Here is a 56,894-nt window from a genome sequence, read left to right on the forward strand (position 1 = left end):
GTTCACCCACGGTGTTGTGGGTTCCGCACCCTTCACACGGGTCAGGAACCCACAACACGATGGGTGAACCCACCGCGCGGGAACGTGCGCGGTGGGTTCAGCGCACGCCGACTCGCTCACCCGGACCCACCCACAGACCGGTCACAAGAGCCGGTTACCCCACCTTGCCAGCCGGGCGATCGTTCTTCTCGGTGACCAGGACGAGCCGCCGGAGCAGGTCGTCGAGCCGGGTGCGGTCGGCGGCGGGCAGGTGGTGGATCAGCTCCTTCTCGACCTTCACGATCTCGCCGATCGCCCGCTGCCACAGCTGGTTGCCCGTGGGCGTCAGCGTCGCCATGACCTTCCGACGGTCGTCGCGGTCGTGCGTCCGCTCGACGAATCCGCGCCGCTCGAGTGCGTCGATCCGGTTCGTCAGCGCGGCCGCGGACATCCCCAGCTGCTTGGCCAGCTCCCCCGGCGTCGCGCGGTACGGCGTACCGGCCCGACGCAGCATGTGCAGCGTCTTGAACTCCCACAGCTGCAGGTCGTACGTCGCCAGCACCGCCTCCCGCCGACGCTCCAGGTGGCGCGTCAGTACCTGGAGCCGCACGGCGATCCCCTCGACCTCCCGATCGAGATCGTGCTGCCCGGCCCAGAGATCGACATGCGCGTCGACGAAGTCCTTCACCCGGCAAACTTTTCAGCGAGTGAAGGTTAGTTGTCAAATATTTCGACGTCGAAATACCGTTCGCGGCATGAGCCACGTTGCCGCCGATGCCGTTGCCACTGCCGCCCTCCATCTCATGCGCGCTGGTCAGTGGGCCGCGGCCACCGAACTGTTGCAGTCCACTCACCCTGATGCTCCGGCGGAGCGCAGTACGTTGGCGCTCGCGGCGGCCGAGGTCGCGGTCGACCGGGATTTCGCTCAGCAGACCACGGACGCCCCTGCTGCCCTGGAGGCCGTCGACGCGGTCATGGAGGGGTGGGACGTCGAACTGCTCAAGTGGCGCAACGACTACGGCGTCGCGCTTTTCGGGTCTCGGGAAGGCGGTCCCGAGCTTGCGCTGCGGGCGCAGCGGCTGATCGAGCAGGCCCCGGACGACCGCCGCCTCGGCGCTGTCCACTTCTGGGCCGGCGTCCTGGCCGACAACCTCCTCGGCCGCTCCGACGAAGCGTTCATCCACTACACCACCGCGCTCGAACTCGGCGAGAAGACCGACGACCGCCTTCTCATCTCCTACGCCCTGCGCCACCTCGGCGACCATGCCCACACCGCCGGCGATCTTGAGCTCGCCCGGAAACACTGGGAGCGCTCGACCGAGCTCCGCCAGGAAGTCGGCCACCTACTGGGCGCTCTGGCGCAGCAGACCTTGCTGGCGGTCCTGCTCCGCGACGAAGCAGACGCGGCCGGCTCGAAGGCGCTCGCCACCGAAATCAACCGCTGGTCCCGCCAGATCCCCGTCCCCTCCCTCACCCACCAAACCGCCCACCTGATGGCATCAGGGTGATCGGTACGCCGAACTTCGCGGGCACGCCGGCGCTGAACGCCACGTGATCCGACGGGCTGCCTGGCGGCACGAGTCCGACGGAGACCAGCAGCTCATCGACGTCCAACGCGGTGATCGTCGCCGCGTTGAGTGTCCACGGCGGATGGTGGTTCGGCAGGTATCAGGTCGGCCCGGCCCGCTGGACGTGCAGACCCCAGCGGGCGGTCAGGAACTCGTCGAGTGGACCGGCGACCAGCCGCTGCCCCATCTCCACGCCGACGAGCGCACGAGCACCTGAGCCCTTCACCGTCGACCTGTACGTGTGGTGCGCGCCGTACCGTTCATGACTCATCCGCGCCCACCGGTACGGCAGCCCGAAAAATCCACCGCCCAATGCACGAAGGTCAGATCAACCCACCGCTGCCGCAGGATCCAGGGCCGCGGCAACACCGGTGCCTCCGGCCAACTCACGAGACCGAGCCTAGCCCCGGAGGACCTGCCTCCGGGGCCACGGCGTCTACTACGACGAGAAGGCTGCGTCGAACGACGCGGTCGGCGGGTCGAAGGCGAGCGACCGCACGAACTGCACGGCTTCGGCGGCGCCGACCAGGCGGTCCATGCCGGCGTCCTCCCACTCGACCGAGATCGGGCCGTCGTACCCGATCGAGTTCAGCATCCGGAAGCACGCCTCCCACGGGACGTCGCCGTGCCCGGTCGAGACGAAGTCCCAGCCGCGCCGCGGGTCGCCCCAGGCGAGGTGCGAGCCCATCCGGCCGTTGCGCCCGTTGCCGACCTGACGCTTCGCGTCCTTGCAGTCGACGTGGTAGATCCGGTCCTTGAAGTCCCACAGGAACCCGACCGGGTCGAGGTCCTGCCAGACGAAGTGCGACGGGTCCCAGTTCAGCCCGAACGCCTCGCGGTGCCCGATCGCCTCCAGCGTCGCCGTCGTCGACCAGTAGTCGTACGCGATCTCCGACGGATGCACCTCGTGCGCGAACTTCACGCCGACCTCGTCGAAGACGTCGAGGATCGGGTTCCACCGGTCGGCGAAGTCCCGGTACCCGGCCTCGAGCATCTCCGGCGGCACCGGCGGGAACATCGCCACGGTCTTCCAGATCGACGACCCGGTGAACCCGACCACGACGTCGACACCGAGCGCCCGGGCGGCCCGCGCGGTCGTCTTCATCTCCTCGGCGGCCCGCTGCCGCACACCTTCGGGGTCGCCGTCGCCCCAGATGTGCGCGGGCAGGATCGCCTTGTGCCGCTGGTCGATCGGGTCGTCGCAGACCGCCTGCCCGAGCAGGTGGTTGGAGATCGTCCACACCTTCAGGTTGTACTTCTCCAGGATGTCCAGCCGGTCCTGGACGTACGCCGGGTCGTCGGCGGCCCGCCGGACGTCGAGATGGTCGCCCCAGCAGGCGATCTCGAGTCCGTCGTAGCCCCACGACGACGCCAGCCGGGCGACCTCCTCGAACGGCAGGTCGGCCCACTGGCCGGTGAACAACGTGATCGGTCGAGCCATTCTGTCCTCCTCACCAGCTCCCGAATTCCGAATTACCGCACGCCGAGCAGGTGCTCCATCGCCAGCTGGTCGAGCCGCTCGAACGCCAGACCGCGCGCGCCCAGGGCGTCCGGGTCGTACGTCGCGTTGCGCAGGTCGGTCAGCGACTCGCCTTCGGCCAGGGTCGGCTCGGCCAGTTCCGCGACCCGCGCCGCGGCCAGTGCCTCGGCGACCTCCGGGTCGGCGCGGAACGCCTGCACCTTGTCGCGCAGGATCAGGTAGTTCCGCATGCAGCCGCGCGCGGTCTCCCAGACACCCTCTTCGTCCTCGGTGCGCGGCGGCTTGTAGTCGAAGTGGATGTAGCCGTCGTACGCCGGCTGGTTGCCGGAGCCCTGCAGCACGTCGACTGTCCAGAACGCCTCGCGCAGGTTGCCGGCACCGAACCGCAGGTCCTGGTCGAACCGCGGACCGTGCTGCCCGTTCAGGTCGATGTGGTACAGCTTCCCGTGCCACAGCGCCTGCGCGATGCCGTGGGCGTAGTTCAGCCCGGCCATCTGCTCGTGCCCGACCTCGGGGTTGATGCCGACCAGCTCGGGGTCGGCGAGGTCGTTGATGAACGCGATCGCGTGCCCGATCGACGGCAGCAGGATGTCGCCGCGCGGCTCGTTCGGCTTCGGCTCGAGCGCGAACCGGATGTCGTACCCCTGCTCACGCACGTACGCGCACAGCAGGTCCATCGACTCCTTGTATCGATCAAGCGCGGCACGCACATCCTTCGAGCCGCCGGACTCCGCACCTTCACGCCCGCCCCACAGCACGTACGTCGTCGCGCCCAGCTCGGCCGCGAGGTCGACGTTGCGCAGCACCTTGGCCAGCGCGTACCGGCGTACCTGACGGTCGTTGGCGGTCAGACCGCCGTCCTTGAAGACGGGGTGCGCAAACAGGTTCGTGGTCATCATCTCGACCACCATGCCGGTGTCGGCCAGGGCCTTGGTGAAGCGTTCGAGCACCTGGGCGCGGGTCGCGTCGTCCGGTACGACGTCGTCGTCGTGGAACGTGACGGCGGCGGCGCCGAGCTCGGCGAGCTTCTCGACCGCGTGCACCGGGTCCATCGCGGGGCGAACCGCCGTACCGAACACGTCGACGCCCTGCCAGCCGACGGTCCACAGCCCGAAGGAGAACTTGTCGTCCTTGGTCGGGGTGTACTTGCTCATTCCGGAATCTCCTGCCATTGGTGGGATGCCGAGCTGGCCTCGACCGCGGCCAGCACGCGCTGGACGCGGAGCCCGTCGGCGAACGACGGTTCCGGATCGGCGCCTTCGGCGATCGCGGTGACCAGGTCGACGACCTGATGGGTGAACCCGTGCTCGTAGCCGAGCAGGTGGCCGGGCGGCCACCAGGCGGCGACGTACGGGTGGGCGGGTTCGGTGGCGAGGATGCGGCGGAAGCCGGCTGTCCTCGGGTCTTCGGTGGCGTCGTAGAAGTGCAGGAGGTTCATGTCCTCGAAGTCGAACGCCAGACTGCCGAGGCTGCCGTTGATCTCGATCCGGATCGCGTTCTTGCGGCCGGTGGCGAACCGGGTCGCCTCGAACACGCCGAGCGCACCGGACCGGAAGGTCGCGAGGAACACCGCCGCGTCGTCCACGGTCACGGGTCCGCGCTCGGTGCCCGCCGTACCGGCCAGGCCCGAGTGTTCCGCGGCGACCGGGCGCTCCTTGACGAACGTTTCGAGCCGCGCACTGACCTCACCGATCGTGTCGCCGGTGATGTACTGCGTCAGGTCGATGATGTGCGCGCCGATGTCACCGAGCGCGCCCGAACCGGCCTTCTCCTTGTCCAGCCGCCACGACAGCGGCGCCTCGGGGTCGGCGATCCAGTCCTGCAGGTACTGCGCGCGGACGTGCCGGATCTGGCCGAGCTTGCCCTCGGCAACCAGCTGCCGGGCCAGGCCGATGGCCGGCACCCGGCGATAGGTGAACCCGACCATCGACCTGATCCCGTTCGCCTTGGCCGCCTCCGCCGCGGCGGTCATCGCCTCGGCCTCCTCGACGGTGTTGGCCAGCGGCTTCTCGCACAGCACGTGCTTGCCGGCCTCCAGAGCGGCGATCGCGATCTCGGCGTGGCTGTCGCCCGGTGTGCACACGTCGACCAGTTGGACGTCGTCGCGAGCGATCAGCTTGCGCCAATCGGTCTCGGTGTCCTTCCAGCGGAGCTTCGCCGCGGCCGCCGTGACGGCTTCGGCGTTGCGCCCACCGAGGACGTTCATCGCCGGCTGCAGCGGCAGGTCGAAGAAGCGCGGCGCGCTCCGCCAGGCCTGCGAATGGGCCGCACCCATGAACGCGTAGCCGATCAGGCCGATGCCCAGGTTCTCCATGGTTCTCCTTGCTCTAGCTCTCGAATGCGGTCGGCAGGTACTGGTCCACGTTGTCCTTGGTCACCACCGGCGCGTACAGCCGGACCTGCCGGGGCACCTCGACCTCCACCAGGTCGCCGAGGGCCTTCTTCTGCACCAGCAGCCGGGCCAGCCGGACGCCGTCGGCACCCTGCGTGGACGGGTAAATGACGGTGGCCCGCAGCAACGAGTTGCCGGACTTGATGTCCCGCATCACGTTGGCCGAGCCGGCGCCGCCGACCACGAAGAACTCCTTGCGGCCGGAGTTCTTGATCGCGGCCATCACGCCGACCCCCTGGTCGTCGTCGTGGTTCCAGATCGCGTCGATCTTCGGCGCGGCCTGGAGCAGGTTGGCGGCGGCCTTCTCTCCGGACTCGACGGTGAACTCGGCGGCCACCCGGTTGCTGACCGTGAGGCCGCAGTCCGCGAGCGCCTCCTTGAAGCCCCGGCTGCGGTCCTGAGTCAACGGCAGCGAGTCGATTCCGGCGATCTCGGCGATCACCGCGTCCTTCTTGCCCTTCAGCTGTTCGCAGATGTACGTGCCGGCCGACACGCCCATCCCGTGGTTGTCGCCGAGGATCGTGGTCCGGGCCGCGAACGGGCTGTCGAACTCCCGGTCCACGTTCACCACCGGGATGCCGGCCTCCATCGCCTTGATCGCGACCGGGGTGAGCGCGGCCCCGTCGAACGGCAACAGGACGATCGCGTCGACCTTCTGGTTGATGAACGTCTCGACCTGGCTGATCTGCAGGTTCACGTCGTTGGTGCCTTCGGCGACGATCAGCTCGACGTCGGAGAACTTCTTCGCCTCGGCCTGGGTGGCCTTGGTGATGGCACCCATCCAGCCGTGGTCGGCGGCCGGCGCGGAGAACCCGATCCGGACCTTCTGGCCGGGTTCGTCGTTCTTCACTCCCGCCTGCTGGGCCGGCTGGTTTCCGGAGTTCTCCTCGGCCTTCGGTGTGTTGCTCGTGCACGCGGCCAGTGCGAGCACACTGAGCCCCGCGATCACGAGTGTTCGGGCGGAACGTCTGGACATCCTTGTCCTCCTTCTATGAGCTGGTACCACGACGCGCCAGCCGTTGCTGGAGGAGGACGGCGATCACGATGATCGCGCCCTTCGCCACCGACTGGGCGGAGATGCTCAGGTTGTTGAGCGTGAAGACGTTGTTCAACGTCGTGAAGATCAGCACGCCGAACACGGTGCCGACGATCGTGCCGCGGCCACCGGACAGCAGCGTGCCGCCGATCACCACCGCAGCGATCGCATCGAGTTCGTAGAGCTGACCATGGGTGGAGCTCCCGGTGGTCGTCCGGGCCATCAGCATCACCGCGGCGATACCGCAGCACAGCCCGGCGAGCACGTACAGCGCGACCGTGTGCCGCTGGACCTTGATACCGGCGAGCCGCGCCGCCTCGGCGTTTCCGCCGACCGCGAAGGTCCGGCGGCCGAACGTGGTGCGGTTCAGCAGCACCCAGCCGGCCGCGGCCACCAGCACGAAGATCCAGACCAGCACCGGTACGCCGATCAGTGAGCCGCCGAAGAAGTCGACGAACGAGTTCACCGTGATGATCTGGGTCCTGCGCTCGGAGATGATCTCCGCCAGACCGCGGGCGGCGGCCAGCATCGCCAGGGTCGCGATGAACGGTACAACCTTGCCGTAGGCAACCAGCAGACCGTTGACCAGACCACACGCCGAGCCGACCACGAGCGCGGTGCTGACCATGAAGATCCAGTGGTAGTCGGTCGCCATTTGCTGCGTCGCGAGCGTGGTCGCCCACACCGACGCCAGCGCGACCATCGCGCCGACGCTCAGGTCGATACCGCCGCCGGTGATCACGAACGTCATCCCGACGCTCACCACGCCGATCACGGCGGCCAGCCGCAGGATGGTCAGCAGGTTCGCGCCGGTGACGAACGTGTCCCCGGCGGTGATCGCACCGACGATGCAGAGCAGCACCAGCGCGACGACCAGACCGAGGTTGCGGCCGAACCCGGTCTGCAGGATGCCGGCGGAGCGTTGGGCGGCGGGCGGAGTGACGGTTTCCTGGGTCGATGTCGTCGTGATGTCCTCACTCATCACCTGGCACTTCCTTCCATCACCAGGTCGAGAACCTGGTGCTCGTCGATGGCTTGCGCGGGTCCGGTGTGGACGGCCCGCCCCTCCCGCAGGACGACGACCCGGTCGGACAGACCGAGCACTTCTTCGACTTCGCTGGACACCAGCACGATCGCGACCCCGTTGGACGCCAGTTGCCGGATCAGCCCGTAGATCTCCGAGCGGGCGCCGACGTCGACACCTCTGGTCGGCTCGTCGAGCAGCAGCACCCGGCAGTCGCGCAGCAGCCAGCGTGCGAGTACGACCTTCTGCTGGTTGCCGCCGGACAGGTTGCGTACCGGTTGATCCACGCCGGCTGGGCGGACGTCGAGCGCTTCCGCCAGGTTGCGGGCCGCTTCCCGCTCGGCGCGGTTGTTGAGGAAACCTGTGCTGGCGAATCGGCTGAGCGTCGACACGGTGATGTTCTTGTACACCGCCTCGTCGAGCAGCAGCGCCTGGCTCTTGCGTTCCTCCGGCGCGAGCCCGACACCCGCTTTGACGGCTGCCTGGACGCGTCCGGGCGGCAGTACGACGCCGTTGACCCGGACCACTCCGGTCGCCTGGCGGCGCGCGCCGTACACGGTCTCGAGTACTTCGGAACGCCCGGATCCGACCAGTCCGGCCAGCCCGAGGACCTCCCCGGCCCGTACCTCGAAGTCGATCCCTTCGAACTCTCCGGGCCGACTCAGCCCTCGTGCCTCCAGTACGACGGGCGCGTCCTGAGTGACCTCGTTGCGTGGCGGGAAGACGTATTCGATCGACCGGCCCGTCATCAGTTGGATGAGTTCCTTGGTCGGTGTCTCACGGGCGTCCAGGCCGGTCGCGACGGTCGCGCCGTCCTTCAGGACCGTGACGCGATCGCCGATCTCGCGGATCTCCTCGAGCCGGTGCGAGATGTAAATGACGGCGACACCACGGTCCTTGAGGCCGCGGATCACCTGGAACAGGTTGCCGACCTCCTCCGGGTCGAGGACCGCGGACGGCTCGTCCATCACGATCAGCCGGGCGTCGCGGGACAGTGCGCGCGCCATACTGACGATCTGCTGCCCGGCGGCCGGCAGCGAACCGACGGTTCGGTGCACAGGGATCTCGCCGTGGCCGAGGCCTTGCAGGATCGTGCGTGCGCGGGCGTTCGCCTCGTGGATGCGGCTGAAGCCGTAGCGGGACGGTTCGTGACCGAGGAAGATGTTCTCGGCGACGCTGAGTTCGGGGACCAGGTCGAGTTCCTGGTAGATCGCGGCGATACCGCGCTGGATCGCCGCGGTGGGGCTGGTCAGGTGCACGAGTTCGTCGTTGATCCGGATCGCACCCGCGTCCGGCTGGTGGGCGCCGGTGAGAACCTTGATCAGGGTGGACTTGCCGGCGCCGTTCTGCCCGAGCAAACAGTGCACCTCGCCCGCGCGGACGTCGAGATCGACGCCGTCGAGGGCGCGGACGCCCGGGAACTCCTTCACGATTCCGGTCATCGTCAGCAGGTCGGTCATGAGGCGACTCCGATCCGGGTCGGGTCGACGAACACCTGGTCCAGCGAGATCTCCGCGCCGCCGCGGACGGCCGCCGCGAAGCCGAGCTCGGACCGGACCACGCGGCACCCGCCGCCGTCCGGGGCGATCACGTGGTCGCGGATCGCCTGCTCCAGAGGTTCTTTCAGCCACGGCCCGAGGACGGCGAAGTAGCCGCCCAGTACGAGCACGTCCGGGTTCAGGATGTTCACCAGGATCGCTCCCCCAATCCCCAGCCAGGTGCCGACGTCCTTCAGCGCGGACAGCGTCCGCTTGTCCCCCGCAAGGGCCCGCCGGGTGATCCCGGCCAGCCGTTGCTCCACGTCCAGCGACGGATCCCGGACCGGGTCGTCGCTGTCGGTTGCCTTGTGCAACAGTGCGGTCAGGCCGACAACGGTCTCCCAGCAACCGGTCCGCCCGCACCCGCAGGTCCGTCCCGGCGGGGCGATCGGCATGTGCCCGACCTCACCGCTGTAGCCGCCACCGCCGCGGAGCAGATGCCCGCCGGTCACCACGCCGCCACCGACCCCCACGGCCCCGGTCAGCAGCACGAGGTCGTGCGGCGATTCCTGCTCGGTCCTTCTGAGTTCGGCGTACGCCGCCAGTGCGGCCAGGTTGGCCTCGTTGTCCACGTGCAGCGGGTACGTCGGGTCGTTGAGGCGGGCGCGCATCTCCTGGGCAACCGACAGCTCGCCCCAGCCGAGGTTCGGCGCCAGCTTCAGCTCGCCGGTATTCGCCTGTACGAGCCCGGGTACGGCGAGCGTCACACCGGCCAGCTGGCCGTTGCGTGACTCCACCGCCGCCACGGCCTCGCTCACCAGGGCAGCCAGCCGGTCGAGCGTCGTACTCGGATCGAGGTGCGCGATGTCCTTCGGCACCCGTTTCTCGAAGACGACCTCGCCGCCGAGATCCAACGCCGCGACGGCCAGGTAGTCGACGTTGATCTCGGCGCCGACCCCGCAGATCCCGGTGCCGTCGAGTTCGACCAGCTGGCCCGGTCGGCCGAGGGCGCGGGTGGCGTCGGCGGAGCCCTCGCGGAGGAGACCGCGGTCGACGAGCTCGGCGACCAGGCTGCTGACGGTCGCCTTGTTGAGGCCGGTCTCCGCGGCGATGCGGGCCCGGGAGCGTGGACCGAGGTCGCGGACGTGCCGGAGGACGACCGAGAGGTTGTTGCGCCGCAACGAGACATGATCGGCGGCAACCCCCCGGCTCCCCGGCCGGCGACCATCGGTCAGCGACACCCGGGTACCCCCTTCCCGACTTTGTCTGTTGAACCAACAAACTAAGTGTGGGCGATGCGGTCGTCAAGAGCCTGCAACAGTCGAGTTCTTGCGGGGATTTGTCGGGTTTCATACGCTCGTTTGGCTTTCCTCCTGTCCGCCCCCACGAGGAGCCGTTGCCATGACCATTTCCCGCCGTACCTTGCTCGCCGGCGCAGCTGCTGTTGTCGGCGCCACCCAGACGCCCGCTGCTGCGGCCCCTGCCTCGGCCGTCGCCGGGAGCCCGCCGGGTGACGTGGTCGGAAAGGTGACGGTCGGCTATCAGGGCTGGTTCGCCTGCGCCGGTGACGGTGCGCCGATCAACGGGTGGTGGCACTGGAGCCGGGACTGGTCACAACCACCGTCACCGTCGAACACGGCGATCGTCAGTTGGCCCGACGTCCGCGATTTCACGTCGACGTACCAGACGGCGTACGGGAACCTCGGGAACGGGCAGCCGGCTCGGGTGTTCTCGTCGTACGACCAGCAGACCGTCAACACGCACTTCGCGTGGATGCAGCAGCACGGGTGTGACACGGTCGCGCTGCAGCGGTTCAATCCGACCGGCGGCGAGGGTCCGACGCGCGACGCGATGGCCGTGAAGGTACGGCAGGCCGCGGAACAGTACGGCCGGAAGTTCTACATCATGTACGACGCGACCGCCTGGACGTCGATGCAGTCGGAGCTGAAGGCGGACTGGACGGCGAAGATGAGCGTTACCCGTCATCACCGGCGTACGCGCGGCAGAACGGCAAACCCGTCGTCTGCATCTGGGGCTTCGGGTTCAACGAGGCGAACAAGGCGTGGCCGGCCGACGTGTGCCTGGACGTCGTGAACTGGTTCAAGGCGCAGGGCTGCTACGTCATCGGCGGCGTACCGACACACTGGCGACCGGGCAACGAGGACTCACGGCCCGGGTACTCGGCGGTGTATCACGCGTTCAACATGCTGTCGCCGTGGATGGTCGGCCGGATCAGCGACCTCGCGGGCGCCGATCACTACTACAACAACGTCAACCAGCAGGACCAGGCCGAGTGCGATGCCTTGGGGATCGACTACCAGCCGTGCGTCATTCCCGGCGATCTGCAGTCCGGGCATCGTCACCACGGGGAGCTGATGTGGCGGCAGTTCTACAACCTCACACGGGTCGGGGTGCAAGGGCTGTACATCTCGATGTTCGACGAGTTCAACGAGGGCAACCAGATCGCGAAGACCGCCGAGACGGGGGCGTGGGTACCTGCCGGGTCGGGCATCCGGGCGCTCGACGAGGACGGTACGGCGTGTTCGGCCGACTACTACCTCCGGCTGACCCACGACGGCGGGCGGATGTTCAAGGGCTTGGCGCCGGTGACATCCGTCCGTCCTACTCCCCCGGTGGTTTAGAACAGCTCCATACTGTCGGCGGTGGCCGTGATGACCGGGTTGTCGAAGTACAGCCGGCAGGCGATGGCGTGGCCGGTGCAGGTGAGCAGCGCCGGGCCGGCCGCGTCGACGACCCGGTACGCGACCGGGTGCTCGCAGCGCTCCACCTCGCCGACGTTCTCCCGGCCGCAGCCGAGGACGTGGCAGGTGACGGCGTCACCGACGTTCATCAGCGTCAGGCCGTGCTCGGGGCAGACCCCCCAGCCGACGCCACAGGTCTGGCCTTCGTTCGCGGCGAGGCGGACCAGCTTGCCGGCCGTCACCTCGAGCTTGCTCGCCAGATCGCGGAAGGTCGTCGCGGCCTGGTCCAGCTCGCGCCGGAACCTGCGCAGCTCGACCGACTCGGGCATGTTCTGCGTCGCCGCGTGCAGATCCTCGGCGAGCGTCATCGCCGCTACCGCGATCTCGTCCACCCGAACAGGCGTGTTGAACTGGCGCAGCGTCGTACTGGGCGCCTCGCGTGGGCGGTCACGGACCTCCGCGAGCCAGGTCGGCTCACCCGGCTGATCGTTTGGCTTGTCCAGCTGGATCTCGCCGACCGGCCGACCGGCTTGCCACTCCGAGGGCGGATCCGGGTCAGGCGTCGGTTGCGGAACGTGACCGTTGATGCCGTTTGCTGTGGAGCTCCCGTTGATCGGGAGCCGGCTATCCTGCGCTGTCCGCCCGTTCATACAGCCTCACTCGTCCCAGTCCCCTGTGGTGCCTCGGTGGCCGATCGTGCCATGTGTCCGGTACCCAGGACCAGAGGAAAACTGACGGCGTCACCCACCGCTCCCCCACCTTTGCAGACAGCAACTAACAACCCCCGGCAGGACTAGGTTCCCCCGGCTGCGGGCCACCGAATCACACTGGTCGGGTTACTCAACGCGATCTTTGCATTTCGACACGGCGCGTCATCGGGCTGTCGCTGTCGGGCGTGGATCTGCTGTGAGTCTGATCACGGTGCGTAGTTCTGGACGGCACCTCCTCGGGACAGGTCGACGAGGGTGTGCGCCAGGGCCTGCGCGTCGGCGAGGACCTCGTCGAGGTTCATCTTGGTGAGTTCGCGGTCGCGGACGACGACCTGGCCGGCCACGAGGACGGTGACGACGTCGGAGGCTCTCGCGGAGTAGACGAGCACTGCCTTGGGGTTGTGCACCGGCTGATGGTGGAGCGCGCTCAGGTCGACCAGGACGATGTCGGCTTGACGGCCCGGCTCGAGCACGCCGATCTCGTCGGGTAGACCGGCTGCTGCCGCGCTGCCCCGGGTCGCCAGGCGGAGGGTGTCGTCGAGGGTCATCCAGGTGGCGTCATTCTCGCGTTGCTTTTGGGTGAGGGCGACCATGCGGAGCGCTTCCCAGACGTCGAGCGTGTTGTGGACGGCGGCTCCGTCCGTACCGACGCCGACCTCGACGCCCGCTGCACGCAGTCCCCTGATCGGGGTGACTTCGCCCATCGCGAGTTTGAGGTACACCTTCGGACAGGACGCGACCGTCGTCCTCGGGTACCGCTGGAGGATCGGGAGGTCCTCGGGTCGGATGCCGCAACCGTGCGCGATGAGCGCGCCCGCATCGAGCACACCGGTGCGCTCGAGGACCTGGATCGGCGTGACCCTGTGCTTGTCGATGGACGCTTGGGTCTGGTCGTCGGTCTCCGCGGCGTGCAGGTGGATCCTCAACTGGTTCGTTCTGCCGAAGTCCGCCGCACGTCGGAGGTCTTCGTCGGTCACCGTGTACGTCGCGTGCGGTCCGAGGCTCGCGGTGATGCGCGGATGCCTGCCCGCGAGCTCACGGGTCTGCTCGAACGCGGCGTCGATCGCGTCCGCGCCCGCCGACGAGAAGAACGTCGGCGCCAGGTCCGCCCGGATCCCCGACTCGATCACCGCCTCCGCGATCTGGTCGGCGTGAAAGTAGTGGTCGACGAACGTGGTCACTCCCGCCAGCAACATCTCCGCACACGCCAACCTCGCACCCACGCGCACGCGCTCCGGCGTCAGATTCACCTCCATCGGCCAGATCCGTTGGTTGAACCAATCCTCAATCGCCAGATCCTCAGCCGCACCCCGCATCATCACCATCGGACTGTGCGTATGCGAATTCACCAACCCAGGAACCGCCACCAACCCGGTCCCATCAACAACCTCGACCCCCACACCCCCAAAGTCCCCTGCACCGCGGCTTGCGCTGGGCACGACCGCGACGATGCGGCCGTTCTCGACGAGGATGTCGCGCGCATCATCGACGCGGCACTCCCCGTGCTCGGGTACAACCAGCACCGACACGTTCCGGATCACGACGCGCGACATTCATCCTCCAGGCAGCCCGGCTCGTCGGATGACCGCAGTCTTGTCCACGGAAGGGTCCACCCCGTATGTGCCGTCCGGCCCGACGCGGAACCTGAACCCATGCGGCGTACCCCATTCCAGCGTCTTGAAGTCGATCCGGTGCACCGACCATCCACGGGCATGCGTCTTCACCCGATGACCGAACCTGCCCAACGGCGCGAGATTGCCCGTACTGGTTTGGCCTGCCGGCCCGAGCGGGTCGTACGGCTCGATGTGATCGAGGTCGATGGTGTCACTGCTCTCGCGCGTGCCGTACGGGAAGAGCTCGACCGGGTGCATCAGGCGCACACGCTCGCGGATCCGGGTGGGAATCTCGTACGCGTCGACGCTCACCGCGTCGTTGAGATCGATCACCGGCTTCACCACGTACGGTCCGTACCCGATGAGCTCGGCCAGCTGTCCGGCCAGCAGCGGACCGATCCCCTCGGCACGCACCACGCCGGTGCCGGTGGCAAGAGTTCGATCGGTGAGGTGTACGACCACGTCGGTCCGTCGCGGGCACACCTGTCCCTTGGGTCGCTCGACACCGCTCCTTGAGGGGTTGGCATAGGCGTCCTGTCTGATCTGCGCCAACCGTGTATGGAGCGCCTTCAGCGCAGCGGCATCCATCGGCCGCTCCTCGTCGGTCTGAGGATGCGGATCGGGTGAGAAGTCGTCGAACCGATCGACGAGTATGTCGGGATCGTGCGGCGCGGACGCCTCCAGCCACGGATCTTCCGGCGGACCAACAGGTTCATGTGGGTCCGACTGCAGCAGGTCCTCCTCAACCGAGTCGCCGCGCCCGGAATGACCAGGCGCCTTCGCCTTGGTGGCCGCACACGAATCCTGCCCCGCGGCTGCGCCCGCTGTACCCGCCGTGCCCGCTGTGCCCGCTGCACCCGCTGCACCCGCTGCACCGACTGCATTCGCGAATCTCGCCGCACTCGCCTCGCTCGCCGCACTCGGCATGCCCGGCGACGTGCGCGGCGACGCGCCCGCGCGCGACGCCTCGGCCATGCCATCGGCGCTGCCCGCGCACCCCGTCGCGGCCGCGCTTGCGTCGCTCGCCGCGCCGGCTGCGGTTGCAGTCCGGGTCGCGTCACTCGTGCTCGCCGGACTGGGTGTGCTCGCGGGGTTGGCCGTGTTCTCCGGGCTGGTCCTCGTCCTACCCGTGCTGTCTGCGGCTGCATTGGCCTTGGTCGCCGGCCTTGACGTGTTGGTGGGGCCGGCGAGTTGGGCTCGGGTGAGGAGCTCTTGTGTGAAGGTGGGATCGGCGATGATGCCGATCGCCTCGGCGCGGCGGTGCTGAACCGAGCGCCTGTCGCCGAACGTTTGGAGCGCGTCCGCGATCGCAGAAATCGTGGCGTTGTGACGGTTGACTGCGGACGCGGCGGCCTTCACATACATGGTCTTGGTGCCATGGTCGTCGGCGCGGCCAATGAAGACGCCTCGCTCCTTGGTCGCCTCAGCGGCTTCTTCCTCGGCCAGTTCGGCGTCGGCGTACTTCTTTGCGGCGGCGACGATCTTGTCGAGGCGGTACGGCGAGATCGTATCGACGAGCGGCGCTACTCGACGGTCGACGTACGCGGCGGCCACATGGCACAGCTTCACGCACGACCGTACGATCTGGCAGGCCTTCCACGGGGTTGCTTCACCGGTCTGGATGCGTTCCCAGATCTGCGGGAAGCGGTGGCGCAGGGCTAGGCCGTCGGCGAGGATCTGACGTCCAACGCCTGGCGAAACTCCAAGCACCACGGCGAATTCGGCGATGGCGAACTCGGCGATCTCGGGGCAGCCCTCGCCTCCTAGCACGACTGCTCGCTCTCTACCGTCGTACGCGCGCTGAGCTGACTTGAGGCCGTGCGCCGCCGGAGCGGTGCGGTCGGCGAAGATCTGAGCGCACTCAAGCACGCGCGCATCAGCCCGGCCGGCGATGGCGCGACACTCCGCCGCAGCCTCCAGGAGGTCGCGCGTCGGGAGCTCGCTGAGATCATTTTCGAACATGCATTCGAGTCTACGGCATCAGCGGCCAGCGCCCAAGTCCGCTGACAAACAAAATCCCTTGCACATAAGACGAATCATCTTCACCCCAGGAATGGCGGTAGCCGGCGGAAGATTGGTCGCTGCGGGCGTTCGCCGGCCCAGGTGGGAACGGTCGTGCGCTGCGGCAGGGTCACGCGGCCACGGAGTCGACCGGCAGCGCCCGCATACGTGAGGCGATTGCAGCACGTGACTTGGCGGGCGTACACATGATGCGCGAGGTAAAACCGCGAGCGACCGGCTCCTGCGACCGGCGCCGGTGGTCAACACGGGCCTTGCAGTACGTCGCGTCCAAGAACACATAGCGGAACGGCTGGTCGGCCAACGACCTATCCCGGAACGCGGCGACCTCGACGTCGAGCTCGGCACAGATCCGACTGACTTCAGACTTCGAGATTTCGCTGTCGGCGCCCAAGGCTTTGACCAGGTCGTCGACCTTCCTCGTGGAGGTGCCGTGCAGGTAGGCCTCCATGATCACCGCGAACAGCGACTGATCCACCCGCCGGCGGCGCTCCAGCAACGCCGCTAAGACCGACCCGTGCGCAGCTTCGGGATCCGTAACTCCAGTTTCCCGGCCGTGGTCGTGAGCGTCCTGAATCGGTGCCCGCTGCGCGGTCCGCTCCAGCGACCGTTCGTGCGGGGCAGCGCCGATCACCGCTGCCAGCTCGGCCTCGATCAACGCCTGGTAGATCGTCGTCGCGGCCTGCCGAACTTGTTCTTCGACATCACCACACTTGAGCATCTCGGGCACCTCGAGCAGGGCAGACTGATCCAGAGCCATCGTGTGAAATGCCCTTTCGCGAGAACCGTTGGCGTGCTCTCGCCGACCTTCACACGGCGGCCTCCTCACCGGTTCCGCCGCAGGCACCCTGGACCGCATCGATCGACGGCGGGTGGATTGGGCTGGGCCCCGGCGGTGTTGCTGCGGAAGGTACGACGAATGCGGCGCGGCCGGCACGGCAGGTGGGCAGGTGGGCAGGTGGGCAGGAATGAGTGGGCGTGCGGGGGAACAGCGTCCAGCGACGCAGACTGACGGCGGCGCGGTTCGGAAGGGTCAGTGGCACTGAGGGCGGGGCGAACAGATGGCTGAACCAGGGGAACAGGTGTTCGAGTTTCGGGTATGGTGGGGAGATGGGTGCTCTTCAGGGCTCGTTGCTGGATGCGTTTGCGGATCCTGGGTTGGGGTCCTTGGACGGGGTTGCGCGCACCGAGTTGTCGCGCGGCGCTTGGATTGATGTGCTGCCGGGGTGGTTGACGGGGGCGGATCAGGTGTTCGAGCGGCTGGCTCGGGAGGTGCCTTGGCAGGCGGAGCGGCGGCAGATGTACGACCGAGTGGTGGACGTTCCCCGGTTGCTGTGTTTCTACGGGGAGAACGCCGAGCTGCCGTTGCCGATCCTGGACGAGGCGCGAGATGCGTTGAGTGGGCATTACGGGGACGAGTTGGGTGAGCCGTTCCGTACGGCGGGGTTGTGTTTCTACCGGGACGGGCGGGACAGCGTGGCCTGGCACGGGGATCGGATCGGGCGCGGGGATCGTGAGGACACGATGGTCGCGATTCTGTCGGTCGGTGAGCCTCGGGTGCTTGCGTTGCGACCACGGCCGGGCGGTCAGAGCGGACAGAGCGGTCAGAGCGGGCAGGTGGGCTCGACGGTGCGGTATCCGTTGGGGCACGGGGATCTGATCGTCATGGGTGGTTCGTGCCAGCGGACGTGGGAGCACGCGATTCCGAAGGCGTCGGGCCGGGTGGGACCGCGGATCAGTATTCAGTTCCGGCCGCGCGGAGTGCGGTAGTTCGACACTTACGCGGCTGTGGAGACGAACTCGTCGGGGCGGTAAATACCATCCTTGGAGGCGACATAGAAGCCCAGAAGCCGAACGCCGGCCGCTCGGCAGATGGTGGCGGCGGCTGACGCCCATTGGGTGTCCAGGTCGGGAAGATGGCGGGGGCCGGGGCGGCCCAGGGCCAGGACGAGCGATGTTCCGGGAGCCGTGTGGACGGCCGGGATGATCGGATGCATGGCCTTCTCGCAGAGCTGGGCAGGGGTCCAGCCGGGTCTCGGGTTGTGAGCGGTCGGCAGGCAGTCGGGAGGCAACTCGATGACGACGGTGGCTCGGTAGCGGTCGTCGGGGTCGCAGATCAGCACGGTGAACGTGCCCCGGCGGCGGTCGCCGAGGCTCACCATCAAGTCGATGGCGTCGGCGGTGACCTCGGGATCGGTGAGTGGATGGTCGGCCCAGTTGGAGGCGAGATGTTCGAAGCTCATACCTGAAAAGATGCCGCGTTCCGGACCCCCGATCCGAGTTGTCCACAGGGCAAAGTGGCCCAAGTTCTCTCCCGCGAAATGGATCTGCACCGTGGGCCGCTCCGCTCCTAGGCTCACAGGCATGAGATTCGGGCAGATGCTTCCCCCGGCCGGAGCGCCGCGGGACTTGGCGATGGCGCAGTTGGCCAGTTCGGTCGGCGACGGGGCGTTCGTCGTCACCTCGGCGTTGTTCTTCACGCGGGTCGTCGGCCTCTCCACCGCCCAGGTCGGGCTGGGCCTGACGATCGCTTGGCTGGTCGGGTTCCTCGCGGGCGTCCCGCTGGGCAACTTCGCGGATCGCCGCGGAGCGCGCGGTACGGCGGTCCTGCTGGCCCTGACCACCGCCGCCGCGGTCGCCAGCTTCCTGGCGGTCCGGAGCTTCACAGGCTTCCTCGCCGCCGCACTGGTCTACGCCTGCAGCCAGACCGGCCTCACCGCAGCGCGACAGGCGCTGCTCGCCGGCCTCGTCGCCCCCGCCGAGCGGACCAGGATCCGCGCCTTCCTCCAGTCCACAGCCAACGCAGGACTCGCGCTCGGCGCGCTCCTCGGCGGCGTCGCGCTCCGGTTCGACAGCGAAACGGCGTACCTGGTCGTGTTCGCGGTCGATGCCCTCAGCTTCCTGATCGCCGCAAGGCTGCTCCACAGGGTCCCGGCGATCGCCACCACCCGCCGTACTGCGGGCGAACCGCGGCTGGCCGTGCTGCATGATCGCCCGTACGCCGTCCTGGCGCTGATCAACGCGGTAATGCTGCTGTTCATGCCGCTCATCAGCCTGATCGGCCCGCTCTGGATCGTCACCCGCACCAACGCACCCAGCTGGGTCGTCGCCTCGTTGATGATCGTCAACACCATCGGCGTCACGTTCTTCCAGGTCCGCGTCGCGAAGGGCGTCAAGGATCTGCGCACCGCCGCACGATCCGTCCGGTACGCCGGGATCGCGATGCTCGCCGCCTGCGCCGTGTTCGCAACCACCGCAGCACCAGGCCTGAGCGCTGCGGTCACCACAGCAGTGCTGATCCTCGCCGCAGCGCTCCTCACCTTCGGCGAGATGAAACTGGCGTCCGGCGCTTGGGAAATCAGCTTCGGATTGGCTCCCGCCGACAAGCAGGGCCAGTACCAGGGCTTCTTCGGTACCGGCCCCGCGATCGCGCGCATGCTGGGCCCGGCGATGCTCACGACGGTCGTCCTCGGCTGGGGTCCGATCGGCTGGCTGGTGGTCGGTGCACTGTTCCTGGGGACCAGTTGCGCGACTGGTCCCGCCGTACGATGGGCTGCGCGGACAAGGGCCGTCAACGAGGACACCCTGCCGTCGCTGGTAGAGGAGGGCGTCGCCTGATGGAAATTCCCGGACTGGTCGAGGTCACGACGTACGACGAACTGCGCGAGATCGTCCCGCAGCCGCTGGCCGCGGCGGCCGGCAAGGAGCGCAAGGAGCTGCACGACCTGGATCGTGACTGGCTCGCCGCCTCGCCGTTCTGCCTGATCGCCACGTCCGCGGCCGACGGCACCTGCGACGTCTCCCCCAAGGGCGACCCGGCCGGGTTCACCAAGGTGCTGGATTCCACCACGATCGCGATCCCGGAGCGGGCCGGCAACCGGCGCGTCGACGGGTTCGCGAACATCCTGTCCAACCCGCACGTCGGGCTGATCTACTTCCTGCCAGGCCGCGGCGACACGCTGCGGATCAACGGCCGCGCCCGGATCGTCCGCGAGGCGCCGTTCTTCGACGACATGATCGTCAAGGGCAACCGTCCGCAGCTCGCACTGCTGGTCGAGATCGAGGAGATCTTCCACCACTGCTCGAAGGCGTTCCTGCGCTCGCAGCTCTGGAAGCCCGAGACCTGGAACCCCGAGGCCGTCGCCAAGCGGGCCACGATCGCCAAGGCGCTGGAGCGGCCGAACGACGACCTCGCGACGCTCGAGGACTACTACGGCCCGGCGTACGAGGAAAAGATCTACAAGGTCAAGTACTGAACTACCGCACAGGGCGCAGGCCGAAGTACTCCGTGGCGACGATGACACCACCCGGGTACGCCCTCTACGGTTCCGTACTGTGAGCACGACTGCACCGGCCCCGCCGATCGGGTCACGCCTGCGCCGCGCGATCCTGCCCGTGGCGCTGGCGGTGTTCTCCGTGGTCGGCACGTTCGGCGCCTCGCAAGGTCAACCGGACCGCCGCGCGCCCGACGCGTTGATGGTCGTGCTGCTGCTGATCGGCGCGCTTTCGCTGTACTGGCTGCGCACCCACCCGATCCTGGTGCTGTGGGCAACGATCGTCTCGTCGCTGATCTACATGCTCCGCGAATACCCGTGGGGCCCGGTGATCTTCGCGTTCGTGATCGCGGTGTTCCGCACGATCCGCCTCGGTCACCGACTGGCCGGCTGGATCGGCCTGATCACGTTGTACGTCGCCCACGTCGGCGGCCGCATCATCCTCGGCATCAACGAGGAGGGCATCTACCAGGTCCTGCTCGTCGGTACCTGCTTCGTGGTCCTGGGCGTCTTCGCCGAACTGTTCCGCGCGCACCGCGAGCGGGTGCTGGCCGCGGCCCGGACACGCGAAGAGGAAGAGCTGCGCCGCGCCGGCGAGGAGCGGCTACGGATCGCCCAGGAGCTCCACGACGTCGTCGCCCACCACATCTCGCTGATCAACGTGCAGGCTTCCACCGCGCTGCACCTGGTCGATCGGCAACCCGAGCAGGCCGCCCCGGCGCTGTCCGCGATCAAGGACGCGAGCAAGGAGGCGCTGGTCGAGCTGCGGTCGATCGTCGGCGTACTGCGGCAGTCCGACGAGTCGGCGCCCCGCCAACCGGTCGCGGGGCTCGATCATCTGGACCACTTGATCAGCCGGACCGAGCGGGCCGGGCTCGAGGTGCACAAGATCGTCCACGGCGACCCCCGTCCACTGCCGACCGGGCTCGACCGCGCCGCGTTCCGGATCGTGCAGGAGTCGCTGACCAACGTCGTACGGCACGCGCGGGCGACGTCGGCGACGGTGCGGATCCAGTACGGCGAGCGGGCGCTCGTGCTACAGGTCGACGACAACGGCGAATCGCTCGCCGGCGCCCCCAACGAAGGCAACGGCATCTCCGGCATGCGCGAGCGCGCCACTGCGCTTGGGGGCACGCTGACCGCCAACCGCACCCCAACCGGCAGCCTCCGGATCACGGCCACGCTGCCGATCTAACGCACTGAGGGCAGCCGCACGTGGGACGGATTCAGATCCGCCACCTTGGAGACACCGAGCAGCGCCATCGTCCGCCGTACCTCCTTGGTCAGGATCTCCGCGGCCCGGGCGACGCCGCGCTGCCCGCCGGCCATCAACCCGTACAGGTACGCCCGCCCGACCAGGCAGGCGTCCGCGCCCAGCGCGATCGCGGCGACGATGTCCGCGCCCGACATGATGCCCGTGTCGAGGTAGATCTCCGCCGAATCCCCGACCGCCTTCCGGACGTCCGGAAGGATCCGCAGCGGCGTCGGCGCCCGGTCGAGCTGCCGACCACCGTGGTTCGACAACACAACCGCGTCCGCGCCGGCATCGACGACCCGGCGAGCGTCGTCGACGGTCTGGATGCCCTTCACGATCAGCGGCCCGTCCCAGATCGAGCGTAGCCAGTTCAGGTCGTCGATCGTCATCGTGGGGTCGAACAGCTTGTCGAGCAACTCCGCGACCGTACCGTCCCACGAGGACAGCGACGCGAACGTCAGCGGCCGCGTGGTCAGCAGGTTCGCCCACCAGGCCGGGTGCAGTGACGCGTCCAGCACGGTCTTCGCGGTCAGCGACGGCGGGATCGTGAACCCGTTGCGGACGTCGCGCAGCCGCGCGCCCGCCACCGGTACGTCGACGGTCAGCATCAGCGCCTCGTACCCGGCGGCGGCCGATCGCTTCACCAGGTCCTCACCCGCCGTGCGGTCCTTCCACACGTACAGCTGGAACCACTTGCGGGCGTTCGGCCCCGCGGCCGCGACGTCCTCGATCGACGTGGTGCCCATCGTCGACAGCGCGTACGGGATGCCGACCTGCTCAGCGACCTTCACGACGGCGCTCTCGCCCTCGTGGTTCATCATCCGGGTGAAGCCGGTCGGCGCGAACGCGAACGGCAGCTCGGAGCGCCGGCCGAGGATGTCGGTGCCGAGATCGATCTCGGAGACGTCGCGCAGGATCGACGGCTGGAGCTCCATTTCGGCGAACAGCCGGCGGGCCCGGCGCAGGCTGATCTCCGCCTCGGCGGCACCGTCGGTGTAGTCGAACACCGAGCGCGGGGTCCGGCGCTTGGCGATCGTGCGCAGGTCCGCGATGGTCAGCGCCTTCTCCAGGCGCCGCTCGGTCGGGTTCACCGTGATCGGCTTGGGCCGCAGCAGCGGCTTCAACTCCGACCATTTGGGCAGCTGGCGATCGGTCATCAGGTCTCCCGGTCGAGTCTGTGGTCGGACCACACCCTACCCTGTGGTCCGACCACACAGATAGGGTGTCCACGTGAAGAACTACGAGCTGGTCCTGCACCGGGTCGAGGCCGACCTGGCGGCCGGGCGGCTGCGGATCGGCGGGCGGTTGCCCGGCGAGCGCGCGCTGGCCGAGCAACTCGGGATCAGCCGGCCCTCTGTGCGCGAGGCAGTCCGCGTGCTCGAGGCGATGGGCGTGGTGCGGACCGCGACCGGCTCCGGTCCGGAGGCGGGTGCGGTCATCGTGGCGGAGCCGGTGTCGCCGCTGACCGCCGTACTGCGGTTGCACCTGGCGACGAACCACCTGCCGATGGGGGACGTCGTCCAGACCCGCCTGCTGCTGGAGTCCTGGTCCGCGCGGGAGGCGGCGGCGCGGGCGCTGCCGGCGGACGAACTGAAGGCCGCGGAGGACCTGCTCGACCGGATGGACGACAGCACGTTGTCGCCGGACGAGTTCCATGTGCTCGACGCGGAGTTCCACGTCGCGCTGTCGGCGCTGGCGGGCAATGTGCTGATCGCGGCGGTGATGACGTCGCTGCGGTCGGCGATCCACGGGTACGTGCTGGCCGCCGTACCGAACCTGCCGGACTGGGAGGCCACGGCGGTCGGCCTCCGCACGGAGCATCGCGCGATCCTCGCCGCGGTGCGTGCCGGGGAGCCGGAGCGCGCGGCCGACCTGGTGACCGCGCACATCCAAGGGTTCTACCGAGCGGCTCAGTTAGCACCGTTCGGCGGCGCTGCGGGTGGTACGGCGGAGGCCGAAGATCACGACCGCGCCGACGACAAGGTGCAGTGACGCGAGACCGAGCTTCGCACCGAGGCCGATGCCGGAGTCGAGCGGGCTGAAGAGCGACGTCGTGCAGACGATCGCGGCGATGAGGGTCCAGATGTTCTGGGCGCGGGGTGTACGGCGCTCCAGGATCGCGAGCAGGCCCCACCCGGCGAAGGCGACGACGACGGTCGAGACGGCGATCGCGCCGGCGCCGATGTGCTGCGTGCCGCCCTGACGGGCGTCCAGCGAAATCCCGGCAAGCGGGCCGAGAACCAGCCAGTCCGCCAGCGCCGCCAGCGCGGCAGCCCCGACGACCAGCAGCCGGCTGCGACCGGGAACACGGGCCGAAGTACGAGCCGGCGTGATCGGGGCGGCCGAGGTGGACTGCTGCGTGTTCGTCATCGTTACTCCCTTGGTGGTCGCTGCGATCACTCTCCTGTGAAGCAATGCCACGCGGCATCGGCCGGGAAGCTGGATCGCCCCGGCCGGAAGTCGGCGGGACTACGACTTTGGTCGGTGGTCGGGAGGACGCCGGGCGACCTAGGCTCGACCGCATGGAGCAGTGTGTGCCGCAGCCGGTGACGCGGCGGTTCGAGGTGATGGCGACCGTCGCGCTCGCCGTGCTGGTTGCGCTGACGATCGTCGGGCGGCTGCCCGATCCGGCGCACCAGCAGTTCCTGCTGTGGGACATCGCGATCGGCCTGGTCGCGGTCGCGTTCGTTCCGTTGGTGATCCGCCGTCCGGTAGCCGGCGCACTCGTGATGGCGGCACTCGCCGCCCTCTCCCCCGCTGCGACGCCGCCCGCCACGGCGGCGACGCTGATCGTTGCCCTGCGTCGCCCGTTTCGCACGGCTCTCCTGGTCGCCCTCGCGAGCACGGTGGCCCACCTGATCCAGAACCTGTGGCAACCGATCAACACCCTTTCGTTCCTGTGGTTCGCGGTCCTGGACGTCGTCGTCCACGCGGCACTCCTCGGCTGGGGTCAAGGCACACAGGCCCGCCGTCAGCTCGTCGAGTCGCTGCGCGAACGCGCCCGGCGCGCGGAGGCCGAGCAGGGCCGCCGGGTCGCCGAGGCGCGGACCCTGGAGCGCACCAAGATGGCGCGTGAGATGCACGACGTGCTCGCGCATCGCCTGTCCTTGCTCGCGACGTACGCCGGCGCGCTCGAGTACCGTCCGGACTCGTCGCCGGAGAAGCTCGCGAAGGCGGCCGGCGTGATCCGCACCGGCGTACACCAGGCGCTCGACGAGTTGCGCGAGGTCATCAACGTGCTGCGCGACGAGGACGTCTACGAGGGACGCCCGCAGCCCACGTTCGCCGATCTCCGTGCGCTCGTCGACGAATCCCGCGCGGCAGGTACGGCGATCGCCTACGAGGATCAGGTCAAGGATCCGGCGTCCTTGCCACCGGCAACCGGCAGGACGGCGTACCGGGTCGTGCAGGAAGGCCTGACGAATGCCCGCAAGCACGCCGCCGGTCATCCGGTCACGGTCCGCGTCGAGGGCCGGCCAGGCGATCGGCTGCGGATCGAGCTGGTCAATCCGGCGTCGAACGGCGTACCGCTCGCACCGGGCAGCGGGACCGGCCTGGTCGGACTGACCGAGCGGGTGCAGCTCGCCGGCGGCACGCTCGACCACGGGCGGGCGCCCGGTGGCGGGTTCCGGCTGGCGGCCTCGCTACCGTGGCCCCCATGAACATCCGGGTGCTGGTGGTGGACGACGACGCGTTGGTTCGGGCCAGCCTCGAGATGATGCTCGACGGCGCGAACGGGATCTCCGTGGTCGCCCAGGCCGCCGACGGGGACGAGGTACCGGCCGCCGTCGACGCGCACTTCCCGGACGTGGTGCTGATGGACCTGCGGATGCCGCGGGTCGACGGGATCGTCGCGACGCAGCGGGTGCGGGCGCGGAACGATCCGCCCGAGGTCGTCGTCCTGACCACGTTCGACACCGACGAGAACGTGCTGCACGCGCTGCGCGCCGGGGCGAGCGGGTTCCTGCTCAAGGACACGCCGCCGGCGCAGATCGTGGACGCCGTACGGCGAGTCGCGGCCGGTGACCCGATCCTCTCGCCGGCAATCACGCGCCGCCTGATGGACCGCGCCGCGACACAGGCCGATGCGCACACGATCGCCCAGGACAAGCTGCGCCGGCTGTCGCCGCGGGAGTACGACGTGCTGCTGGCGGTCGCGCAGGGCAAGGCGAACGCCCAGATCGCGTCCGAGCTGTACATGAGCCTGGCGACCGTGAAGGCGCACATCTCGCACATCCTGACGAAGCTGGAGCTCGGCAACCGCACCCAGATCGCCCTGCTCGCGCACGATGCGGGCCTCGCGTAACCCCGTGCCACCGGACCGCCGGTGATCTAGGCTCGCGCGCATGATCAAGGTGTTGCTGGCGGACGACCAGGCGCTGGTCCGGGCGGGGTTCCGGTCGTTGCTCGACGCCGAGGACGACATCACGGTGATCGGTGAGGTGTCCGACGGCGCGGAGGCCGTCACGGTGGCGCGCCGGGAACAGCCCGACGTGGTGCTGATGGACATCCGGATGCCCGGGACGGACGGGCTGGAAGCGACGCGGCAGATCGGCGAGGATCCGGAGCTGGCCGACGTCCATGTGGTGATCCTGACGACGTTCGACCTGGACGAGTACGTGTTCGAGGCGCTGCGCGTCGGCGCCAGCGGGTTCCTGGTGAAGGACACCGAGCCGGTCGAGCTGCTGCAGGCGGTCCGGGTCGTGGCGCGCGGGGACGCGCTGCTCTCCCCCGGTGTGACCCGGCGGCTGGTGGCGGAGTTCGCCTCACGCTCGCGGCAGCCGCACGCGAGCAAAGAACTCGACGTACTCACCGAGCGCGAGAAGGAGATCGTCGCACTGGTCGGCGAAGGGTTGTCGAACGACGAGATCGCCGCACGTCTGGTGCTGAGCCCCGCGACGGCCAAGACCCATGTCAGCCGCGCGATGATCAAGCTCGGCGTCCGCGACCGCGCCCAACTCGTCGTGGTCGCCTACCAAACCGGCCTGGTCCGCCCCGGCTGGCTCGGTTGACCTTCCACCGGCTCGAAGCCCCAAGCTCCCGGTCATGATCCGACTCGCAGAAATCACCGCAGCCGCCGAAGCAGGACGCTCCGGCGACCGTGAAACCGCCCGCACCCGCCTGACCGAGCTCTGGAACGAGATCGACGACCCGGCGACACGGGGCGTGATCGCGCACTTCCTCGCCGACGTCCAGGACGAAACCGCGGACGAACTCACCTGGGACCTGAAGGCCTTGGAGCTCGTCTCGGACGACGGTTGGCTCCCGTCCCTGCACCTCAGCCTCGCCGACGACTACCGGCGGCTGAGCGAGTTCAGCAAGGCCGAGGAGCATCTCGCAGCCGCAGCGACCAACCTGGACAGGCTCCCCGAAGGCGGATACGGCGACGTGATCCGCAGCGGCTTCGCGCACGTCTCCGAGGCACTGAAGGCGAGGAGCGCGCATCGGTTGGAGACCAACCCGAGCAGCTGACTACTCCGCCTGCGGTAGGTGCAGTCACTCCCCTGGGCCGACGCCGGCCCAGGGCGTCAGCGGCCAGGCTCTAGGTATGGATGCGCTGGTTGAGGTCAAAGAGCTGACGAAGAGGTACGGCGACACCGTGGCGGTCGATGGTGTCGATCTGACGGTGCTGCCCGGTGAGGTCTACGGATTCCTCGGACCGAACGGCGCCGGCAAGACGACGACGCTGCGGATCCTCACCGGGCTGATCGCGCCGACGAGCGGACGGGTGCGCGTGCTCGGTGGGTATCCCGGCGAGCCGGGGGTCCTGGGCCGGACCGGCTCGATGATCGAGTCGCCGGCGTTCTACCCGTACCTGTCCGGGCTCGACAACCTGCGGTTGCTGGCCGAGTACGCCGGTGTCGCCCGGCAGCGGATCGACGAGGTCCTCGAGCTCGTCGACCTCGCCGATCGGTCGAAGGACCGGTTCTCGACGTACTCCCTGGGGATGAAGCAGCGCCTCGGTGTCGCGGCGGCGCTGCTGAAGGACCCGGAGCTGGTCATCCTCGACGAGCCGACCAACGGTCTCGACCTGGCCGGGATGCGCGACATGCGGCGGCTGATCCGCGAGCTCGGCACCGGCGGCCGGACGGTGCTGCTGTCCAGCCATCTGCTCGGTGAGGTGCAGCAGATCTGCGACCGGGTCGGCATCATCAACGCCGGCCGGATGGTTGCCGAGCACAACGTCGAGGAGTTGCGCGGCGAGCAGGAACTCGTCGTCCGCGCCACGCCGTACGGCGCAGCGCACCGGCTGCTCCAGCGCTTCGGCAGCGTACATACGTACGACGACACGCTGCGGCTGCAGGTGGATCCGTCGAAGGCCGCCGAGGTGAACCGCACCCTCGTCGAAGCCGGCGTCGAGGTGTCCGAACTACGTACCACCGAACGAGCGCTCGAGGACATCTTCTTCGAGCTCACCACGGAGGCCGGCGAAGAGGTCAGCCGGGAGGCCAGCACGGAGGTGAAGGCAGATGTTGGGTAGCTGTCGAGCCGAACTGCTGAAGCTTCGCAAGCGCTCCGCGGTCTGGGTACTGTTCGGCGCCGGGCTGGTGCTGAGCCTGATCTTCGGTTACCTGTTGCCGTACCTGAGCTACGCGACCGGTGACCCGAACGACCAGACCGACGGCGTACCGCCGGCCGAGGTGCTGCGCAGCATGCTGCCGGAACGCGTCGTCGACAACACGATCGGTGGGTACCCGATCTTCGCCGGCGCGCTCGCCCTGGTGCTGGGCGCGATCGTGATCGGCGGCGAGTACACCTGGGGAACGCTCAAGACCGTGCTCACCCAGCGCCCCGGTCGTGGCACGGTCCTCGGCGCCCAGTTCCTGGCGCTCGGCACGATGATCGCGGTCTGGGTGCTCGGGATCTTCGCCGCCTGCGCGCTCTGCAGCATCGCCGTCGCCGCGGCCGAGAACGGCGCAACCGACTGGCCAGGCGTCGGCGCGCTCGCGCGGGGCCTGGCCGGCGGCTGGCTGGTGCTGATGACGTGGTGCCTGGCCGGAGCCGTCCTGGCCGTTGCCTTCCGCAACGTCGCGCTGCCGATCGGGCTCGGCGTCGTCTGGATCCTCGGCATCGAGCAGTTGCTGGCCGGCGTGGTGAGCAGCCTGCTGCCGGGCCTGGACTGGCTCACCAACGCGATGCCGGGCACGAACGCCGGCTCACTCGTCTTCGACGTGACCGGAATGACGGCCGCCGACGCGCCACCCGGCGTCCGGGACGCAGTCGGCGGCGGACGGGCCCTGCTGACGCTGATCGGTTACAGCGTGGTGTTCGCCGTCCTCGCCGCCTGGGCCACCCGGCGCCGGGACGTCACCTGATGCCAGGCTTGATTCCGGGCTGGATTCCGGGCTTGATTCCGGCGTGCACCAGGGCCAGCTCGCAGAACATCGCGTTCGCCCAGGAGAACCACTCGCGGGTGTACTGCGCCGGATCGTCGACGTCGAAGCCCTCGTGCATCTGCCCGGTACCGCCCGTGGTGTCGCGGAGGAGCTCCAGCAACTGCTGGCGTTCCTCCGCCGACGTACTGGAGATCCCCTGCACGGCCAAGGCGATGTGCCAGATGTAGCGCGGCGGCGTGTGCGGGCTGCCGATGCCGGCGGCCGCCGTACCGCTGTAGTAGTACGGGTTCTCCGGGCTGAGCAGCAGCGCGCGGGTGGCGAGGTACGTCGGGTCGTCCGGGGCGGCGTACCCGGTCAGTGGGATCGACAACAGGCTCGGCATGTTCGCGTCGTCCATCAGCAGCGTGTTGCCGAGACCGTCGACCTCGTAGGCGTACACGCGGCCGTGGACCGGGTGGTCGACCGTCCCGTGCCGGGCGATTCCCTCGTCGATCTCGGCCTTCAGCGCCTTCGCTCGATCGGCCAGCGGCTCGTCGCGCAGCACCTCGGTCGCGATTTCCTCGAGGTAGCCGAGCACGACCGAGGCGAACATGTTCCCGGGCACGTTGAAGCCCAGCTCGGTCGCGTCGTCACTCGGCCGGAAAGCGCTCCACGACATCCCGGTCGGCCGGGTCAGCCGCCCGCGTCCCTCCCGGACCAGTGTGTCCGACGGCCGGTCGTCGAGCCGCTGGAACCGGTACGGCGACCGCGCCTCGTGGTCCTGCTCCACGATCCACAGGTCGATGATGGCGTCCGCGGCGGCCCGGAACCGCTCGTCGATGACGTCGTCGCGGCCGGTGATCCGCCACAGCCGGTACGCCAGCTCGAGCGGGAAGCACAGCGAGTCGATCTCGTACTTGCGCTCCCACACCCACGGCGACATCTCGGTCTCGTCGGTGACGTGGCCGGCGCCGTTCGCCTCCTTGTTGAAGGCGTTCGCGTACGGGTCCAGGACGACGTACTCGAGCTGCCGGTGCAGGACGCCGATCAGCACGTCCTGCAGAGCCGGATCGTCCTTGCACAGCAGCAGGTACGGACGCAGCTGCGCGGCCGAGTCGCGCAACCACATCGCCGGGATGTCGCCGGTGAGCACGAACGTGGTCCCGTCCGGCAGCCGTTCGGCGACGGCCGGCAGGTTCTCGGCCATCGAACGCCGGAACATCTCCGTGATCCGGTCGTCACCGGTGGCCTCGCGGACAGCCGCGGCGGCGCGGGACAGGACCTCGGGGTCGATCATCAACACATCTACCTTTCACCAGCCAGAGAGGGATTGGGCGAGAAGGTCCGGTCCAGGACCAAACTCGCGGCGCCGATCGCACCGACGTCCGCGCCGAGCGCCGTACCGGTGACCTCGAACGGGTGCACCGCCTGCAGCAGGAACCGGCCGTCCAGGGCGTCGCGGACCGCGCCGCCGAGCACCGGGGCCAGCGGCTCCCAGTGCGGGCCGCCGAAGACGACCCGCTCGAGGTCGAGCAGGTTCGCGATGTCCTCGACCACCTTCGCGATCCGCCCGGCGAGCGCGACCACGATCTGCTGCGCGGGCGCCGAGCCGTCCGCAGCCAGCGCGCAGAGCCGGGCGAAGGCCGCCTCGACAGCCGCCCGGTCGTCCAGATCGATGCCCCCGGCAAGCACTTCGGCCTGCACCGCCTGCTGCACCAGGTACCGCGGCTGGCTGCTCTCGCCGACACAGCCGCGGCGGCCGCAATAGCACAGCGGACCGTCCGGATCGACGATCACGTGGCCGATCTCGCCGACGTTGCTGGACGCGCCGCGGACCACCTCGTCACCGAGCACCAGCCCGGCGCCGACACCGGTACCGAGGTAGAAGAACACGAAGCTGCCGCCTTGGCCGGCCCGGCGCTCGGCCGACGCGGCCGCGGTGACGTCCTTGTCCATCACCACCGGCAGTCCGGTCCGCTCCCCCAGTTCGTCGCGGAGCGGAACCAGATGCCAGGTGGACAGGTTCGGCGGGTCGACCACGACGCCGCGGTCCACGTCGATCGGGCCGGGCGCCGCGATGCCGACCCCGCTCACCCGGTCGCGCTGCGCGCCGGAGGCGGCGATCGCTTCCTCGATCGTCTTGGCGATGCCGTCGATCAGCAGCTCCGGATCGTCGGCGTGCTGTTCGACGGGCCGCCGCACGACCACCTCTCCGGTGAGATCGAGCAGTACGACGGTCACCACGGACGGATCGAGGTGTACGCCGACGGCGTACCGGCCGGTGGGTTCCAGTTCGAGCAGCGTCCGCGGCTTGCCGAGACCGGCGCCGCGCAGCCGCCCGGCCTCGCGGACCAGGCCGGCGTCGAGGAGGCGGCGCGCGATGTTCGAGATCGCCTGACCGGACAGGCCGGTCACCTCGGCGAGCTCGACACGGCTCAGCCGCTCGCTGCGGCGGATGGCGTCCAGCACCACCGCGTCGTTGAAGTCGCCGACCCGGTCGAGGTTCGTACCCCTTCTAGCCAAGGGGATCCGCGCCCCACGGTTGCGACCAGTCGTACCTGATCGTCTCGGCGCCGGACCGCCACTCGTTCGGGGTGGTGTTGACCAGCCAGTCGATCGGTTCGATTCCGCCGTCCACACCGCCGTCGAGCGCCAGCCGGATGCTGTCGCGCAGCGCGCGGTCGATGCGCTCCGACCGCGCCGCCGGGTCGATCGACAGGAACAGCGCCGTTCCGGACCGGGCGATCAGGTCGAGGAAGCGCTCGTTCAACTCCCACGGCGTCTGCGGCGTGCACGGCACGCAGTCCGCGTCGACGGCAAAGAACCGGTTGTGCTGCGGGAGCCGGAACGCGAGCGTGTTCACACCCATCTTCCGGGTCCGCTCCCAGTCCCGACCGGAGGTGTCGTCGCCGGTCCGCTGGATGTCGACGAGCCCCGCTGCCAGGTGGCCGACGGTGTTGCAGCCGATCAGCACCAGGTCCGCCGCGGCCGACCGGATCTCGCGGTAGAAGTCCAGCATGATCTCGGCGGTGGTCCGGGACGGATCATGCAACTGCCAGCCGTTGCGGGTCAGCCGCGACCCCATCGCGGGACCGAAGTTGCCGAACACGTCGTACGTGCTGAAGTCGTGCTTGACGAGCTCGAAACCCCAGTCCCGGAACCGCTGCAGGTCGGCGCGCACACCGTCCAGGACCTCCGGGTACGACGGGTCGAGCGCACGGCCCGGCTTGTCGTGCGGGCCGGTCGAGGCGAATGCGGACGGCTCGCGCACCAGCAGCGGACGGAACCACAGCCCCGGGCGCGCACCGATCGCTTTGATCGCGGCCGCCGTACCGGCCAGGTCGTCGAACACACCCGGCGTACCGCGGTCCCACGGGCCGCCGGAGGCGATACCGCCCGGGTACCAGCCGTCGTCGACAACGCTGAACGGCTTCACCGGGTGCCCGTCGGCGAGCTCGACGATGGTCGCGGCGTCCCGCAGGACGGCCTTCTCGTCGAAGTTCTCGCCGTACGCGTAGTACCAGTTGTTGGCACCCACCACAGGCCCGGCCACCGGCGCGGGCTCAGGTCGCGCCGGTAGCCGGGTGCTCAGGGAGGCGACCGCCGCGTGCAGGGTCTGCCACGGCGAACCGGCGTCCTCGAATCGTCGCACGACCGCCGCTGCCAGCGTACGACCGTCCAAAAACGTCGGGCCACCGCCGTTGCGCAGGTCGAGCCAGAGAGTGAACCCGTCGCGGTCGACCGTCCACGAGCAGAACGCGTTCGGCTGCACGTCGACGCCCAGGCCGAAGGTGCCGGCCGCCGAGTGCACGAGGAAGTACCACGGCAGGAAACGCTCGGGCTGCTGGTGCCGCCATTGCAGATCGCCGTACGACCGCTCCCACGCGTCACCGAGGATCAGCGCGTCGGCCGGCACCTGCTCCGACCAGCGCAACGCGACCCGCGAGACCTTCGCCGCGGTGACCTCGACCACACCGTCGTTCCAGGTGACGTCGATCCCGGCGCGCGCCGGTGCGGTCAGTGGTGTCAGGGCGTCCGAGGGGTCGGCCTGGACGAAAACAGCATTCGGTTCTCTCACACGACTCCTCGGGCGGAATTACTTTCCCCAGAGACTTTAGTTAGTCGGGTTCGAGCCGGTCAAGGCGGCCACCGCGGCGACGAGCCGGTCCACGTCGGAGCGGTCCGTGTACGGCGCCAGACCGGCGCGGACCGCACCCGCCGGGCCGAGACCGAGGTGCTGGGCGGGCTCGTAGGCATAGAACGAACCGGCCGGCGCATTCACGCCCGCCTCCGCGAGCTGCGCGGACACCTCCGCCGGCGTGTGACCGTCGAGCGCGAACAGCAGGGTCGGCGTGCGGTGCGCGGCGTGTCCGTACAGCGTGATCCCCGGAATCGCCCGCAGGCTCGACTCCAGTTCGTCGCGCAGCGCTTCCTCGTGCGCTTCGACCGCGCGCAACGAGCTGACCAGCCGCTCGCGGCGCGTGCTGCCGGTGCCCGCGAGGCCGGCGATGAAGTCGACCGCGGCCGTCGTGCCGGCCAGCAGCTCGTACGACAGGGTGCCGAGCTCGAAGCGCTCGGGTACGACGTCGGTCGACGGCAGGAGCTTGTCCGGCCGGAGCGTCTCGAGCAACTCGGGCGCCGCGGTCAGTACGCCAAGGTGCGGGCCGAAGAACTTGTACGGCGAGCACACGAAGAAATCGGCGTACCGCGCGTCGACCGGCGCGTGCGCGGTCAGGTGCACGCCGTCGACGTAGATCAGTGCACCGGCCTCGTGCACCTGCGCGGCGATCCGCTCCGTGTCCGGGCGGGTGCCGAGGAGGTTGGAGGCGGCCGTCACCGCGACCAGACGGGTGCGGTCGGTGAGCAACGGCGCGATGTCGTCGAGCTCGGAGGTCTCCGGGTCGAAGCCGAGCCACTTGATCGTGGCGCCGGCCGCTTGGGCGGCCTGGACCCACGGGCGGACGTTCGCGTCGTGGTCGAGGCGCGTGACGATCACCTCGTCGCCCGCGGACCAGGTCTTGGCGAGCGCCCGGGAGAAGTCGTAGGTCAGCTGCGTCATGCTGCGGCCGAACACGATGCCTTGCGGCGTGCTGCCGAGCAGGTCCGCCATCGCCTGCCGGGCCGCGAGCACGGTCTCGTCCGCGCGGCGTTCGGCGGCGGTCAGTCGGCCGCGGTTCGCGAGCGCCGACGTCATGGTCCGGGCCACCGCGTCGGCGACCGCCTGCGGGGTCTGCGACCCGCCGGGGCCGTCGAAGTGGGCCGCGCCCTCGTCGAGTGCGGGGAACTGCTTCCGGACGGCGATGACATCGAAAGAATTCATGGGCGTCATCCTCTCTCGCTCCTGACACCTACCGCCAGCCGTTCTCACCCCTTGTCGCCGCAGGGCCTGCCCGAATACAGAAAAAGATCCACAAAGTGTCGGCGACGTGGTGCAGGATGTCAGGAGTGAGCACGCTGACGACTCCTGACACCTCTTCCGCAACGCCAGTCCGGTCCTGGCTGCCGGTGATGCTGGCACTGGCCGCCATCTGGGGCTGTAGCTTCCTGTTCATCTCGGTCGGCGTCCGTGAGCTGCCACCGCTCTACCTCGCCCTCGGCCGGGTCATCGCCGGCGCTCTCGTCCTGCTCGCGATCATGGTCGCGAAGCGCGAGGCGCTGCCGCGGGACCCGCGGCTGTGGGCGCACTCGTTCGTGGCCGGGGCGATCGGGTCGGCGATCCCGTGGACCCTGTTCGGGTACGGCGAGGAGCGGATCCCCTCGCTGCTCGCCGGAATCTGGAACGGGATCACTCCGCTGTTCGTGCTGCCGATCGCGGTGCTGATCTTCCGGACCGAGAAGTTCTCGGCGCAGCGCGGATTCGGGCTGCTGATCGGATTCCTCGGGGTGCTCGTCGTCCTCGGCGCCTGGCGCGTGCAGGCCGGCGCGGATCTCGTCGGCCAGGGGTTCTGCATGCTCGCCGCGGCGTCGTACGGGCTCACGATCCCCTACCAGAAGCGATTCCTGGCCGGTACGACGTTGTCCGGCACCGCACTGTCCGCGACCTTGCTGCTGTGCGCGACCGTCCAGCTCGCCATCGTCGCGCCACTGGTCACCGGTCAGGCACCGCCCGCGCCGTGGTCGCTGTCGCCGGAGGTGGTGCTCAGCACGATCGCGCTCGGTGCGCTGGGCAGCGGGCTGGCCTTCGTCCTCAACATGCGCAACATCCGCCTGATCGGCGCCAGCCGGTCCTCGATGGTTACGTATCTGATGCCGATCTTCTCGGTCGTCGTCGGCGTTCTCGTGCTCAACGAACACATCACCTGGTACCAGCCGGTCGGCGGCCTGGTCGTTCTGCTGGGCGTCGCGGTGTCCCAGGGTGTGCTGACCGTCCGCCGCCGGAAGGCGGTTCCTGCCGCGGTAGTGGCCGGGTGATCAGGAGCGGCGGAGGTTCGGGACCGCCGCCACGACGACCGCGACCAGAGCCAGGAAGGTGCCGATCACGACCGGTGCGGTCACCGGTTTGTCGGCCACCGGCACGAAGACGTCGATGAACAGGCTGGCGATCAGCTGACCGGCGATCGTGCCGAGGCCGAGGACGAAGACGCCGACGACGCGGACCACGGCGGCCGCGGCACTGATGAAGATCACCCCGCACGCGCCGCCGAGGTACAACCACGGCTCGCTCGGCAGCTGCCGGGGTGCGCCGCGGAGCGCCAGGTCGACGACGAACACCAGCGCGAGCGCCAGCGTTCCGACGAGGAAGTTCACCACGCCGGCCGCGACCGCGCCGTACGCATCGGGCGACGCGGTGCGCGCCACTCGTCCGTTGATCGCCTGCTGCACCGCCGTACCGACGCCGGCCAGCGCGGGCAGGATCGCGAGCAGCAGACCGTCCGGGTGGCTGAGCTGCTCCGACACGGCCAGACCGACCGCCACCAGAGCGACCAGCGCGCCGACGACCCGGACGGCGTTGAGGGGCTGCGGTCCCGCCGGTCCGAATCCGAGGCGGTCCACGACCAGACTGCTCAGCGCCTGACCCGCGACACCCGCCACGAGGAACACCGCGACACCGATCACGGACACGGTGATCGACTGGGTCGCGACCAGGAACGCGCCCGCGACACCGCCGAGGCATTGCCACCAGCGCAGTCCGCCGTACCCGCGCATCGGCCGCCGGATGGTCCGCCAGACGTTGGCGAGTGCGCGCCGGACCCGCGGCACAACCGCGGTCGCGACAAGGAGGATCAGCAGACCGGAGCCGAACGAGATCAGGGCGGCCGGGATGCCGTCGCCGAGGATCCCGCCGAGCTCGCCGTTCAGCCGGGACTGGATCGCGACCAGCATCCCGATCCCGAACGCCGAGGCGAGGCCGACGGCCTGATGCCGCCGGGTCGAAGGGGCGGCGGGGCGGGTGGCGGTCGTGGTCACCGGACCATCATGACCGTTCGCGCAATAGCGCCTGACATCCGGTCCGGATCATGAACGGCGGACAAGCGCGAGATACATCGCGTCGGTGCCGTGCCGATGCGGCCAGAGCTGGACGTCAGGCCCCTCACCCAGGTCGGGAACGCCCGGGAACAGCGACCGCGCGTCCTCGAGGACCGCGTCGCCGCGGCGACCCAGGACGGCGGCCACGACCGCACGGGTCTCGTCGGGATGCGGCGAGCAGGTCACGTACGCGACCACGCCGCCCGGACGGACCGAGGTGATCGCCGAGTCGAGCAGCGATTCCTGCAGCGGCCGAAGCTCCTCGACGTCCTGCGGCGTACGGCGCCAGCGCGCTTCCGGACGGCGGCGCAACGCACCCAGCCCGCTGCACGGAACGTCGGCCAGCACACGGTCGAACGAACCCTCCGGCCACGTCGGCTTCGTACCGTCGCCGACCAGCACCTTGTGGTCACCCGGGATCGCCCGCAGGTTCTGCCGGACGAGGTCGGCGCGGTGCTTCAGCGGCTCCACCGCGGTCAGCCGGCCGTCGCCGACCAGCGCCGCGAGCAGCGCCGACTTACCGCCGGGGCCTGCGCACAGATCCAGCCAGTTGTCGTCCTCACCGTCGACCTTCGCCGCGGCGAGCGCGATCGCGACCAGCTGAGAGCCTTCGTCCTGGACGCCGGCGCGCCCGGTCGCGACCGGCTCGATCCGCCCCGGATCACCACCGCCACCGAGCACGGCGCCGTACGGCGACCAGCGCGCCCGCGTCGCGCCCGCGAGCACCAACTCGTCCACGTCGGCCAGGCCGGGACGGACGGCGAGCGTCACGCGCGGCGGCTCGTTGTCGGCGATCAGCAGCTCTTCGAGCTCGTCGGGCTCGGCCAGCGCGCGCCCGAAGGCCTCGATCACCCAGCGCGGGTGCGCCCGCGCGATGGCCAGGTAGCCCTCGTGGTCCTCGTCGGGATGCGGTGCGGTCGTCGCGATCCACTGGTCGAGCGAGCGCTGGCTGATCTTGCGCAGCACCGCGTTGACCAGGCCGGTGCGCTTCTGGCCGAGCTCGTTGCGGGTGAGCGTGACCATCTCCGACACGGCGGCGTACGAGTCGACCCGCATGTTCAGCAACTGGTGGGTGCCCAGCCGGAGCATGTCGAGCAGCTCGGGGTCGAGGTCCGCGAGCGGGCGCGAGACGCTGCGCGCCAGGAACACGTCGTACGTGCCCTGCCAGCGCAGCGTGCCGTGCACCAGCTCGGTGCAGAACGCGGCGTCGCGGCCGCCGAGGCGCGCCTCGCGCAGCGCCTTGTTCAGCGCGAGGTTCGCGTAGCCGCTCTCCGCGGTGACCTGCCGGATGACCTGATAGGCGACGCGCCGCACCGGGTCGGGCCGCCGCTGCGGCGCCCTGTTCCGTGCGTTCCGGTCGCTCACGCGGGCTCGTCGAGGTGAAGACCCAGGCGGTCTTCGTCGGTGAGGCGGACACCGCGAGCCCAGTCGGCCGCGGCCATCGGCTTCTTGCCCTGCGGCTGCACCTGCACCAGCTCGACCGCCTTGCTGCCGGTGCCGACGTGCACGCTCGACTTCGTCGCGCGCAGCTCGCCCGGCTCCAGCTCGAGGTCGTCGGTCAGCCGGACCGCGAGCACCTTCAGCCGCTCGCCGCGGAACGTCGTCCACGCGCCCGGCGCGGGGTTGCAGCCACGGACCAACCGGTCGACGCGCTGCGCCGGCGCGGTGAGATCCAGCTCGGCGTCCTCGACGGTGATCTTCGGTGCCAGCGTCACGCCGTCCTCCGGCTGCTCGCGGGCCTCCAGTACGCCGGCCTCGATGCCGTCGAGCGTGTCGACCAGCAGCTTCGAACCGGAGACGGCCAGCCGGTGCAGCAGGTCGCCCGCGGTGTCCGCAGGCCCGATCGGCTCGGTGAGTACGCCGTACACGGGACCCGCGTCGAGCGCCTTCACGATCCGGAACGTGCTCGCACCGGCCACGTCGTCGCCCGCAATGATCGAGTGCTGCACCGGGGCGGCACCGCGCCACGCCGGCAGCACCGAGAAGTGCAGGTTGATCCAGCCGTGCGGCGGGATGTCGAGCGCAGCCTGCGGCAGCAGGCCGCCGTACGCGACGACCGGGCAGCAGTCGGGAGCGATCTCGCGCAGCCGGGCCAGGAACTCCGGGTCGCTGGGCTTGACCGGTTTCAGGATCTCGACGCCGAGCTCCTCGGCGTACTGCGCGACCGGCGAGGCGACCAGCTTGCGGCCGCGACCCGCGGGCGCATCCGGTCGAGTGACGACACCGACGAGCTCGTGGCGGCTCTGCACGATCGCCTCGAGGGCGATCACGGCCGGCTCCGGCGTCCCGGCGAAGACGACTCTCACAGGCCGAATCCGTTCGTCGGGTGCGGCGACACCTTGATCTGCGGCGGGCCGCCCAGACCGGACCAGTCCGCCTCCCGGATCGCCTTCATCGCCTGCTTGCGGGTCTCCCGGTCCAGCCGGTCGACGAACAGGATGCCGTCCAGGTGATCGGTCTCGTGCTGGATGCAGCGGGCCAGCAGCTCCGACCCCTCGATCACCACCGGATCGCCGTACATGTTGAAGCCCTTGGCGATCACCGACATCGCGCGGCGGCAGTCGAAGGTCAGGCCGGGGATCGACAGGCAGCCCTCCGGGCCGAACTGCTCGTCCGACGACAGCGTGAGCTCCGGGTTGACCAGGTGCCCCAGCTCACCGTCGACGTGGTAGGTGAACACGCGCAGGCCGACACCGATCTGCGGCGCGGCCAGGCCGGAACCGGGCGCGTCCTGCATGGTGTCGGTGAGATCCGCGACCAGCCGGCGCAGCTCGGCGTCGAAGTCGACGACCGGCTCGGCCTTGCTGGTCAGCACTGGGTCACCGAACAGACGGATGGGTTGGACCGACACAGACTCTCCAGTACTTCCGTCGAGGGGGACCGGGCAAGTCTAGTTGGCCCGCCAGGCGGATTCCCGCCGGGAGGCCCCTCCCGTTTGTTGCCACAAGCACGTACTGTGGTCTCAGGCGTACCGTCAGTCACTATCGTCACCAGCGCAACCACCGTCACTACCGTCACACGCCGCTCGGGAGACCCAATGCGCACAGCAGCACGGGGGGCAACTCTGGTCCTCCTGGGTGCACTGCTCACCCAGGCACCCCTCACCGCCCAGGCCTACCAACCACGCAACCCGGAATTGCGGGCGCGATCACCCTTGCCTGAATCCTCGGCCGGCCCCGAAGGGCAGCCGGCGGCGCAGTCGTGGAGTGACGTGGTCAAGCAAGTCAGCGAAACATCGCCGGGCGACATCCAACTGCGGTCCGCGGACACGTCCGCCCAGGCCGCGTCGATGCTCCGGTGCTTCAAGCTGGAGACCGAGAACTACTGTCTCGGGCTCGGCTTCGTCGATCAGGTGCCTACTGGCTCCGACCGGCATGCGCTGATGGCCGCGCCGAGTCTGAGGGCCGCTGACGAGAGCGGTGCTCAGCAGGACATCTCGACCGGTGATCTGACACCGGCCGCGTTCGTGTCGGCGCGCGCCGCCATGCCGAAGAGCCAGCGCGTCACCGCCGAGCTGGACGAGATGGAAGCCGCTTGGAACGGCCGCGCCAAGGCCCGCGAGATCCGCGAGTTGGTCGCCGCCCAGACCACGACGACGCCATCCACCCCCTCAACGCCGCCTACGCCAATAGCGACGGCCTCCCCGGAAGCCGCAGCCGTCCCGGAGACCACGGTCGCACCGACATCGTCCGCCACACCATTTGGCGCACCATCCGCCACACCGACCACCACACCGTCCGGTGATCCGACGCGGACGGTGCCCACCGTGGGTACGCCCACCGCTGTTCCCTCGACCACCCCGCTGGCCGCGCCCGCGTCGGCGTACCTGATGAAGGGGTTCCAGACCTCGCAGGAGAAGGGGTACTGGTGCGGTCCGGCGACGTTCCAATCGATCGACTGGGCCGACGACAACCAGAAGGACACCCAGGCGTCCTGGGCGAAGGATCTCGGCACCACCACGTCCGGTACGGCGATCACCGCGATGGTGCAGCAGACGAACCTGAAGACCGCGTGGCCGAAGCTGGCCGGCACGTACATCGTGCAGAGCGTGAAGACCTGGAACGCGCAGACCTTCTTCGCAGTGCACCAGAAGCACCTCGGCGTGTACAAGGCACCGGTGATCGAGCACACGCAGCTGCTCAAGCGGTACTTCCCGTACCTGGCGTTCAACCACAGCGGGCACTACCAGGTCGGCCGCGGCTACGACAAGGCGAAGGGCACGATCGCGATCTACGAGGTGTTCAACGAGCGCCGCTTCAACAGCCGCGGCAACGTCACCGACGGCCCCAAGAACATCCCGGCCAGCGCACTGTTCAACGCGACGCTGGCGAACTCGTTCCAGAACATCGGGCTGTGATGCGCCGCCGTACCGTTGCCAGCGGCCTCCTTCTCGCAGTCGTCGTGGCGGGCTGCTCCGCGAACCCACCGCAGAGCGGCCCACCACCCAGCCCGACTCCAGCGCCGACCTCGGTGCCTGCCACACCCGCGAAGCCCACGGACTCCGGTACGGCGCTGCCGGCCTGGGCCAAGGTGCTGAAGCAACCGGTGGACGGACAGCACCTGGTCACACGGCAACGCAAGTACGTCGTCACCCGCGGCAGCGACGAGGCCGGTACGACGACCATCACCGACCGCGCGTCGAACAAGGTCGTCGTCCGGCACGTTCCGGCGAGCGGCTTCGTCGCCCAATCTCCCGTCGTGATCGACGATCGGTGGGCGTTGGTGCAGGACATCCGCGCCGAGGGCTCCGATCCGCAGATCAAGATCGTCCGCTACGACCTGACGACCGGCCGGGCGACCGTCCCGGCCGGACTCCCACCGGTGTCGGAGCCGGAGATCGGCGCCTACGACGCGACGTTCGCCTACAGCTCCACCGACGCGAAGAATCGGTCCTGTCTGATCATCGCCGACCTCGCGACGCTGACCCACCGCTCGGTCGCCTGTGTGGCGGCGCCGGGATTCGTGGCGGACCCGGTCGTGTCTGCGGACGCCGTGACGTTCAGCGAGATCACCGCACCGGAAGCGCCCAACCGGTGCAAGCGCATCCTGACCGTCCCGCTGTCCGGCGGCACCGTGAAGCCAGTGCCCGCGGCAACCAAGTGCCTGCAGTGGAGCGGCGCGACGCTGAGCGGTGCGACGGTGTGGTCGGAAGTCGCCGCCTCCGACCCGGACCAGTACCACAGCAAGGCCTACGTCCGGGACTCCGGCGACTCACCCGCCCGTCCGCTCGGCACCATCGTCACCGACACGATCATTGCCTGCGGCACCTGGATCCTGTGGGAGGCCAGGACGGTCAGTTCGGCCGGCGAGGAGACGTACCAGATCAACCGCTGGCGGCCCGGGCTCGCCGACCCGCAACGCCTGTACGCCGGGCAGCCAGGCGTCGCGCTCACGCCGATGACCTGCCAGGACAACACGGTCTACGTCGAGGCGGCGTACCTCGCAACCACCCCGGCGTACACCGAAACCATCGCGGCGACCGTCTAGGTGTGGGACAGCCCGCGCGCGGCCAGCTGGACGCGGAGGTTCGCGGCGCCGGTGAAGACCTCCGCGTCGAGACCGACCGCGCGGGCGCCTTCGACGTTGTACGCCATGTCGTCGGTGTAGAAGGTGCGCCGCGGGTTCAGCGAGTAGCGGTCGATCAGGATCCGGTAGATCTTCTCGTCGGGCTTCGCCGTCCGCTCGACGCCGGAGACCACCTCGCCGTCGAAGTGCGTGAGGATGTCGAAGGCCTCCTTCGCGACCTCCCACTTCTCGGCGGAGAAGTTCGTCAGCGCGTACGTCGGAACGCCGGCGGACTGCAATTCGGTGAGCACCGCGGCAGTGTCGGAGAACACGCCGTTGACCATCTTCAGCCAGCCGGTGTCGTAGGCCTCGATCCACTCGGCGTGCTCCGGGTGCAGCGCGCTCAGCTCGGCGACCGCCTCGGCCCACGGACGGCCCTCGTCCTGCCGGTGGTTCCAGGCCGGGGTCGCCACGTTGGTCAGGAAGTGTGTCCGCTGCGCCTCGTCCGGGATCAGCTCCTCGTACAGGTACGTCGGGCTCCAGTCCAGGAGCACTCCCCCGATGTCGAACACCACCGCGTCGATCGTCCGCTCAGTCATACCCGCAACCCTACGAGACCGCGTTGGTTGCCTCATTGGCTGCGGCGCGGGCATGGAGGGCCGGCGCGAGCGCGTACTGACCGAGGAAGATCGCGACGCCGAGGACGGCGCAGCCGAGCCAGGTGACGGTCGGACCGAGGTGTTCGAGCGCGTTGGTGCCGGCCAGCGGCCCAACCACGGTGCCGATGCCGAACGACATCCCGGACAACCCCAGGTAGCGGCCGCGGAGATCGATCGGCGCGAGATCGGCGAACACCGCGCCGATGACCGCCGCGAACCCGATTTCACCGAGCGTCCACACCACGACCGACAGGGCGTATCCCCACCAGCTGTGCACGACCGCGCCGACGCCGAAGCCGAGCCCCACGATCAGCATCGAGCTCGCCAGCAGCTTCGGGCGGTCGCGTCGCGCCATCCACCGACCGAGGAACGGCTGGGCGAGCACGATCACCACGCCGTTCAGCGCGATCACCAGGCCGTACGTCCGCGACGACAGGCCGTCGCCCGACATCGCCAGCGGCAGCGTCGAATAGCCCTGCATGTAGATGGTCGCGTACCCGACCTGGAGCAGGATCATCAACAGGAACACGGTGTCGCGTGCGACCACCGGCAACAACGCTCGGCCGGCCGCGTCGGTCTCGGGGACCGGGCGACTCTCCGGCACCATCGTCCAGATCACCATCCCGGCGATCACCGAGGTCGCCGCGTTCACCCAGAACAGCAGGCCGTACCCGAACGACGCCAGGACGCCCGCACTGACCGTCGACACCGAGAAGCCGAGGTTGATCGCCCAGAACAGCAGACCGTACGCGCGCACCCGTTCGGCCGGCTGCAGCAGATCCGCGACCGTGGCCTGCACCGCCGGGCGGAACAGATCGCCGAGCAGGCCGACGAGGAACGCGGTCACCCAGATCAGCGCCATCTGCCGCGCGGACCCCAGCATGACGAGCGCCGCCCCGGTGCCGAAGAAGCAGATCAGCATCGTGAGCCGGCGACCGACGCGATCGGACAGGAAGCCGCCGACGAGTTGGGCCGAGACGGTCCCGGCGCCGACCGCCGCCGCGACCGCCCCCGCCGTACCGGCGGAGAGCTGGCGGTCGTGAGTCAAATAGAGGACCAGGAACGGTTGCACGAAGCTGCCGAGCCGGTTGACCAGCTGACACACCCACAGCGCCCAGAACGCCCGCGGGAGCGTGGCGGACACCGGCGTGCTGACAGCTGTTGCGCTCATGACGACAACTCTCCGCGAGGCCCACACGCTTGTCGACGATTAGGCTGGGGGCTAATCTTTGCCGGTGATCACGATCAGGCTGAACCCCGGCGACATCGGGCGGATCCGGTTCGCCCTGTCGCCGGTGTGGGAGGCCGTGACGAGTGTGCGGGCGCTGAGCAACAACACCGCTCGCAGCGTGCACGGGCCGTGGCTGCAGAAGGTCCGGCCGACGATCGAGGGCGACGACCTGACGTTGCTCAGGGCACTCATCCCGCCGGCCGGTTACATCCCGGACTTCATCACGCCCGCACCGCCGCGGCGGTCGACGAGCTTCGAGTCGGGGCTCGCCGCGATCGCCGCTACGCCGTACGACCTGGTGACCGACGAGCTGCGCAAACTCCAGCAGGACACTCCGCACCCGCTGCTCCCCGATCTGATCGCCCGGCCGGGCCGGGCGCTGGAGCTGATCACGTCGGCACTGGAAACGTACTGGCGGCGCGCGATCGAGCCGGACTGGCGCCGGATGCGCGCACTGCTGCAGGAGGATCTCGCGTTCCGGCTGGACGAGCTGGCCGCGGGCGGACTCGAGCGGCTGTTCCGCAACCTGCATCCGTCGATCAAGTTCACCGGCGACCGGATCCAGATCGACCGCCCGTTCTCCTGCGACGGCGAGCCGCTCGCGGGACAGGGCCTGCTGCTGGTGCCGTGCGTGTTCACCTGGCCCGCCGGTCTGGCGGTCACCGGCGCGCCGCACGTACCGACGATCACTTACCCGCCGCGCGGCCTCGGCCGGCTGTGGGAGGACCATCAGGACGTCACGGACTCGCCGCTCGCGGACCTGGTCGGGCGCACCCGGGCCGCGATCGTCAGCCATCTGGATCTCCCGATGTCCACCACACATCTCGCGCACCAGCTGGGCGTCTCGGCGCCCACGTTGAGCGTGCACCTCAGCATCCTGCGCAACGCCGGCGTGGTGGACTCGCGCCGCGACGGACGGGCGGTCCTGTACCACCGCACCACCCTCGGCCATCAGCTCCTCTCGGCCTCGACAGCCCTGGCCACGACCGCTTGACAGGCCCCGTGCAGGTCGGGGAGATTGGCTGACGGCGCCGACCGGTCGCCGAGCGATGGGACATCCGCCCCAGTCGGGGTTCCAGCCGCGAAGGGGAATCAGCCCTCAAGGTCGTCGATGTCCGCAGGCCATCTCTCACCACCACGTCACTGGGGGACGAAGGTGCCGACGAGAGGCTTGTCATGACCAAGGACGGCAGTTTCAAGAAGGTTGTACGCCGGCACGCCGCGGAAACCGGCCAGCGCTACACCGAGGCGCTCACCGACCTCAGCGGTCTCGACGACCGCATCTACCACGAGCCCGACGGCGACCGACTGGTCGCTCATCTTCGGGGTCACTACGGCATCGACGCGGTCGCGGCCACGAAGCTCAGCGTGCACAAGACGTACGTGTTCCGCATCGACCGCACCGACGGTCCGCCGTGGATGGCGCGCGCGTTCCCGCCGGCGCGGCCGCGCTCCGACGTCGAGGGCGACGCCGCCGTACTGCGCTTCCTCGCGCGGCACGACTACCCCGCGGAACGTCTCGCGGCGGACGACGCGGTCTCCGACTTCGACGGCAGCGCAGTACTCGTCACCGAGTACATCGAGCACCAGCCGCTGCCCGCGGAGAAGGGCTTCGCGATCATGGCCGACCTGCTCGGCCGGTTGCACGCGTTGCCGTCCGACGACTCCGTCAGCCGGCCCGGTGGCGCGAGCGGCGAGGACGCGCGCCGGATGGGTACGCCTCGGCAGGATCTGCTGGCCGGGCTCGCGTTCCTCGATGTGGTGGACACCAAGGTCGCCGCGGCCGATCGCGAACGGTTCCAGCAACTCCGCGACCAGGTGCGCTCGGCGGACGACGGTGACGGTCTGCCGGAAGCCTTGCTGCACGGCAATCTGCTGCACGCTCCGGATCACGCCGTGATCGGACCGAACGGGCCGGCGGCCATCAACTGGAAGGCGTCCGGGCGCGGTCCCCGGCTGAGCGATCTCGCCTACCTGCTGTGGGGTACCGGGAACTGGGCGCCGACGCGAAGCACCAACACCGAGCGCGTCGAGGCGGTCGTCGCGGCGTACCGCAAGCACGTCGAGCTGACCGACGAGGAACTCGACCGGCTCGAAGGCGTGATGTTCATCAGACCGCTGTACCTGGTCTGCATCGGCTACCGGCGCGACCTGCTCAACGGCGACTCGTTCAACGAGTGGGCCTTCATCGAGCCGCCGGCGTACTTCACGACCACCGCGGCGGCGACCCGAGCTGCGTTCCGGCGCTGAGTCAGCCGAAGTTCGGCGGGTCGACCTGGACTCGGACGGAGCCGGGGCTCTTCTTGGTGGCTCGGGTCGACTGGGCTTCCTTCAGTGCGCGGACGAGGGCCGTGCCGTGGGCTCGCGGAGTGCGGACCACGGCACGGACGGTGTCGTCGTCGATGTCGACCGGGCCCAGGACCTCGAGTCCGGACGACGGCGGGATCAGGTCGCGGAGGCGGGCGACGAGATCACTGACCGCCTCCGCCGGGCCGGTGAGTTCGGCCAGTTTCGCGGCCGGTGCGAGGCGCGCGGTACGGCGTTCCTCGATCTCGCGCGCCGCGTACCCTTCCGGCGACCAGCGCACGATCGCCTGCAGCGGCAGCGCCGACGGGTCGCCGACGAGGATCACGGCGCCGCCGTCGCCGGCCGCGCGGACCATCGCGGCCGCGTTGAACCAGCGCCGGACCGCCTCCTCGGCCGCGCGCAGGTCCGGACGCGCGAGCATCAACCAGGTGTCGAGGAGCAGCGCTGCGCTGTACCCGCCCTCGGCCACCGGCTCCGCGCCCGGTGTACTGACGATCAACGCGGGTGCGGACGGTACGACGTCCAGCATGTTGTCCCCGCCCGACGTCCGGACGACGACTCCGGGAAACGCCCGCCCAAGTTCCTCCGCCGTCCGACGCGCGCCGATGACCGCCGCGCGCATCCGGGTGTCGCCGCACTCGGGGCACCGATGATCGACCGCCGGCCGCCCGCAAACGCTGCAGCTCGCCGGCCCGGAACCGCCGGTACGACGCAACGTGCCACCGCAGGTAGCGCAGCGGGAGGGGGCACGGCAGGTCTGGCACACCAGGCTCGGCAAGTACCCCGCCCGCGGGACCTGGACGAGCACCGGCCCGGTCTTCAGCCCCTCGCGGGCGATCTCGAACACGCGATGCGGCAACCGCGCCGCCCGCGCCGACGGGTCACGCGCCAGCTCGAAGTCCGACTCACCCGCGATGTGCACCGACGGCGCCGCCGCCCGGATCGTCGGACGGCTCGCGATCAACTCGTGCGCGAACCCCGACTCCAGCACCGCCGCCGCCTCGGCCGAGCGCGCGAACCCACCGAGCAACGCGGCGCAGTTCTGCCGAAACGCCCGTAGCAGCAGGACTTCCCGGGCATGCGGGTACGGCGCGCGCGGCTCGGCGTACGACTCGTCGCCGTCGTCCCAGATCGCCACCAGCCCGAGATCCGCGACCGGCGCGAACGCGGCCGCGCGGGTGCCGATCACGACCCGGGTCCGCCCGTGCAGCGCGCACAGGAACGCGCGGTAGCGCGCCGTGGGGCCGAGATCCGCGGACAGCGTGACGAACCCGGACTCCCCCAGCACCTCGGTGCAGGCCGCAGCCAACCGCTCCAGATCGCGCGCATCCGGCACCAGGAGCAGCGCACCACGCCCGGACGCCGCACACACCGCCGCAGCCTGCGCGAACGCCAGCGCCCAGTCGGCCCCGGGGACGGCGGTCCACACCGCGCGCGGCGTCTCGCCCCGCTCGATCGCGTCCAGGAACCCCGCCGGGTACGGCGCCCACTCGGAGCGCGACGTCGACGCCGGCGGGCGCGGCGGCAGGTCGCAGCGCAGCGGCTCGCTCTCCACCTTCGCGTGCCGTGGCGGGACGGCCAGGCGCGTGACATCCGCGAGCACCCCGGCGTACCGGTCCGCGACGGCACGGCAGAGGTCCGCGATCTCCGGCGTCAGCACCTGCTCGGGTGAGACGACCTTGCGGAGCCGGACCAGCTTGCCGTCGTGATCGGACTCCTCGAGCCGCTCCAGCACGAAGCCGTCGTGATCCTTGCCGGCGAACCGCACCTTGACCCGCACGCCGGGCTGCGCGATCCCGGCCACGTCGTCCGGCACCAGGTAGTCGAACGGCCGGTCCAGGTGCGGGAGCGAGACGTCGACCGCGACGCGTGCCACCGGCAACGTCGTGGTGATCTCGGCCGGCACCTTGGTGCGTGACTTGCGAACGGTGTCACGCAGCAGCGTCAGCTGCTCCGGGGAATCCCCGGTCGGCGGCCCGTTCGATGTCACTTTCGATGTCACTGAGGAATGCTAGAGCAGCGGGCCGACAGTGCGTTCGCGCACTGCCGACCCGCTGTGGACAACTCGTCAGATCCCGACAGCAGCCTTCAACGCCTCGACCCGGTCGGTGCGCTCCCAGGTGAACGACTCGCCGGTGCGGCCGAAGTGACCGTTCTTCGCGGTCTGCGCGTAGATCGGCCGGAGCAGCTCGAGGTCGCGGATGATCGCCGCCGGCCGCAGGTCGAAGACCTCCCGGACCGCCGAGGTGATCTTGTCCACGTCGACCTTCTCGGTGCCGAACGTGTCGACGTAGAAACCGACCGGCGCGGCCTTGCCGATCGCGTACGCGACCTGGCACTCGACCCGGTCGGCCAGCCCGGCCGCGACGATGTTCTTCGCCACCCAGCGCATCGCGTACGCCGCGGACCGGTCCACCTTGGACGGGTCCTTGCCGGAGAAGGCGCCACCGCCGTGCCGCGCCATCCCGCCGTAGGTGTCGATGATGATCTTCCGCCCGGTCAGCCCGGCGTCACCCATCGGGCCGCCGATCTCGAACCGCCCGGTCGGGTTCACCAGCAGCTTGTAGTCTCCTCCGTCGATGTCGAACTGCTCGAGCACCGGGTCGACCACGTGCTTCTTGATGTCCGGCGTCAGCATCGAGTCCAGGTTGATGTCGGCCGCGTGCTGGCTGGACACCACCACGGTGTCGATCCGGACCGCGCGGTCCCCGTCGTACTCGACCGTGACCTGGGTCTTGCCGTCCGGCCGCAGGTACGCGAGCGTGCCGTTCTTGCGGACCTCGGCCAGTCGCTCGGACAGCCGGTGCGCGATCGTGATCGGCAGCGGCATCAGCTCCGGCGTCTCGTTCGACGCGTAGCCGAACATCAGCCCCTGGTCCCCCGCCCCCTGCAGGTCCAGTTCGTCCTTCGACGCGTCCGAGCGCGTCTCGTACGCCGTGTCGACCCCCTGCGCGATGTCCGCGGACTGGCTGCCGATGGCGACCTGCACCCCACAGGACGCACCGTCGAAGCCCTTCAGGGACGAGTCGTAGCCGATCTCCAGGATGCGCGAGCGCACGATCCCGGGAATGTCGACGTACGCCGTCGTGGTGACCTCGCCCGCGACGACGACGAGACCCGTGGTGATCAGAGTCTCCACCGCAACCCGGCTCTTCGGGTCCTCGGCCAGCAACGCGTCGAGAATGGAATCGCTGATCTGGTCAGCGATCTTGTCCGGGTGACCCTCGGTCACCGACTCGGACGTGAAAAGGCGCCTCGCCACAGTTCTCCCTCGGATTCCTCTTGTGCCGCCCGGTTGCGCGTTGGCACAACCGCGCGATCCCCCCATGCACCGGCGGTTGGCGATGCATCTTGGGAAGTATGCCAGCAGTTTCCGCCCGCGTCCCGGCGACGCTCCGATTTCATCCGAATTGCGAGATTGCTGATCATATTCTGGACACAGGGTCGAGTTTCAGGCGTGCGGGCCGACCGTGACCGGGCCGAGGATGAGCGACGGCGTGCCCCCGAGGATCGCACCCAAGCGGTCCACCTCGGTGTCCAGGAGGCGTCGTCGGCGGCGATTCAGGGGGCGGAGGGCTTCGACGGTCACGTTCAGGGTCCGGCCCGACTTCTTCTGGTGCCAGACCCCGGCGACGACGCCGTCGACGAGCAGCAACGGGTAGTTGCCGGCCTGGCCGCGAGCGGTCGCGCGCTCGAAGGCCCCGCCCGGAAAGAGTAATTCGCGCGGAAAGCTGCCGACGCCGTACGCGTCGAAGTACGGCAGCAGCCGGACGTCCTCCGCGCTGTGATCGGGGAACTCCTCGTCACCCGGAGCGAGCCAGGCGGGGCTGCCGCCGAGCTCGACCTGCGGAAGATCGGCGAAGTACCGCTTGACCGTGGTCGGAGGAACGCTGAGCCAGCGGGCGAACTGCTGCGGAGTGGCGGGGCCGTACGCGGAGAGGTAGCGGTGCAGGAGTTCGCTGAGGGCCTTGTCGGCGGGCATCGGTTCGAACGGGCGGAGGCGGTGCGGATTCGTGTACGTCGTGAGCCGGCCGCGCAGCGGCCCGTGACAGAGGACACCGGCGTGGGCGGCGACATGAACCGCCTGCCGCCAGCGCGCCCAGGCGCCCTGGAACGCGGGAATCGTCGGTGTGCGGGCCCATTCGCCGGTGCGGCGGACGACTTCCTCGGTGAGTTCGTCGACGGTGAGTACGGCGTCCGCGAGCGCGTCACCGATCGCGTCGACGACCTGGGCGAGCTGATCCGGGGTCATCCGGATCGGCTCCGGTTGGCCGCCGCCTGACGGAAGCGCCGACAACGCCCCGGTCCACATCGCCAGGTCGTCGACCGGCAGCAGGTGCACGGTCCCTCGCGGCCCGAACGTCTTCACCAGCTCGCCGTCCTGCTGGACCGTGGCGCGGGTGGCGCCATCGACGCGAAGTGCGACGGACGTCTCCCCCGCCGACGCGATCTGCGCGTGCGCCCCACACATCGCACGCACTGCATCGACCACCGCCTCGAAGGGATCGAGCAATCCGTGCCGGTGCATCCGACGCGCCACAACCGCCTGCCAGGTGAGCTTCACACTTCGACGCTAGCCGGAGAAGCGGACAGGTCCTGTCCCTTTCTCCGAGGTCATGCCCACTGGGTGGCGACGAGGTTCCAGATGACGCCGGCCAGGGCGTCCTTGCTGCCGGAGGGCACGGGGACGGCGTGACCGGCGCGGTCGAGGATGACCGCCTCGTTGACGTCGCTGCCGAACACCTTGCCGCCGGAGACATCGTTCACGACCAGCAGGTCGCAGCCCTTGCGCTCGAGCTTGGCGCGACCGAGCTCCAGCACGGTGTGCTCGGCGTCGCCGGTCTCGGCCGCGAACCCGACGATCACCTGACCGGCCCGGGCGCGATCGTGCGAGATCGTCTGCAGGATGTCCGGGTTCTGCACGAGGTTGACCGCGGGCACCGAGCCGTCGGCGGTCTTCTTGATCTTGTGCTCGGCCACGTCCGCGGGCCGGAAGTCGGCCGGGGCGGCCGCCATCACGATTGCGTCGGCGTCACCGGCGCGCCCGGTGATCTCGTCGTACAGGTCCCGGGTGCTCGTCACCGGGACGACCTGGACACCGGCCGGGTCGGGCAGCTCGGAGTTGGCGGCGACCAGGGTCACCTTGGCGCCGCGGGCGGCGGCGATCCGGGCCAGCGCGTACCCCTGCTTGCCGGACGAGGAGTTCCCGAGGTACCGCACCGGGTCGAGGTGTTCGCGGGTGCCGCCGGCGCTGATCAGCACCTGTTTGCCGGTGAGGTCGGCGACCGACTGACCGGCCGCGCGAGCCGCCTGGTCGGCGAGCATCAGCTGACTGATCGCGAAGATCTCCGACGGCTCCGGCAACCGGCCGCGGCCGGTGTCGGCGCCGGTCAGCCGGCCGACCGCCGGGTCGAGGACCGTGATGCCGCGGGCACGCAGGGTCGCGACATTCGCTTGGGTGGCCGGATGCTCCCACATCTCGGTGTGCATCGCCGCCGCGAACAGGATCGGGCAGCGCGCTGTCAGCAGCGTGTTCGTGAGCAGGTCATCGGCCAGTCCGTGCGCGGCCTTGGCGATCAGGTTCGCGGTCGCGGGCGCCACGACGACGAGCTCGGCCGCCTTGCCGATCCGCACATGCGGCACCTCGTGCACGTCGTCGAACGGATCCGCGGTCACCGGCTGCCCGGACAGCGCCGCCCAGGTCGCCTCGCCGACGAACTCGAGCGCGGCCGCCGTCGGCACCACCCGCACCGAGTGACCGGACTCGGTCAGCCGCCGGAGCAGGTCGCAGACCTTGTACGCCGCGATGCCGCCGCCGACGCCGAGGACGACATTCGGCTTGTGCTTCGGCGGCTCGGGCACGACAGCGGCCCCCGGGACCTGGACGGTCTCGGGGGTCTGGTCACCGGTTGCGGACATCGAAACGGACTCCGTTCCCGGTCGTCGTCAGGTGCTTACTCGGACTTCTCCGCCGCGGCGGCTTCCGCCTCGGCCTCCGGGTCGATGTCGGTGCAGGTCAGCACGCCCTCGTTGATCTCGCGCATTGCGATCGACAGCGGCTTCTCCTGGACATGCGTCTCGACCAGCGGCCCGACGTACTCCAGCAGGCCCTCGCCGAGCTGCGAGTAGTAGGCGTTGATCTGCCGCGCCCGCTTGGCCGAGTACAGCACCAGCTTGTACTTGGAGTCGGTGTGGGTGAGCAGGTCGTCGATCGGCGGGGAGGTGATGCCGATGGCGACGGGCTGGTTGCCAGACAAGTTCAGCTCTTTCCAGAGATGGAGGGTGATCGAATCAACTTTACCAACTGATCGGCGGCCTCCCGAACCGAGGCGTTCACGATCGTCACGTCGAACTCCTTCTCGGCCGCGAGCTCGACGGTCGCGGTTTCGAGCCGGCGTTCCCGCTCCTCGGCCGTCTCGGTGCCGCGGTACAGCAGCCGGCGGACCAGCTCGTCCCAGCTCGGCGGGGCCAGGAACACGAACTGCGCCTCCGGCATCCGCTCGCGGACCTGCCGGGCGCCCTGCAGGTCGATCTCCAGCAGGGCCGGGCGGCCTTCGGCGAGCTTGTCGAGCACCGGCTGCTTCGGCGTCCCGTACCGGGCGGCCTTGTGCACGACCGCCCACTCGAGCAGCTCGTCGTCGGCGATCATCCGGTCGAACTCGGCGTCCGACACGAACAGGTAGTGCACGCCGTGCACCTCGCCCGGCCGGGGCTTGCGGGTGGTCGCGGAGACCGAGATCCAGATGTCCGGGTAGCGCTCGCGGATGTCGGCCGCGACGGTCCCCTTCCCGACCGCGGTCGGGCCGGCCAGCACGGTCAGCCGGGCCGGCCCGGGAGCGCCTGCCGGCTCGTTCGCAGTGTTTGCTGTGTCGCCTGGGTGCGTGGTCATCGTCACACCAGTGTCCAACGAGCCGGCCGAGGTTTTGTTCACTCGGCGAATTCGCGCTCGAGCGCGGCGATCTGGTTCGAGCCGAGGCCGCGCACCCGCCGCGTCTCCGAGATCCCCGCGCGCTGCATGATCTGCTGGGCGCGGACCTTGCCGACACCGGGGATGCACTGCAGCAGCTGGCTGACCCGCATCTTGCCGATCACGTCGTTCGTCTGCCCCTCGTGGAGCACCTCCGTCGGAGACGCTCCCGAGTGCCGGATCCGGTTCTTGATCTCGGCTCGTTCACGCCGCGCCGCCGCGGCCTTGTCCAGAGCCGCCGCACGCTGCTCCGGGGTCAAAGAAGGAAGTGGCACCGTTTCACCTGTCCCGTTGTATGGCTTCGCAAGGGAACCTAACACGGCATCAGCCCGAGGTAAGGCCATGGGGAACGGAGTCGCCCGGCCGGCGGCGGATTCGAACGATCAGCTGCCCGGTGCGACGGGTGATCAAGTGATCAGTTGAGCGCCGGCAGATCGACCTTGCAGGCATCCTTGGCCTGGCTGGTGATGTTCTTGTACGCCGTCAGCACGCCGGACGTCTGCTTGCTCAGCTCGGCCAGCTTGGCCGCGTCCTTGCCGGCTTGCTGCGCCTTCTCGGCGAACGTCACGACGACGCCCCAATCGTCCTTCACGTCCTGCGGCGCGGACTCCTGCAGCTTCTTGGCGTCGTCGAGGATCTTCACGTAGTCGACCGGCTTCTGCGGATCGACGTCGACCGCCTTCGCGGCGTACTTGGCGAGATCGACGCAGTACGCCTGCTCATCGGTGCAGGCGGTCAGCAGACCGGCACCGGTGGCCACGGTCGCGAGGACGGCGAGAGTTCGCTTCACGGCACCCACGCTACCGGGAGTGACGTGCCGATCCGAAAACGCACCGGTTCCGAACAGCGCGACGGCCCGGTGGGACGGTACGGGCAGAGCCGTCCACCGGGCCGGTGCGAGGTCACGCCGAGGCGTCCTCGACGCCTCGAAGCCGGCTGTCAGCCGTTCTCGAGGTCGATCTTGCAGGTGTCCTTCGCCTGCTTGCTGATCGCGTCCATCGACTTCTGGATCTTCTCGCCGTCGGACTTCGCGAGCTCCATCAGCTTGTTGGTGTCGCCCTTGGCGTCCTTGGCCTTCTCGGCGTAGTCGATGACGACCTTCCAGTCGTCCTTGATGTCGTCCGGCGCCGACTTCGACACGCTCTTCGCCTGGTCCAGCATCTTGCCGACCGCATCGGCGTCCTTGATGTCCAGGTCCTTGGCCGAGTCGACGTACCCCTTGAGGTCCGCGCAGTAGTCGCCACCCGAGCACGCCGTCAGCGCACCGACGCTCATCGTCACAACGGCCGCGAGGGCTGCCAGCTTCCGCATCGTGTTCCTTCACTGTGTCGCGCGGGAAGTCTCTGGCTCCCCGTCCGCCGCAACCTTTCCGAACGCCGGGGTCACCGTGCGGTCCGGCGCGCCGTGAACAACATCGCACGGGCGGACTGGAACCGGGCTGTGATCTACCGCGTCACCCGGTTCCGCCACGCGGACCGCTTCAACCGCTTCAACCGCTCCGGCCGCTCCGGCCGCGCGCGGACCGCCGAAGGCCACTGCGACCGCGTTCGCCGCCACGATCACCAGAATCGCCGCCCAGTCGAGGATCCCGAGCCGCTGATCGAGGACGACGAGCCCGACCAGGGCCGCGAGCACCGGATTCACGCTCATGAACACCCCGAAGAACTGCGCCGGAACCCTTCGCAGCGTGAGCAGATCGACGAGGAACGGCACGGCGGACGACAGTACGCCGGCCGCCAGCGCGTACGACGCCGCGCCGAGTGTCGGCGGGTGATGCAGCAGAACCACCACACCGACCGGGACGTACGCGAGCCCCGACAGCGCGGCCGCCGCGGCCGAACCGGTTGCGCCCGGCAACTCGCGGCCGACCGTGCGGTTGAGCAGGATGTAGCACGCCCAACAGGTTGCCGCGAGCAACCCCAATGCGATGCCCACGTAATCCGTCGACGGCTGCGGCCGGGCCAGCAGGACGACCGCCGGCGCGGCGGCGACGGCGCAGAGCAGGTCAAGGACCCGGCGCGAGCCCAGCAGCGCGACGGCGAGCGGCCCCAGGAACTCGAGCGTGACGGCCAGGCCGAGGCCGACGCGGTCGATCGCCGTGTACAGGGACAGGTTCATCACCGCGAACACGACGGCGAGCCCGATCACCGGACGCCACTGGCGGGCCGTGATGGTCCGCAGCCGAGGGCGCCCGACCGCGAGCAGCACCAGCGCGGCGACCCACTGCCGGATCGCGACCACGCCCGCTGGACCGAGCACCGGGAACGCGAGGGCCGCCACCGACGCACCGATCTGCGTCGACAGTCCGCTCCCGAGCATCATCAGCACGCCGGTCGTTCGTTCTCGCCGCACGCTCACGAGCGTCCGCCGTCGGCCGCCGCGGGCAAAATGCATCGGGGCGCGGATCTATACGCTGGAGTCATGGATATCCGGCAGCTGCGATGCCTGGTGGAGATCGTGGACTCCGGGACGTTCACCGATGCCGCGATCGAGCTGGGGATCTCCCAGGCGGCCGTGTCCCGCAACCTGCTGGCGCTGGAACGCGAGCTCGGTGTGCGGCTGCTGCACCGCACCAGCCGGTCCGTGACCCCGACCGCCGACGGGGTTCGCGTGCTGGCCAGGGCGCGGCACATCCTCGCCGAGCTCGACGAACTGGTGAGCGAGGCCAGGAGCGGCCACACCCGGCTGCGGGTCGGTCACGCGTGGTCCGCGTTCGGCAGCCGCACCCGCGAGTTCCTGCGCCGCTGGGCCGCCGAGCACCCGGACGTCGAACTGCAACTGATCCGCACGAACACCGCGACCGGCGGCCTCGCGGAGGGGATGTGCGACCTCGCGGTCGTGCGCTCCCATGTCGACCTCGGCCGGTTCGCCCACGTCCTGCTCACCCAGGAACGCCGCTACTGCGCACTGCCCGCCGACGACCCGCTGGCTCGCAAACGCTCCCTGACGCTGAGCCAGCTCCGCGACCGCACCGTCGTCATCGACCGCCGCACCGGCAGCACCACGATCGACCTCTGGCCGGCCGACGCCCGGCCCGCGATCGAGCTCACTCACGACGTCGACGACTGGCTGGCCGCGATCTCCTCCGGCCGCTGCATCGGCCTCACCCCCCAGGCGACCACCACCCAATACCGCCGCGACGGCATCACCTACCGCCCCGTCCGCGACGCCCCGCCCGTCGACGTCCACCTCATCTGGCCCCGCGCCGACCCGCACCCCGCGGTGCAACCGGCCGTCCACCTGCTGACCACCCTCTACCGCGGGCCGAGCTGAGGGTGGGCGTGTGTCAGCTCGACAGGATGAGTCGGCTGTCCACGCCCAGCCGTCCGTCGGGCTGAGCGTGGACGATCAGGCGGTCACTGGACACGTCCTGTCCACCTGACACACCAACCACGATCAGTACCCCAGAACAGTCCGATAGCCCTCATTGGTTTCGGCTGCCGCGTCCTGCAAGGCCTTGGGGTCGGGGCCGGCGGCGAGGATCTCTCGGGAGCTGGAGGGGACGACGTTGCGGACCGCCGAGCCGAAGACCTTGGTCAGGCCCTCGGCGGTGCCGCCCTGGGCGCCGAGACCGGGGGCGAGGAGGGGTCCGTTGATGTCGAGGTTCTCGTCGGTCGGCTTGATGGTCGCACCCACGACCGCGCCGAAGGAGCCGAGCTCGTCAGCGTCGGCGTTCAGCTCGCGCAGGCCGTCGAGGACGGCACCGGCGACGGTCGAGCCGGCCGCGGTGCGGGCGGACTGGAACTGCGGGCCCTCCGGGTTCGAGGTGAGCGCCAGCACGAACAGCCCGGCGCCCGCCGCTCGCGCCTCGTCGATCGCCGGCTGCAGCGAGCCGAACCCGAGGTACGGGCTGACCGTCAGCGCATCGCACGCCAGCGGGCCCTTCTCGGCCAGGTACGCCGCCGCGTAACC

General features: G+C 69.5%; 56 protein-coding genes and 1 pseudogene (1 of these 57 running past the window's edge). 20 read left to right on the top strand and 37 right to left on the bottom strand.

Annotated features, from left to right (window positions below; all coding sequences use genetic code 11):
• Positions 1-154: 154 nt before the first annotated feature.
• Positions 155-667 (bottom strand): MarR family transcriptional regulator, encoded by a 513-nt coding sequence (locus AB0B82_RS14765; protein WP_360167169.1) that lies wholly within the window; start codon positions 665-667, stop codon positions 155-157.
• 67 nt (positions 668-734) lie between these two features.
• Here AB0B82_RS14765 and AB0B82_RS14770 point away from each other — a divergent pair, with 67 nt between their 5' ends.
• Complete coding sequence (locus tag AB0B82_RS14770) at positions 735-1,487, top strand: tetratricopeptide repeat protein (RefSeq protein WP_360167172.1); 753 nt, start codon at positions 735-737, stop codon at positions 1,485-1,487.
• A 160-nt stretch (positions 1,488-1,647) separates the two neighbouring features.
• On the opposite strand, the gene AB0B82_RS14775 is transcribed toward AB0B82_RS14770, so the two are convergent.
• From AB0B82_RS14775 to AB0B82_RS14810, 8 genes are all read right to left on the bottom strand, one after another.
• A complete protein-coding gene (locus AB0B82_RS14775; protein ID WP_360167175.1) occupies positions 1,648-1,818 on the bottom strand; it encodes a hypothetical protein in 171 nt (56 codons plus the stop codon).
• 168 nt (positions 1,819-1,986) lie between these two features.
• Positions 1,987-2,988, bottom strand: coding sequence for a sugar phosphate isomerase/epimerase family protein (locus tag AB0B82_RS14780; protein WP_360167178.1), 1,002 nt, complete (start codon positions 2,986-2,988; stop codon positions 1,987-1,989).
• Between the two features lie 32 nt (positions 2,989-3,020).
• The gene (gene xylA / locus AB0B82_RS14785; protein ID WP_360167181.1) at positions 3,021-4,181 is read right to left on the bottom strand and encodes a xylose isomerase; all 1,161 of its coding nucleotides are present in this window, start codon (positions 4,179-4,181) and stop codon (positions 3,021-3,023) included.
• Positions 4,178-5,341: a Gfo/Idh/MocA family oxidoreductase gene (locus tag AB0B82_RS14790; protein ID WP_360167184.1), complete on the bottom strand. Its 1,164-nt coding sequence runs from the start codon at positions 5,339-5,341 to the stop codon at positions 4,178-4,180. Before AB0B82_RS14790 ends, xylA begins: the two co-directional genes overlap by 4 nt.
• 13 nt (positions 5,342-5,354) lie before the next feature.
• A complete protein-coding gene (locus AB0B82_RS14795; protein ID WP_360167187.1) occupies positions 5,355-6,395 on the bottom strand; it encodes a substrate-binding domain-containing protein in 1,041 nt (346 codons plus the stop codon).
• Between the two features lie 13 nt (positions 6,396-6,408).
• Positions 6,409-7,437: an ABC transporter permease gene (locus tag AB0B82_RS14800; protein ID WP_360167190.1), complete on the bottom strand. Its 1,029-nt coding sequence runs from the start codon at positions 7,435-7,437 to the stop codon at positions 6,409-6,411.
• Positions 7,437-8,939: a sugar ABC transporter ATP-binding protein gene (locus tag AB0B82_RS14805; RefSeq protein WP_360167193.1), complete on the bottom strand. Its 1,503-nt coding sequence runs from the start codon at positions 8,937-8,939 to the stop codon at positions 7,437-7,439. The genes AB0B82_RS14800 and AB0B82_RS14805 overlap by 1 nt, the downstream gene beginning before the upstream one ends.
• Positions 8,936-10,138 (bottom strand): ROK family transcriptional regulator, encoded by a 1,203-nt coding sequence (locus AB0B82_RS14810; RefSeq protein ID WP_360167196.1) that lies wholly within the window; start codon positions 10,136-10,138, stop codon positions 8,936-8,938. Before AB0B82_RS14810 ends, AB0B82_RS14805 begins: the two co-directional genes overlap by 4 nt.
• A 220-nt stretch (positions 10,139-10,358) precedes the next feature.
• Here AB0B82_RS14810 and AB0B82_RS14815 point away from each other — a divergent pair, with 220 nt between their 5' ends.
• Together AB0B82_RS14815 and AB0B82_RS14820 are read left to right on the top strand one after the other, a co-directional pair.
• Entirely contained in the window at positions 10,359-11,051 is a 693-nt protein-coding gene (locus AB0B82_RS14815; RefSeq protein WP_360167199.1) for a hypothetical protein, read from the top strand.
• Positions 11,048-11,599 carry a hypothetical protein gene (locus tag AB0B82_RS14820; protein WP_360167201.1) on the top strand — a complete coding sequence of 184 codons (552 nt, stop codon included), beginning with the start codon at positions 11,048-11,050 and terminating at the stop codon, positions 11,597-11,599. Before AB0B82_RS14815 ends, AB0B82_RS14820 begins: the two co-directional genes overlap by 4 nt.
• Here AB0B82_RS14820 and AB0B82_RS14825 read toward each other — a convergent pair.
• From AB0B82_RS14825 to AB0B82_RS14840, 4 genes and pseudogenes are all read right to left on the bottom strand, one after another.
• Entirely contained in the window at positions 11,596-12,309 is a 714-nt protein-coding gene (locus AB0B82_RS14825) for a hypothetical protein (protein ID WP_360167204.1), read from the bottom strand. The two genes, AB0B82_RS14820 and AB0B82_RS14825, sit on opposite strands and share 4 nt — an antisense overlap.
• 266 nt (positions 12,310-12,575) lie before the next feature.
• Positions 12,576-13,922, bottom strand: coding sequence for an amidohydrolase (locus tag AB0B82_RS14830; protein WP_360167207.1), 1,347 nt, complete (start codon positions 13,920-13,922; stop codon positions 12,576-12,578).
• On the bottom strand, positions 13,923-15,944 hold the full coding sequence (locus AB0B82_RS14835; RefSeq protein ID WP_360167210.1) for a hypothetical protein: 2,022 nt from the start codon (positions 15,942-15,944) through the stop codon (positions 13,923-13,925). It abuts the gene before it with no gap.
• A gap of 301 nt (positions 15,945-16,245) precedes the next feature.
• Positions 16,246-16,722, bottom strand: a pseudogene (locus AB0B82_RS14840) (transposase); the annotation flags it as partial.
• Positions 16,723-17,111: 389 nt separating this feature from the next.
• Between AB0B82_RS14840 and AB0B82_RS14845 the strand changes: the two are divergent.
• Positions 17,112-17,771, top strand: coding sequence for an alpha-ketoglutarate-dependent dioxygenase AlkB (locus AB0B82_RS14845; RefSeq protein WP_360167213.1), 660 nt, complete (start codon positions 17,112-17,114; stop codon positions 17,769-17,771).
• Positions 17,772-17,779: 8 nt separating this feature from the next.
• Here the strand turns inward: AB0B82_RS14845 and AB0B82_RS14850 are convergent, their stop codons facing one another.
• Positions 17,780-18,244, bottom strand: coding sequence for a hypothetical protein (locus AB0B82_RS14850; RefSeq protein ID WP_360167216.1), 465 nt, complete (start codon positions 18,242-18,244; stop codon positions 17,780-17,782).
• 121 nt (positions 18,245-18,365) lie between these two features.
• On the opposite strand from AB0B82_RS14850, the gene AB0B82_RS14855 reads away from it, so the two are divergent.
• The 3 genes from AB0B82_RS14855 to AB0B82_RS14865 all read left to right on the top strand — a co-directional run bounded on the left by AB0B82_RS14855 (position 18,366) and on the right by AB0B82_RS14865 (position 21,470).
• Complete coding sequence (locus AB0B82_RS14855) at positions 18,366-19,619, top strand: MFS transporter (protein ID WP_360167219.1); 1,254 nt, start codon at positions 18,366-18,368, stop codon at positions 19,617-19,619.
• Positions 19,619-20,257: a pyridoxamine 5'-phosphate oxidase family protein gene (locus AB0B82_RS14860; protein WP_360167222.1), complete on the top strand. Its 639-nt coding sequence runs from the start codon at positions 19,619-19,621 to the stop codon at positions 20,255-20,257. Before AB0B82_RS14855 ends, AB0B82_RS14860 begins: the two co-directional genes overlap by 1 nt.
• Before the next feature lie 79 nt (positions 20,258-20,336).
• On the top strand, positions 20,337-21,470 hold the full coding sequence (locus tag AB0B82_RS14865) for a sensor histidine kinase (protein ID WP_360167225.1): 1,134 nt from the start codon (positions 20,337-20,339) through the stop codon (positions 21,468-21,470).
• Here the strand turns inward: AB0B82_RS14865 and AB0B82_RS14870 are convergent.
• On the bottom strand, positions 21,467-22,687 hold the full coding sequence (locus tag AB0B82_RS14870) for an alpha-hydroxy acid oxidase (protein WP_360167228.1): 1,221 nt from the start codon (positions 22,685-22,687) through the stop codon (positions 21,467-21,469). The two genes, AB0B82_RS14865 and AB0B82_RS14870, sit on opposite strands and share 4 nt — an antisense overlap.
• Before the next feature lie 73 nt (positions 22,688-22,760).
• Here AB0B82_RS14870 and AB0B82_RS14875 point away from each other — a divergent pair, with 73 nt between their 5' ends.
• Positions 22,761-23,522, top strand: a complete 762-nt coding sequence (locus tag AB0B82_RS14875; RefSeq protein ID WP_360167231.1) for an FCD domain-containing protein — start codon at positions 22,761-22,763, stop codon at positions 23,520-23,522.
• On the opposite strand, the gene AB0B82_RS14880 is transcribed toward AB0B82_RS14875, so the two are convergent.
• Positions 23,445-23,900 (bottom strand): DUF6069 family protein, encoded by a 456-nt coding sequence (locus AB0B82_RS14880; RefSeq protein WP_360167234.1) that lies wholly within the window; start codon positions 23,898-23,900, stop codon positions 23,445-23,447. The two genes, AB0B82_RS14875 and AB0B82_RS14880, sit on opposite strands and share 78 nt — an antisense overlap.
• 152 nt (positions 23,901-24,052) lie before the next feature.
• Between AB0B82_RS14880 and AB0B82_RS14885 the strand changes: the two genes are divergently transcribed.
• The 6 genes from AB0B82_RS14885 (at position 24,053) to AB0B82_RS14910 (ending at position 28,846) form a co-directional block, all read left to right on the top strand.
• Positions 24,053-25,192: a histidine kinase gene (locus tag AB0B82_RS14885; protein ID WP_360167237.1), complete on the top strand. Its 1,140-nt coding sequence runs from the start codon at positions 24,053-24,055 to the stop codon at positions 25,190-25,192.
• A complete protein-coding gene (locus AB0B82_RS14890; RefSeq protein ID WP_360167240.1) occupies positions 25,189-25,836 on the top strand; it encodes a response regulator transcription factor in 648 nt (215 codons plus the stop codon). The genes AB0B82_RS14885 and AB0B82_RS14890 overlap by 4 nt, the downstream gene beginning before the upstream one ends.
• A 40-nt stretch (positions 25,837-25,876) precedes the next feature.
• Complete coding sequence (locus AB0B82_RS14895; RefSeq protein ID WP_360167243.1) at positions 25,877-26,542, top strand: response regulator transcription factor; 666 nt, start codon at positions 25,877-25,879, stop codon at positions 26,540-26,542.
• 34 nt (positions 26,543-26,576) lie between these two features.
• Positions 26,577-27,002: a hypothetical protein gene (locus tag AB0B82_RS14900; protein WP_360167246.1), complete on the top strand. Its 426-nt coding sequence runs from the start codon at positions 26,577-26,579 to the stop codon at positions 27,000-27,002.
• Positions 27,003-27,078: 76 nt separating this feature from the next.
• Positions 27,079-28,011: an ABC transporter ATP-binding protein gene (locus tag AB0B82_RS14905; protein WP_360167249.1), complete on the top strand. Its 933-nt coding sequence runs from the start codon at positions 27,079-27,081 to the stop codon at positions 28,009-28,011.
• Positions 28,001-28,846, top strand: coding sequence for an ABC transporter permease (locus AB0B82_RS14910; protein ID WP_360167252.1), 846 nt, complete (start codon positions 28,001-28,003; stop codon positions 28,844-28,846). The genes AB0B82_RS14905 and AB0B82_RS14910 overlap by 11 nt, the downstream gene beginning before the upstream one ends.
• Here the strand turns inward: AB0B82_RS14910 and AB0B82_RS14915 are convergent.
• Genes AB0B82_RS14915 through AB0B82_RS14930 form a run of 4 tightly spaced genes read right to left on the bottom strand, consistent with a single transcriptional unit; the run spans position 28,839 to position 34,166 of the window.
• Positions 28,839-30,143, bottom strand: a complete 1,305-nt coding sequence (locus tag AB0B82_RS14915) for a glycoside hydrolase family 125 protein (RefSeq protein ID WP_360167255.1) — start codon at positions 30,141-30,143, stop codon at positions 28,839-28,841. The genes AB0B82_RS14910 and AB0B82_RS14915 overlap by 8 nt on opposite strands.
• Positions 30,144-30,151: 8 nt before the next feature.
• Complete coding sequence (locus AB0B82_RS14920) at positions 30,152-31,369, bottom strand: ROK family transcriptional regulator (RefSeq protein WP_360167258.1); 1,218 nt, start codon at positions 31,367-31,369, stop codon at positions 30,152-30,154.
• Positions 31,362-32,924, bottom strand: coding sequence for a hypothetical protein (locus AB0B82_RS14925; protein WP_360167261.1), 1,563 nt, complete (start codon positions 32,922-32,924; stop codon positions 31,362-31,364). The genes AB0B82_RS14920 and AB0B82_RS14925 overlap by 8 nt, the downstream gene beginning before the upstream one ends.
• 36 nt (positions 32,925-32,960) lie before the next feature.
• A complete protein-coding gene (locus tag AB0B82_RS14930) occupies positions 32,961-34,166 on the bottom strand; it encodes a cysteine desulfurase-like protein (RefSeq protein ID WP_360167264.1) in 1,206 nt (401 codons plus the stop codon).
• A gap of 125 nt (positions 34,167-34,291) precedes the next feature.
• Between AB0B82_RS14930 and AB0B82_RS14935 the strand changes: the two genes are divergently transcribed.
• A complete protein-coding gene (locus AB0B82_RS14935; protein ID WP_360167267.1) occupies positions 34,292-35,257 on the top strand; it encodes a DMT family transporter in 966 nt (321 codons plus the stop codon).
• On the opposite strand, the gene AB0B82_RS14940 is transcribed toward AB0B82_RS14935, so the two are convergent.
• From AB0B82_RS14940 to def, 4 genes are read right to left on the bottom strand one after another with little or no spacing between them, the layout of a single operon-like run.
• Positions 35,258-36,253, bottom strand: coding sequence for a DMT family transporter (locus tag AB0B82_RS14940; protein WP_360167270.1), 996 nt, complete (start codon positions 36,251-36,253; stop codon positions 35,258-35,260).
• Between the two features lie 48 nt (positions 36,254-36,301).
• Positions 36,302-37,678, bottom strand: a complete 1,377-nt coding sequence (locus AB0B82_RS14945; protein ID WP_360167273.1) for a transcription antitermination factor NusB — start codon at positions 37,676-37,678, stop codon at positions 36,302-36,304.
• Positions 37,675-38,619, bottom strand: a complete 945-nt coding sequence (gene fmt, locus AB0B82_RS14950; protein WP_360167276.1) for a methionyl-tRNA formyltransferase — start codon at positions 38,617-38,619, stop codon at positions 37,675-37,677. Before fmt ends, AB0B82_RS14945 begins: the two co-directional genes overlap by 4 nt.
• A complete protein-coding gene (gene def, locus AB0B82_RS14955) occupies positions 38,616-39,164 on the bottom strand; it encodes a peptide deformylase (RefSeq protein ID WP_360167279.1) in 549 nt (182 codons plus the stop codon). Before def ends, fmt begins: the two co-directional genes overlap by 4 nt.
• A gap of 303 nt (positions 39,165-39,467) precedes the next feature.
• Between def and AB0B82_RS14960 the strand changes: the two genes are divergently transcribed.
• Together AB0B82_RS14960 and AB0B82_RS14965 are read left to right on the top strand one after the other, a co-directional pair.
• A complete protein-coding gene (locus AB0B82_RS14960) occupies positions 39,468-40,670 on the top strand; it encodes a C39 family peptidase (protein WP_360167282.1) in 1,203 nt (400 codons plus the stop codon).
• A 113-nt stretch (positions 40,671-40,783) separates the two neighbouring features.
• The gene (locus AB0B82_RS14965) at positions 40,784-41,800 is read left to right on the top strand and encodes a hypothetical protein (protein WP_360167285.1); all 1,017 of its coding nucleotides are present in this window, start codon (positions 40,784-40,786) and stop codon (positions 41,798-41,800) included.
• Here the strand turns inward: AB0B82_RS14965 and AB0B82_RS14970 are convergent.
• Positions 41,797-42,417, bottom strand: a complete 621-nt coding sequence (locus AB0B82_RS14970) for an HAD family phosphatase (RefSeq protein WP_360167288.1) — start codon at positions 42,415-42,417, stop codon at positions 41,797-41,799. The genes AB0B82_RS14965 and AB0B82_RS14970 overlap by 4 nt on opposite strands.
• Before the next feature lie 10 nt (positions 42,418-42,427).
• Positions 42,428-43,648 (bottom strand): MFS transporter, encoded by a 1,221-nt coding sequence (locus AB0B82_RS14975; RefSeq protein ID WP_360167291.1) that lies wholly within the window; start codon positions 43,646-43,648, stop codon positions 42,428-42,430.
• A gap of 64 nt (positions 43,649-43,712) precedes the next feature.
• Here AB0B82_RS14975 and AB0B82_RS14980 point away from each other — a divergent pair, with 64 nt between their 5' ends.
• Positions 43,713-44,702, top strand: a complete 990-nt coding sequence (locus AB0B82_RS14980; RefSeq protein ID WP_360167294.1) for a helix-turn-helix domain-containing protein — start codon at positions 43,713-43,715, stop codon at positions 44,700-44,702.
• A 182-nt stretch (positions 44,703-44,884) separates the two neighbouring features.
• On the top strand, positions 44,885-45,958 hold the full coding sequence (locus AB0B82_RS14985; protein WP_360167297.1) for a phosphotransferase: 1,074 nt from the start codon (positions 44,885-44,887) through the stop codon (positions 45,956-45,958).
• 1 nt (position 45,959) lies between these two features.
• On the opposite strand, the gene AB0B82_RS14990 is transcribed toward AB0B82_RS14985, so the two are convergent.
• The 10 genes from AB0B82_RS14990 to AB0B82_RS15035 form a co-directional block, all read right to left on the bottom strand.
• Positions 45,960-48,017 carry a primosomal protein N' gene (locus tag AB0B82_RS14990; protein WP_360167300.1) on the bottom strand — a complete coding sequence of 686 codons (2,058 nt, stop codon included), beginning with the start codon at positions 48,015-48,017 and terminating at the stop codon, positions 45,960-45,962.
• A 66-nt stretch (positions 48,018-48,083) separates the two neighbouring features.
• Positions 48,084-49,277: a methionine adenosyltransferase gene (metK, locus tag AB0B82_RS14995; protein ID WP_360167303.1), complete on the bottom strand. Its 1,194-nt coding sequence runs from the start codon at positions 49,275-49,277 to the stop codon at positions 48,084-48,086.
• Positions 49,278-49,466: 189 nt separating this feature from the next.
• Positions 49,467-50,579 (bottom strand): winged helix DNA-binding domain-containing protein, encoded by a 1,113-nt coding sequence (locus AB0B82_RS15000; RefSeq protein ID WP_360167306.1) that lies wholly within the window; start codon positions 50,577-50,579, stop codon positions 49,467-49,469.
• Between the two features lie 50 nt (positions 50,580-50,629).
• Positions 50,630-51,934, bottom strand: a complete 1,305-nt coding sequence (coaBC, locus tag AB0B82_RS15005; protein ID WP_360167309.1) for a bifunctional phosphopantothenoylcysteine decarboxylase/phosphopantothenate--cysteine ligase CoaBC — start codon at positions 51,932-51,934, stop codon at positions 50,630-50,632.
• A 35-nt stretch (positions 51,935-51,969) separates the two neighbouring features.
• On the bottom strand, positions 51,970-52,272 hold the full coding sequence (gene rpoZ, locus AB0B82_RS15010; protein WP_325039561.1) for a DNA-directed RNA polymerase subunit omega: 303 nt from the start codon (positions 52,270-52,272) through the stop codon (positions 51,970-51,972).
• A gap of 2 nt (positions 52,273-52,274) precedes the next feature.
• Positions 52,275-52,904 (bottom strand): guanylate kinase, encoded by a 630-nt coding sequence (gene gmk, locus AB0B82_RS15015; RefSeq protein ID WP_360167312.1) that lies wholly within the window; start codon positions 52,902-52,904, stop codon positions 52,275-52,277.
• 38 nt (positions 52,905-52,942) lie between these two features.
• Positions 52,943-53,257 carry an integration host factor, actinobacterial type gene (gene mihF, locus AB0B82_RS15020; protein ID WP_360167315.1) on the bottom strand — a complete coding sequence of 105 codons (315 nt, stop codon included), beginning with the start codon at positions 53,255-53,257 and terminating at the stop codon, positions 52,943-52,945.
• A gap of 140 nt (positions 53,258-53,397) precedes the next feature.
• Positions 53,398-53,772, bottom strand: coding sequence for a hypothetical protein (locus AB0B82_RS15025; protein ID WP_360167318.1), 375 nt, complete (start codon positions 53,770-53,772; stop codon positions 53,398-53,400).
• A gap of 149 nt (positions 53,773-53,921) precedes the next feature.
• Positions 53,922-54,293, bottom strand: a complete 372-nt coding sequence (locus AB0B82_RS15030) for a hypothetical protein (protein WP_360167321.1) — start codon at positions 54,291-54,293, stop codon at positions 53,922-53,924.
• Positions 54,294-54,302: 9 nt separating this feature from the next.
• Complete coding sequence (locus AB0B82_RS15035; RefSeq protein ID WP_360167324.1) at positions 54,303-55,334, bottom strand: EamA family transporter; 1,032 nt, start codon at positions 55,332-55,334, stop codon at positions 54,303-54,305.
• A 69-nt stretch (positions 55,335-55,403) separates the two neighbouring features.
• Between AB0B82_RS15035 and AB0B82_RS15040 the strand changes: the two genes are divergently transcribed.
• A complete protein-coding gene (locus AB0B82_RS15040) occupies positions 55,404-56,255 on the top strand; it encodes a LysR family transcriptional regulator (RefSeq protein WP_360167327.1) in 852 nt (283 codons plus the stop codon).
• Positions 56,256-56,378: 123 nt separating this feature from the next.
• Here AB0B82_RS15040 and pyrF read toward each other — a convergent pair whose 3' ends face one another.
• Positions 56,379-56,894: the 3' portion of an orotidine-5'-phosphate decarboxylase gene (gene pyrF, locus AB0B82_RS15045; RefSeq protein WP_360167330.1), read on the bottom strand. The gene runs 327 nt beyond the window's last position; only the last 516 of its 843 coding nucleotides appear in the window; the start codon falls outside the window, past its right edge — the gene reads right to left on this strand; it ends in the stop codon at positions 56,379-56,381.

Origin of the sequence: Kribbella sp. NPDC048915, from assembly GCF_040649595.1 — a bacterium.
Lineage (GTDB): Bacteria > Actinomycetota > Actinomycetes > Propionibacteriales > Kribbellaceae > Kribbella.

Coding starts and splice junctions, on each gene's coding strand:
- AB0B82_RS14895 (WP_360167243.1), top strand. CDS start 25,877: ATGATCAAGGTGTTGCTGGCGGACGACCAGGCGCTGGTCCGGGCGGGG.
- AB0B82_RS14805 (WP_360167193.1), bottom strand. CDS start 8,939: ATGACCGACCTGCTGACGATGACCGGAATCGTGAAGGAGTTCCCGGGC.
- AB0B82_RS14860 (WP_360167222.1), top strand. CDS start 19,619: ATGGAAATTCCCGGACTGGTCGAGGTCACGACGTACGACGAACTGCGC.
- AB0B82_RS14910 (WP_360167252.1), top strand. CDS start 28,001: ATGTTGGGTAGCTGTCGAGCCGAACTGCTGAAGCTTCGCAAGCGCTCC.
- AB0B82_RS14880 (WP_360167234.1), bottom strand. CDS start 23,900: ATGACGAACACGCAGCAGTCCACCTCGGCCGCCCCGATCACGCCGGCT.
- AB0B82_RS14885 (WP_360167237.1), top strand. CDS start 24,053: ATGGAGCAGTGTGTGCCGCAGCCGGTGACGCGGCGGTTCGAGGTGATG.
- AB0B82_RS14855 (WP_360167219.1), top strand. CDS start 18,366: ATGAGATTCGGGCAGATGCTTCCCCCGGCCGGAGCGCCGCGGGACTTG.
- AB0B82_RS14970 (WP_360167288.1), bottom strand. CDS start 42,417: ATGACTGAGCGGACGATCGACGCGGTGGTGTTCGACATCGGGGGAGTG.
- AB0B82_RS14985 (WP_360167297.1), top strand. CDS start 44,885: ATGACCAAGGACGGCAGTTTCAAGAAGGTTGTACGCCGGCACGCCGCG.
- AB0B82_RS15030 (WP_360167321.1), bottom strand. CDS start 54,293: ATGCGGAAGCTGGCAGCCCTCGCGGCCGTTGTGACGATGAGCGTCGGT.
- AB0B82_RS14930 (WP_360167264.1), bottom strand. CDS start 34,166: ATGAATTCTTTCGATGTCATCGCCGTCCGGAAGCAGTTCCCCGCACTC.
- xylA (WP_360167181.1), bottom strand. CDS start 4,181: ATGAGCAAGTACACCCCGACCAAGGACGACAAGTTCTCCTTCGGGCTG.
- AB0B82_RS14800 (WP_360167190.1), bottom strand. CDS start 7,437: ATGAGTGAGGACATCACGACGACATCGACCCAGGAAACCGTCACTCCG.
- AB0B82_RS14900 (WP_360167246.1), top strand. CDS start 26,577: ATGATCCGACTCGCAGAAATCACCGCAGCCGCCGAAGCAGGACGCTCC.
- AB0B82_RS14780 (WP_360167178.1), bottom strand. CDS start 2,988: ATGGCTCGACCGATCACGTTGTTCACCGGCCAGTGGGCCGACCTGCCG.
- AB0B82_RS14905 (WP_360167249.1), top strand. CDS start 27,079: ATGGATGCGCTGGTTGAGGTCAAAGAGCTGACGAAGAGGTACGGCGAC.
- AB0B82_RS14815 (WP_360167199.1), top strand. CDS start 10,359: ATGACCATTTCCCGCCGTACCTTGCTCGCCGGCGCAGCTGCTGTTGTC.
- AB0B82_RS14830 (WP_360167207.1), bottom strand. CDS start 13,922: ATGTCGCGCGTCGTGATCCGGAACGTGTCGGTGCTGGTTGTACCCGAG.
- AB0B82_RS14975 (WP_360167291.1), bottom strand. CDS start 43,648: ATGAGCGCAACAGCTGTCAGCACGCCGGTGTCCGCCACGCTCCCGCGG.
- AB0B82_RS14845 (WP_360167213.1), top strand. CDS start 17,112: ATGGGTGCTCTTCAGGGCTCGTTGCTGGATGCGTTTGCGGATCCTGGG.
- AB0B82_RS14915 (WP_360167255.1), bottom strand. CDS start 30,143: ATGATCGACCCCGAGGTCCTGTCCCGCGCCGCCGCGGCTGTCCGCGAG.
- AB0B82_RS14825 (WP_360167204.1), bottom strand. CDS start 12,309: ATGAACGGGCGGACAGCGCAGGATAGCCGGCTCCCGATCAACGGGAGC.
- AB0B82_RS14775 (WP_360167175.1), bottom strand. CDS start 1,818: ATGAGTCATGAACGGTACGGCGCGCACCACACGTACAGGTCGACGGTG.
- AB0B82_RS15040 (WP_360167327.1), top strand. CDS start 55,404: ATGGATATCCGGCAGCTGCGATGCCTGGTGGAGATCGTGGACTCCGGG.
- coaBC (WP_360167309.1), bottom strand. CDS start 51,934: ATGTCCGCAACCGGTGACCAGACCCCCGAGACCGTCCAGGTCCCGGGG.
- AB0B82_RS14770 (WP_360167172.1), top strand. CDS start 735: ATGAGCCACGTTGCCGCCGATGCCGTTGCCACTGCCGCCCTCCATCTC.
- AB0B82_RS14795 (WP_360167187.1), bottom strand. CDS start 6,395: ATGTCCAGACGTTCCGCCCGAACACTCGTGATCGCGGGGCTCAGTGTG.
- AB0B82_RS14835 (WP_360167210.1), bottom strand. CDS start 15,944: ATGTTCGAAAATGATCTCAGCGAGCTCCCGACGCGCGACCTCCTGGAG.
- AB0B82_RS14790 (WP_360167184.1), bottom strand. CDS start 5,341: ATGGAGAACCTGGGCATCGGCCTGATCGGCTACGCGTTCATGGGTGCG.
- gmk (WP_360167312.1), bottom strand. CDS start 52,904: ATGACCACGCACCCAGGCGACACAGCAAACACTGCGAACGAGCCGGCA.
- AB0B82_RS14870 (WP_360167228.1), bottom strand. CDS start 22,687: ATGACCGATCGCCAGCTGCCCAAATGGTCGGAGTTGAAGCCGCTGCTG.
- AB0B82_RS14850 (WP_360167216.1), bottom strand. CDS start 18,244: ATGAGCTTCGAACATCTCGCCTCCAACTGGGCCGACCATCCACTCACC.
- AB0B82_RS14890 (WP_360167240.1), top strand. CDS start 25,189: ATGAACATCCGGGTGCTGGTGGTGGACGACGACGCGTTGGTTCGGGCC.